Annotated in this window: 57 protein-coding genes and 1 tRNA gene; 38 read left to right on the forward strand and 20 right to left on the reverse strand. The window is 61.0% G+C overall.

What is annotated here, in order from left to right; translation table 11 throughout:
- Positions 1-293: 293 nt before the first annotated feature.
- From ACDP63_RS04335 to ACDP63_RS04380, 10 genes are all read right to left on the reverse strand, one after another.
- On the reverse strand, positions 294-2,060 hold the full coding sequence (locus tag ACDP63_RS04335) for a recombinase family protein (RefSeq protein ID WP_409927798.1): 1,767 nt from the start codon (positions 2,058-2,060) through the stop codon (positions 294-296).
- A 45-nt stretch (positions 2,061-2,105) separates the two neighbouring features.
- Positions 2,106-2,306 (reverse strand): type II toxin-antitoxin system prevent-host-death family antitoxin, encoded by a 201-nt coding sequence (locus tag ACDP63_RS04340; RefSeq protein WP_409927799.1) that lies wholly within the window; start codon positions 2,304-2,306, stop codon positions 2,106-2,108.
- Positions 2,307-2,395: 89 nt separating this feature from the next.
- Positions 2,396-2,611, reverse strand: coding sequence for a hypothetical protein (locus ACDP63_RS04345; RefSeq protein ID WP_409927800.1), 216 nt, complete (start codon positions 2,609-2,611; stop codon positions 2,396-2,398).
- A gap of 83 nt (positions 2,612-2,694) precedes the next feature.
- Positions 2,695-3,972, reverse strand: coding sequence for a DUF6035 family protein (locus ACDP63_RS04350; protein ID WP_409927801.1), 1,278 nt, complete (start codon positions 3,970-3,972; stop codon positions 2,695-2,697).
- Between the two features lie 145 nt (positions 3,973-4,117).
- Complete coding sequence (locus ACDP63_RS04355) at positions 4,118-5,491, reverse strand: hypothetical protein (RefSeq protein WP_409927802.1); 1,374 nt, start codon at positions 5,489-5,491, stop codon at positions 4,118-4,120.
- A 111-nt stretch (positions 5,492-5,602) separates the two neighbouring features.
- Entirely contained in the window at positions 5,603-6,496 is an 894-nt protein-coding gene (locus tag ACDP63_RS04360; RefSeq protein ID WP_409927803.1) for a 3'-5' exonuclease, read from the reverse strand.
- Positions 6,496-8,514, reverse strand: a complete 2,019-nt coding sequence (locus ACDP63_RS04365; protein WP_409927804.1) for an ATP-binding protein — start codon at positions 8,512-8,514, stop codon at positions 6,496-6,498. Before ACDP63_RS04365 ends, ACDP63_RS04360 begins: the two co-directional genes overlap by 1 nt.
- Positions 8,511-9,839, reverse strand: a complete 1,329-nt coding sequence (locus tag ACDP63_RS04370; RefSeq protein WP_409927805.1) for an SIR2 family protein — start codon at positions 9,837-9,839, stop codon at positions 8,511-8,513. The genes ACDP63_RS04365 and ACDP63_RS04370 overlap by 4 nt, the downstream gene beginning before the upstream one ends.
- Positions 9,840-9,849: 10 nt before the next feature.
- Entirely contained in the window at positions 9,850-10,359 is a 510-nt protein-coding gene (locus ACDP63_RS04375) for a GNAT family N-acetyltransferase (protein ID WP_409927806.1), read from the reverse strand.
- 3 nt (positions 10,360-10,362) lie between these two features.
- Positions 10,363-10,665, reverse strand: coding sequence for a DUF1778 domain-containing protein (locus ACDP63_RS04380; RefSeq protein WP_183315348.1), 303 nt, complete (start codon positions 10,663-10,665; stop codon positions 10,363-10,365).
- A gap of 308 nt (positions 10,666-10,973) precedes the next feature.
- Between ACDP63_RS04380 and ACDP63_RS04385 the strand changes: the two genes are divergently transcribed.
- The 3 genes from ACDP63_RS04385 to ACDP63_RS04395 all read left to right on the forward strand — a co-directional run bounded on the left by ACDP63_RS04385 (position 10,974) and on the right by ACDP63_RS04395 (position 14,585).
- Entirely contained in the window at positions 10,974-11,936 is a 963-nt protein-coding gene (locus tag ACDP63_RS04385; RefSeq protein ID WP_409927807.1) for an ArdC family protein, read from the forward strand.
- Positions 11,933-12,328 carry a DUF2958 domain-containing protein gene (locus ACDP63_RS04390; protein WP_409927808.1) on the forward strand — a complete coding sequence of 132 codons (396 nt, stop codon included), beginning with the start codon at positions 11,933-11,935 and terminating at the stop codon, positions 12,326-12,328. The genes ACDP63_RS04385 and ACDP63_RS04390 overlap by 4 nt, the downstream gene beginning before the upstream one ends.
- Before the next feature lie 124 nt (positions 12,329-12,452).
- Positions 12,453-14,585 (forward strand): ParB/RepB/Spo0J family partition protein, encoded by a 2,133-nt coding sequence (locus ACDP63_RS04395; protein ID WP_409927809.1) that lies wholly within the window; start codon positions 12,453-12,455, stop codon positions 14,583-14,585.
- A gap of 113 nt (positions 14,586-14,698) precedes the next feature.
- Here the strand turns inward: ACDP63_RS04395 and ACDP63_RS04400 are convergent, their stop codons facing one another.
- On the reverse strand, positions 14,699-15,670 hold the full coding sequence (locus ACDP63_RS04400) for an arsenic resistance protein (protein ID WP_409927810.1): 972 nt from the start codon (positions 15,668-15,670) through the stop codon (positions 14,699-14,701).
- A gap of 467 nt (positions 15,671-16,137) precedes the next feature.
- On the opposite strand from ACDP63_RS04400, the gene ACDP63_RS04405 reads away from it, so the two are divergent.
- The 11 genes from ACDP63_RS04405 (at position 16,138) to ACDP63_RS04455 (ending at position 27,697) form a co-directional block, all read left to right on the forward strand.
- Positions 16,138-16,302 carry a hypothetical protein gene (locus tag ACDP63_RS04405; RefSeq protein ID WP_010335706.1) on the forward strand — a complete coding sequence of 55 codons (165 nt, stop codon included), beginning with the start codon at positions 16,138-16,140 and terminating at the stop codon, positions 16,300-16,302.
- A gap of 200 nt (positions 16,303-16,502) precedes the next feature.
- Positions 16,503-17,051, forward strand: a complete 549-nt coding sequence (locus ACDP63_RS04410; protein WP_409927811.1) for a hypothetical protein — start codon at positions 16,503-16,505, stop codon at positions 17,049-17,051.
- A gap of 65 nt (positions 17,052-17,116) precedes the next feature.
- Complete coding sequence (locus ACDP63_RS04415) at positions 17,117-17,533, forward strand: hypothetical protein (protein WP_409927840.1); 417 nt, start codon at positions 17,117-17,119, stop codon at positions 17,531-17,533.
- Positions 17,526-18,170, forward strand: a complete 645-nt coding sequence (locus ACDP63_RS04420) for an antitoxin of toxin-antitoxin stability system (RefSeq protein WP_409927812.1) — start codon at positions 17,526-17,528, stop codon at positions 18,168-18,170. The genes ACDP63_RS04415 and ACDP63_RS04420 overlap by 8 nt, the downstream gene beginning before the upstream one ends.
- Positions 18,171-18,330: 160 nt before the next feature.
- Positions 18,331-22,653 (forward strand): strawberry notch-like NTP hydrolase domain-containing protein, encoded by a 4,323-nt coding sequence (locus ACDP63_RS04425; protein WP_409927813.1) that lies wholly within the window; start codon positions 18,331-18,333, stop codon positions 22,651-22,653.
- Entirely contained in the window at positions 22,653-23,699 is a 1,047-nt protein-coding gene (locus ACDP63_RS04430; RefSeq protein ID WP_183315362.1) for a toprim domain-containing protein, read from the forward strand. Before ACDP63_RS04425 ends, ACDP63_RS04430 begins: the two co-directional genes overlap by 1 nt.
- Positions 23,700-24,006: 307 nt before the next feature.
- Positions 24,007-24,933: a DUF2493 domain-containing protein gene (locus tag ACDP63_RS04435; protein ID WP_183315363.1), complete on the forward strand. Its 927-nt coding sequence runs from the start codon at positions 24,007-24,009 to the stop codon at positions 24,931-24,933.
- Between the two features lie 151 nt (positions 24,934-25,084).
- Entirely contained in the window at positions 25,085-25,525 is a 441-nt protein-coding gene (locus ACDP63_RS04440; RefSeq protein ID WP_409927814.1) for a hypothetical protein, read from the forward strand.
- Between the two features lie 566 nt (positions 25,526-26,091).
- Entirely contained in the window at positions 26,092-26,418 is a 327-nt protein-coding gene (locus tag ACDP63_RS04445) for a DUF736 domain-containing protein (protein WP_183315365.1), read from the forward strand.
- Positions 26,419-26,901: 483 nt separating this feature from the next.
- Positions 26,902-27,117 carry a transcriptional regulator domain-containing protein gene (locus ACDP63_RS04450; protein WP_246372743.1) on the forward strand — a complete coding sequence of 72 codons (216 nt, stop codon included), beginning with the start codon at positions 26,902-26,904 and terminating at the stop codon, positions 27,115-27,117.
- On the forward strand, positions 27,065-27,697 hold the full coding sequence (locus tag ACDP63_RS04455; RefSeq protein ID WP_409927815.1) for a DUF2285 domain-containing protein: 633 nt from the start codon (positions 27,065-27,067) through the stop codon (positions 27,695-27,697). The genes ACDP63_RS04450 and ACDP63_RS04455 overlap by 53 nt, the downstream gene beginning before the upstream one ends.
- Positions 27,698-27,704: 7 nt before the next feature.
- Here ACDP63_RS04455 and ACDP63_RS04460 read toward each other — a convergent pair whose 3' ends face one another.
- The gene (locus ACDP63_RS04460; protein ID WP_210289395.1) at positions 27,705-28,001 is read right to left on the reverse strand and encodes a DNA -binding domain-containing protein; all 297 of its coding nucleotides are present in this window, start codon (positions 27,999-28,001) and stop codon (positions 27,705-27,707) included.
- Positions 28,002-28,465: 464 nt separating this feature from the next.
- On the opposite strand from ACDP63_RS04460, the gene ACDP63_RS04465 reads away from it, so the two are divergent.
- The 16 genes from ACDP63_RS04465 (at position 28,466) to ACDP63_RS04540 (ending at position 39,523) form a co-directional block, all read left to right on the forward strand.
- Positions 28,466-28,738, forward strand: a complete 273-nt coding sequence (locus ACDP63_RS04465) for a helix-turn-helix transcriptional regulator (RefSeq protein ID WP_183315366.1) — start codon at positions 28,466-28,468, stop codon at positions 28,736-28,738.
- Entirely contained in the window at positions 28,739-29,830 is a 1,092-nt protein-coding gene (locus tag ACDP63_RS04470; RefSeq protein WP_183315367.1) for a replication initiator protein A, read from the forward strand.
- A complete protein-coding gene (gene parA, locus ACDP63_RS04475; RefSeq protein WP_183315368.1) occupies positions 29,827-30,480 on the forward strand; it encodes a ParA family partition ATPase in 654 nt (217 codons plus the stop codon). Before ACDP63_RS04470 ends, parA begins: the two co-directional genes overlap by 4 nt.
- On the forward strand, positions 30,477-30,731 hold the full coding sequence (locus tag ACDP63_RS04480) for a hypothetical protein (protein ID WP_409927816.1): 255 nt from the start codon (positions 30,477-30,479) through the stop codon (positions 30,729-30,731). Before parA ends, ACDP63_RS04480 begins: the two co-directional genes overlap by 4 nt.
- Positions 30,728-31,246 (forward strand): DUF2840 domain-containing protein, encoded by a 519-nt coding sequence (locus ACDP63_RS04485; protein WP_183315370.1) that lies wholly within the window; start codon positions 30,728-30,730, stop codon positions 31,244-31,246. The genes ACDP63_RS04480 and ACDP63_RS04485 overlap by 4 nt, the downstream gene beginning before the upstream one ends.
- Entirely contained in the window at positions 31,243-31,788 is a 546-nt protein-coding gene (locus tag ACDP63_RS04490) for a S26 family signal peptidase (RefSeq protein ID WP_183315371.1), read from the forward strand. The genes ACDP63_RS04485 and ACDP63_RS04490 overlap by 4 nt, the downstream gene beginning before the upstream one ends.
- 35 nt (positions 31,789-31,823) lie before the next feature.
- Positions 31,824-32,159 carry a DUF736 domain-containing protein gene (locus tag ACDP63_RS04495; protein WP_038146343.1) on the forward strand — a complete coding sequence of 112 codons (336 nt, stop codon included), beginning with the start codon at positions 31,824-31,826 and terminating at the stop codon, positions 32,157-32,159.
- Between the two features lie 4 nt (positions 32,160-32,163).
- On the forward strand, positions 32,164-32,874 hold the full coding sequence (locus ACDP63_RS04500) for a lytic transglycosylase domain-containing protein (RefSeq protein ID WP_409927817.1): 711 nt from the start codon (positions 32,164-32,166) through the stop codon (positions 32,872-32,874).
- 1,255 nt (positions 32,875-34,129) lie between these two features.
- The gene (locus ACDP63_RS04505) at positions 34,130-35,251 is read left to right on the forward strand and encodes a DUF3363 domain-containing protein (protein WP_409927841.1); all 1,122 of its coding nucleotides are present in this window, start codon (positions 34,130-34,132) and stop codon (positions 35,249-35,251) included.
- Between the two features lie 157 nt (positions 35,252-35,408).
- Positions 35,409-36,071 (forward strand): GNAT family N-acetyltransferase, encoded by a 663-nt coding sequence (locus ACDP63_RS04510; protein ID WP_409927818.1) that lies wholly within the window; start codon positions 35,409-35,411, stop codon positions 36,069-36,071.
- Between the two features lie 56 nt (positions 36,072-36,127).
- Complete coding sequence (locus ACDP63_RS04515; RefSeq protein WP_409927819.1) at positions 36,128-36,982, forward strand: DMT family transporter; 855 nt, start codon at positions 36,128-36,130, stop codon at positions 36,980-36,982.
- 12 nt (positions 36,983-36,994) lie between these two features.
- Positions 36,995-37,837 (forward strand): oxaloacetate decarboxylase, encoded by an 843-nt coding sequence (locus tag ACDP63_RS04520; RefSeq protein WP_409927820.1) that lies wholly within the window; start codon positions 36,995-36,997, stop codon positions 37,835-37,837.
- Positions 37,838-37,861: 24 nt separating this feature from the next.
- A complete protein-coding gene (locus tag ACDP63_RS04525) occupies positions 37,862-38,335 on the forward strand; it encodes an N-acetyltransferase family protein (RefSeq protein WP_409927821.1) in 474 nt (157 codons plus the stop codon).
- A gap of 9 nt (positions 38,336-38,344) precedes the next feature.
- Positions 38,345-38,611, forward strand: a complete 267-nt coding sequence (locus ACDP63_RS04530; protein ID WP_409927822.1) for a DUF1272 domain-containing protein — start codon at positions 38,345-38,347, stop codon at positions 38,609-38,611.
- Positions 38,612-38,624: 13 nt separating this feature from the next.
- Entirely contained in the window at positions 38,625-39,071 is a 447-nt protein-coding gene (locus ACDP63_RS04535) for an N-acetyltransferase family protein (RefSeq protein ID WP_409927823.1), read from the forward strand.
- 14 nt (positions 39,072-39,085) lie between these two features.
- The gene (locus tag ACDP63_RS04540) at positions 39,086-39,523 is read left to right on the forward strand and encodes a carboxymuconolactone decarboxylase family protein (protein ID WP_409927824.1); all 438 of its coding nucleotides are present in this window, start codon (positions 39,086-39,088) and stop codon (positions 39,521-39,523) included.
- 12 nt (positions 39,524-39,535) lie between these two features.
- Here the strand turns inward: ACDP63_RS04540 and ACDP63_RS04545 are convergent, their stop codons facing one another.
- Positions 39,536-40,492: a LysR substrate-binding domain-containing protein gene (locus ACDP63_RS04545; protein ID WP_409927825.1), complete on the reverse strand. Its 957-nt coding sequence runs from the start codon at positions 40,490-40,492 to the stop codon at positions 39,536-39,538.
- A 73-nt stretch (positions 40,493-40,565) separates the two neighbouring features.
- Between ACDP63_RS04545 and ACDP63_RS04550 the strand changes: the two genes are divergently transcribed.
- Positions 40,566-40,748, forward strand: a complete 183-nt coding sequence (locus tag ACDP63_RS04550) for a hypothetical protein (protein WP_409927826.1) — start codon at positions 40,566-40,568, stop codon at positions 40,746-40,748.
- Here ACDP63_RS04550 and ACDP63_RS04555 read toward each other — a convergent pair.
- From ACDP63_RS04555 to ACDP63_RS04585, 7 genes are all read right to left on the reverse strand, one after another.
- A complete protein-coding gene (locus ACDP63_RS04555) occupies positions 40,718-41,923 on the reverse strand; it encodes an MFS transporter (RefSeq protein WP_409927827.1) in 1,206 nt (401 codons plus the stop codon). The two genes, ACDP63_RS04550 and ACDP63_RS04555, sit on opposite strands and share 31 nt — an antisense overlap.
- Complete coding sequence (locus tag ACDP63_RS04560) at positions 41,920-42,714, reverse strand: YggS family pyridoxal phosphate-dependent enzyme (RefSeq protein ID WP_409927828.1); 795 nt, start codon at positions 42,712-42,714, stop codon at positions 41,920-41,922. The genes ACDP63_RS04555 and ACDP63_RS04560 overlap by 4 nt, the downstream gene beginning before the upstream one ends.
- Before the next feature lie 10 nt (positions 42,715-42,724).
- The gene (locus ACDP63_RS04565) at positions 42,725-44,029 is read right to left on the reverse strand and encodes a serine hydroxymethyltransferase (RefSeq protein ID WP_409927829.1); all 1,305 of its coding nucleotides are present in this window, start codon (positions 44,027-44,029) and stop codon (positions 42,725-42,727) included.
- A 240-nt stretch (positions 44,030-44,269) separates the two neighbouring features.
- Positions 44,270-45,331, reverse strand: coding sequence for a histidinol-phosphate transaminase (hisC, locus tag ACDP63_RS04570; protein WP_409927830.1), 1,062 nt, complete (start codon positions 45,329-45,331; stop codon positions 44,270-44,272).
- Between the two features lie 103 nt (positions 45,332-45,434).
- Positions 45,435-46,145, reverse strand: a complete 711-nt coding sequence (locus ACDP63_RS04575; protein ID WP_113667581.1) for a glutamine amidotransferase — start codon at positions 46,143-46,145, stop codon at positions 45,435-45,437.
- A 109-nt stretch (positions 46,146-46,254) separates the two neighbouring features.
- Complete coding sequence (locus ACDP63_RS04580) at positions 46,255-47,718, reverse strand: PLP-dependent aminotransferase family protein (protein ID WP_409927831.1); 1,464 nt, start codon at positions 47,716-47,718, stop codon at positions 46,255-46,257.
- A 290-nt stretch (positions 47,719-48,008) separates the two neighbouring features.
- The gene (locus tag ACDP63_RS04585) at positions 48,009-48,611 is read right to left on the reverse strand and encodes a GNAT family N-acetyltransferase (protein ID WP_113667579.1); all 603 of its coding nucleotides are present in this window, start codon (positions 48,609-48,611) and stop codon (positions 48,009-48,011) included.
- 341 nt (positions 48,612-48,952) lie between these two features.
- Between ACDP63_RS04585 and ACDP63_RS04590 the strand changes: the two genes are divergently transcribed.
- The 7 genes from ACDP63_RS04590 to trpA all read left to right on the forward strand — a co-directional run.
- The gene (locus ACDP63_RS04590) at positions 48,953-50,176 is read left to right on the forward strand and encodes a benzoate/H(+) symporter BenE family transporter (RefSeq protein WP_409927832.1); all 1,224 of its coding nucleotides are present in this window, start codon (positions 48,953-48,955) and stop codon (positions 50,174-50,176) included.
- Between the two features lie 13 nt (positions 50,177-50,189).
- A complete protein-coding gene (gene pdxY, locus ACDP63_RS04595; protein WP_409927833.1) occupies positions 50,190-51,038 on the forward strand; it encodes a pyridoxal kinase in 849 nt (282 codons plus the stop codon).
- Positions 51,035-52,300, forward strand: coding sequence for a 5-aminolevulinate synthase (hemA, locus tag ACDP63_RS04600; RefSeq protein ID WP_409927834.1), 1,266 nt, complete (start codon positions 51,035-51,037; stop codon positions 52,298-52,300). Before pdxY ends, hemA begins: the two co-directional genes overlap by 4 nt.
- Positions 52,297-53,481: an aspartate aminotransferase family protein gene (locus ACDP63_RS04605; RefSeq protein WP_409927835.1), complete on the forward strand. Its 1,185-nt coding sequence runs from the start codon at positions 52,297-52,299 to the stop codon at positions 53,479-53,481. The genes hemA and ACDP63_RS04605 overlap by 4 nt, the downstream gene beginning before the upstream one ends.
- Before the next feature lie 12 nt (positions 53,482-53,493).
- Positions 53,494-53,569 (forward strand) — tRNA-Cys (locus ACDP63_RS04610).
- 16 nt (positions 53,570-53,585) lie between these two features.
- Positions 53,586-54,827: a tryptophan synthase subunit beta gene (gene trpB / locus ACDP63_RS04615; RefSeq protein ID WP_409927836.1), complete on the forward strand. Its 1,242-nt coding sequence runs from the start codon at positions 53,586-53,588 to the stop codon at positions 54,825-54,827.
- Positions 54,824-55,447: tryptophan synthase subunit alpha (trpA, locus tag ACDP63_RS04620; RefSeq protein ID WP_409927837.1), on the forward strand; the 624-nt coding region annotated here is incomplete at its 3' end. The genes trpB and trpA, both read left to right, overlap by 4 nt.

Below are 55,447 nucleotides of genomic sequence, written 5' to 3' on the forward strand. Positions count from 1 at the left end.
ACAGGTCAGCTTCGCCCCGGACAGCGGAGCGTCACATCGTTGTGAACGGCTTGGCATAGCCTTTACGCTTTTTTGCGGTTCGCAACAGCATTCGATGAGAATCACGCTATCGCGGCCAGAAGACGACCCGCTGACCGAGTCTTGTGACCGATCGCTTCGCCTTTGGGTTCAGGACGGCACTGCAGACCATCAGTATAACGGCCCGAAGATGTAGGACATGGACAATGTGAGTTACAGAAAGGAAACTCTTTGTTATCATACCGCTGCGGTGGATGATGGGGATGTGGCCGATACTACGCTGCGCTACGAAGCAGTCCGCTGGACATTGCCAAAGCCGACCGCTCAAGGAGGGCACGATATGCCGAGAGGAGCCGCAACTTGAGATGGTTGCACGCCCCCGCAACCACTGATAACGACAAACCCGTAGCATCCGCTGCGGGTTTTGTTGTTTTGGCAGTGTTTCCAATGGCTTGCTGCTCTGTCCAGTTGAGAATCGTGCCAAGTTCGCCGTGCAGTGTCGCGTAAATCTCGCCGCGTTCAGGCCCCGGCGTGAGCAAAATCTTCTCGATCAGGCCACGCAATGTCTCCGCCGCTTCCTGTCGCTCTTCCTTGCGGTTGAGCGCTTCGGTCAGGGCAGAAACCTTCTTTGCATAGATCGCGGAGGCGCTCGGCAGAATGTCCGGTGTGTCCTCTGGCGCATCGGCCAGCAGGGTGTTCAGTTCGGTCTTGCGCGCCTCCAGCGTGTCCATCTCGGCCTTCATGCTCTCATGGAACATGCCAGCCTTGATCGCCTCGATGATGCCGCGGATCTGCTTCTCGATCTTTACCAGTTCCGCTTTCCAGGCATCGCCGCTGGAGCGGCGTTCCCGGTTCAGCCGATTAGTTTCCTCGGCATAGGCGCGCATCGCCTCCTCGACGATCTCAGGCGCCATCATGCGGTCCTTGAGGCCGGAGAGCACGCGGGCTTCCAGGTCCTCACGCGGGATCGTGCGGCTGTTTGAACAGGCACCCTTGCTGATGTGGTTCGAGCAGGCAAACCGATCAGCGCCGCGAAGCGAGTAGGGGCCTCCGCAGCAGCCACAGAATACCAGGCCGGACAGAAGGGACTTCGGCCGACGGGTGCCGTTCAGGCGGTTCTTTTTGTGGTGCTTGCGCACGGCTTCGGTGACGTTGGCATACTTCTCGGCGATCTTGCCCTGCCGGACACGAACGGACTGCCATAGTTCGTCATCGACAATACGCAGCTCCGGCACATCCTTGATGATCCATTCCGATTCCGGGTTCAGGCGTGAGACGCGCTTTCCGGTCGATGGATCTTTGATGTAACGAAGCCGGTTCCAGATCAGACGACCGATATAAAGTTCATTATTCACCAGCCCCGTGCCGCGCTTCACATGGCCCCGGATGGTAGTGTCGCTCCAGAGCTTGCCTGCCGGACCGGGGACACCTTCCTCGTTCAGGGTACGAGCAATCGTGCGCGGCCCGATCCCCGATGCGAACTCCCGGAATATTCGGCGCACAACATTTGCCTCGGCTTCGTTGATCTCCCGGTTCCCGCGAATCGGATCGCCGCGCGCGTCGAGCTGCTTGACGACATTGTAGCCAAAGCAGAGGCCGCCGCCTGACTTGCCGTCCTCGACGCGGCCACGGATGCCGCGATGCGTCTTTGCCGCGAGGTCTTTGAGGAACAACGCGTTCATTGTGCCCTTGAGGCCGACATGCAACTCACTGATCTCGCCCTCCGACAGCGTGACAATCGGAACGCCTGCGAATTTGAGGTGCTTGTAGAATGTGGCGACGTCAGCCTGGTCGCGACTGATGCGATCCAGTGCCTCAGCCAGCACGATGTCGAACTGTCCGGCCTGCGCATCCTGAAGGAGTGCCTGAATGCCGGGGCGCAGGATCATGCTCGCTCCTGAGATGCCAGCATCCTTGTAGGTTCCGACGATCTTCCACTTCTCGCGTTTCGCCTGTTCGCGGCAGATGCGCAACTGATCCTCGATCGACGCCTCGCGCTGATTGTCAGAAGAATATCGGGCATAGAGCGCAACGCGGGTCATATCGGCAGTCCTTTCAAGCTCCGTGTCAGGGGAGGGGGAAGGGTCTTAATCGCGTTCAGGTTCGGAGATGGCTCTTATGGCCTTGCCCATGCGCTGCGCTGCTGACAGCAACTCGTCATATTGGGCTGCCGACATCAGCACAAACTCGCGCCGGCCATGTCGCGTGATCTCTACCGGCTCACGGTGAGACTCGTTCAGATACTGTCCGAACTTGCGCTGGAATTCGAGGGAGGTTGTGGTTGGCATCGCAGACTCCGGGAGAATAGGTCTGCTGATATAATACGTGTTATACGTATAATAGCAAGGGAATTTGCAAGTCAGCTACGCAGGTGGCGTTAAGCTTTACGCTCGGCTGCCAGCTTGCGTTCAAATTGCTCGCGGGCGATCTGGCGACCAATCAGGCGAGCCAGCGACATCAAGGCAGCATCATTGCGCGCAGGATCGTGCCGGTCCGTTTCCGGTCCGGTCGAGGGTGTAACCTCGATATTGATCCTGTTCCGCTTGACCGCCATCGTCTCCAAAATCCCATGCTCGGAAAGGGGCTGGGGCATTGGAACCGCGGAATGACCTTCCACGGAAGGTCTTGAGCAGCCGTGTGCGGTGAATAGGATGCCGTGGCGTAGAAAACGGAGGGTCAGCTTGAGGGTGATTTCTTTTGCCTCGAAGCGAATGCTTCTGGAAAGAGTGCCAGAGCAATACGCCCCGTCAAGCTTTCTGGGTCGTCCTGCTTCTCGTTGAGTGCAACCTCCAGTTTTCTCTGGACGCTTTTTGTTTCCAGAATTTCTTTCCTCTCCGCAAGCTCGGAAAATCGACGGACGAGGCGAGCAAATCGATGCCGCCGCTCTACGTTGAGAAATGTGTTTAATACCTCCACGAGATTCTTCTGACGAGACCCTACCGGGTGGCCATCAAGCAGGGAGAGTAAGCAATTGATCAAGGAGTCGATATCGGCTTCCTCGAGTGTGCGGTCGTCAACATCGATGAGAGAAAGTTTGTCAGCCAGTTCAGCAAGAAGTGTCCCTCGTTCGGGCCTCGGAGTACCATGCTCACCAGTTGCCGCACGCCAACGAGCTAGGAAATCCTCGTGCCAATGAGGTTTCGGTGCTACGGCAAAAGCACGGCCGCTCGAAAGCCAATTCAGTTCATGAAGACCGACGAGCTTGGATTGCCACAAATTTTCCCGGACCCAGAAAGCACGAAGAATGACCTCGTTTCGTTGCCGTGAGAGCTGAACGGTCTGGTTATCCATCGAGAACAGGTTCTTATTGTGCGAATAGAAAATATCCTCAAATGAACTTAGAAGTCGTCCATTCGCCGCCGGCGGCTCAAAATTCCACGTCAGCCATAGGAGTCGATACGCCTCGCTGTCATAGAAATCTTCGCGCTGGATGATGATCGGTATCTGGGTTGTCGCGAGCTGAACTTCGACGACAACCGGCACTCCATCGTAGACTGCGCGCACATCCGGACGCCGACGGCCCCCTTCGGTGATGAGATATTCATCGATGACTACGCTTTCCGGCTTAGTCCGGCGATCCGCAGTGAGGAGTTCACCGACGATGTTCTTGATCTTCGCATGCAGCGGACTCTCTTGAGCGCCATCAAATTGCCGCCCGCTGACTGCGTCCACGCCGGATGGCATGCCGGTCCACCATGAGCAGTCTTCAGGAGCGCCCGGATGATGCTTCCAGTAAGGCTGTCCGGTTCGACCTTCACGTGGAGCATAGACCGCGTGCCCGCATAAGCCGCAAACGTAGCGCGGCCGACGATCTAGTCGGGCTCTGGTCGCAAGCCGCCTGACAACCTGATATTCGTCCTTGGACATACCCATCAACGCATCGCTTGAAATCGTAAGCATCGTCTCAAGGTCGATAGCTCTTTTGAGCGTTCTCTTAAATTGCTTCCCTGCCATCCCGACAAACCATCCCCATCGACCGTATTCTAACTATTCCTTCCTGGTGCAAGCTGACGAAGCCCCGAAACCTATCCTTGATTGCTTGTCGCTGCGCCTGAGCAAATCTGTGCCCGATCGGCTTTACGCAGTAAAAGGCGGTCGCTTATAGACCGGGCGGCCGCGACGGGGACGTCCCGTAAACCGTCGGACGGCTATCAACGATATCCTTATCGGCTCCAACCATCGTTGGCCGAATCCACATTAACCTGCTTTCTGCCAACGCCTTCCCAAACCGTTGATTTCGCCAGTGTCCCCGGCGCCAGTGACCAACGACCGTCCCGCCGAGCGTTGTTCGCTTTTCAAACGACGTTCGATAGCCGCAGAAATTGATCCAGCGACAGCCGTCCTGGTGTGCTCGCGCTTCTGCCATTTTTCGAGCTTTGCCTTTGGCCCGCCTCACCTTTTCATGGATCCGCGGGTCGCTTAGTCGTTTTTCCTGGTCGCGTTCGGGATAATTCAAATAGCAGACGAGGTTGAACACTAGCCGCGTGACCTGCTCCAGAACCGTCGGGTCGGAAATCACGTTGCGAAGATCATCAGGATGCCCGTGGTCTTCGCGAAAGGTATCCATTGGGATCCCCGATCGGCGACCGCGTTCTATGCCATCTGCAACCGTATTGCGGTGCGAGACGAAATCGTAGTGCGCACGGAGTGTTGGCTGCTCCAAAAGATCGGTCAATGATAGCGACACCGGAGCATGATCACGTCGACGGAACGTAAAATCCACTGTGAACATCAGGTATGAGCGCCACTCGCCCGAACCGCGGATATCCACCTTTGCTGCGATTTCATCCATCACCGCATCGGGATCTAACAGGTATCGGTCATAAAGCTGTTGGGCAGCCGTGTTATCGGCCAATAGCTTCGCAATGTAACTGTCAAAGCTTGTAAAACTTCCGGAGTTGCCTTTGCGTAGGCTCTCCAGAGCGCCTGGGATTCGTTCGAGATCCGACCATTGCTTTCTCTGTTCAGCGATCAGTTCGTTCGGAGGACGGGGCCTCAGCCGGAGAGAGTCAACCAGGCACATTTCAGCCGTGACGTAGAACCCATCGACCACCCAATCGCGATTGTAGTCAGGCAGAAAATGTCCCGGCGCAAGAGCGACATAGAACGTGTCGTAAGGCATCCGAAGGTTTTGGACGGGCAACTCATTCACGTCCGTATCGGCCAGCATTGCCAACAAGTCGGGCGCAAACTCGAATATTTGTTGACCATCGTGGCGCCAGTTTCTGAGCACAGAGCGCCAATTATCCTCACGCAGGATAACCTCCCAGGCGGTTCTTTCCGGCACGCCTTGAGGGAAATCGGCGAGGAAGGCGTCTTCGTGAGGCGCCACCACCTGTCGGTAATAGTTTTCTCGCTCGGCGTCGGTACCGTCCGGCCTATTGCTATTGACTGCCCAGTAAGCATCGAACCGAGGCTGTAAACCGCGCAATTCGGTTTCATGACGCCAAGCGTGCAACTGAGAAAGCCTCACGGCTGGATTCGTCAAAAGTGCCCCCCCCAAATAGATTTAGTTCACTGCCGGCTCGCGCTCGTACTCAACAACAAATGCTCATCTTGATCGTAAATCAAGGCGATGCATCGCCTAAACTCTGCTAGAAAAACGATCGTATGCAGTAACACGAACAGTTCTTATATCTGCTTCGTATCGATATATTTCACGTAGAAGGTAGGATATTTCTGCATCCTTTTCGGCGTCAGCAACGTCGAAATACCAAGACCGGGGCTTGCCATTTCCCTCGCCGTTCCAACGATACCCCCGCGCCTTCAGGAGATCTTTGAATTCGAATGGCGAGTTTTCGGCCCATATCCGCCATGTTGGCAAACGCGCACAATCCAGAAGCCTGACAAGGGCCGGAACGTGCGTCCTCGGCAGTTCTCGCGCGAGGATTTCAATGGCGGCCAGGCAGTCATTCGCAGCGCGATGCCGATCGTAAAAGAAACCTAGGGCCATCGCGAGGTAGGAGAGCTTGGTGCCTTCGAACCCCTCAGCCGCCCAGTCGATCTCCGACATGGAACAGGCCCATGGTTTGGTTGAAAACACCGGACTGAAGCATTCAAGAAAACGCCGATCAAACGCGGCATTATGAGCAATCACCACAGCAGCCGGAGCAGCAAAAGCTGCAACCTCTTCCGGATCAATCGACTTGCCGGCCACCATGGCATCAGAAATACCGGTTAACGTCGTGATTTCCGGCGAAATCGGCTTCGTCGGCTCACGGAGACGGTCAAAGGGCTCTTGGACCTCCACGATCATCCCGTCCAGCGCATACCTAAAAGGCACCATCGCCAGTTCGATAATCTCGTCCAGATCGGGATCCAGGCCTGTTGTCTCGACGTCGACCATCAAGCCCAGGCGTGTTTCCGCAGCGTCGTATCCTTCCACCGGCCCTCGCGGTCGAAGGCGCCGCAGTACCCGATAGTCTGAACTGACCTCCAGCGCCGCTGCCAGCTCTTCCAGATTTGGGGCATCGATCATCAGTCGAATTCGCCCCCTGGATCGACATTCCGGGCAGGAGGCATCGAGATTCGGATCTGAGCCGCACGCCCCTCTTCGTGGAACCAGAGTTCCCCAATCCTCGCGTCATCGCTTTTCGGAAGCGGTTTTGCCTCCCGCACCTTGAAGGTGGTCGGGAGGTTCACCGATGTTCCGAAAACGAGCGCGTGCTGCTTCGGCAATGACGGCAAACGCTTCAGGACCGCATCGGAAATGAATGGCGTCATTTGCCGGATCTGCGAAAGGTCATCCGGGTTCTGTATGCGATGGATAACGAAATTTGAGCACTGCGATAGCACGGTTTTGGAAAGTTCGCTGGGTCTCTGCGAGGCGACCAGCAGGAAAAGTCCATATTTTCGTCCCTCCTTGGCGATACGCTCGTAGATTTTGCTGGCGTCAATCGCAAATTTTGAGGGAGTCTCAGAGATGTAGCGATGAGCCTCCTCAAGCAAGAGGTGAACGGGAAAGCGGTTCCTTGGCTCGGCTTGCCGAAGCAGACGGAATGTCATGCGCGCAAGGACCGACGAGACCAGTTCGACCACCTCGTCTTCGACGGAGTTCATATCCACGATGATGATCTGATGGCATTTTTTCCAATGCCCGCCATCGTTTGACAGCCCAAGTAGCTGTTCGAGGAAAGCCTCCATAGTCGGGGCCGCTTCGCCCGGCTTGATGTCATAACGCATGAACGCGTATTCGGGCCTATCGCGAAGTGACTTGAACCGGGTAAACATCTGCGAGCAGTAATCACGGATTTGCCTATTGCCGTGCGCCTCTTCATAGAGAATGGCAAAATCCAGACATTCCTCAAGATCATCGAACGTGAACGGCGTCCGTTTGTAGGACGGCAGATCAACATCCTCCCGAAGTTTTTTGCGAACCTCATCTAGAAATGGAGCTAGGTTCCCATCTCTGAAATTTCCGTACTGGTAATTTGCCCCGTATTTCTTGAGAAGATTTGTGTTCAGGTCTTTCGTTGGATACTTCTGGAACAACGATACGACACGTTGAAACTTTGCGACGGGAGAGTCCCCATCGGCACCCCTAAAGCATTCAATGACACAGGTGGCGATAAAGTGTTCCTTGATTTCCAAGGCTTTCGGAGTGTTTTCACGAAACAGCCCTGTCAGTCCCAAAGCTGTACGAAGAACCGGAATTTGCGTTCGCTCGCTGGCTTGCAGAAGCAACTCCCATTCCGATTGTTCCAAAAACCAGTGCGGGAGGCGGAATTTTCCGTCGGCTGCGGTCCCATCCAGCACAACATGGGCGACGCCAATGCCGTTCTCTTTGGCGAGCGGCATCAACGCATTGGCGTATTCTCCGTTTACATCGAATACTAGGAACGTGGCCCCTCGGGCGTGGAACTCGTCCGCCTTGTCGAATAATGACTGGAGCACCGATGCTACGGTGCAGGACTTGCCGCTCCCGGTGTTCCCGAGCACAGCAGTATGGCCGCCGAAAAAGTCGTCGATCCGGACTTTGACGTCGTAGCCCTCGAACACCACAGAGCGGCCGATCGACAGAGCGCGAAAGCGCGTCGCATCCTCAGGCACCGGCGCGGCACCGTTGAGACCCGGAGCGGGTTCGCTCGGCTTGTCGGTCTCGAAAACGCGATCAAGCTCCGCATCGAGAGCATAGAGAGCATCTGCGTAGAGCGACGGAAAGACGGAGACGCCGAAGCGGAATTTTGCGCCGCGGTCTTGCGGAAGCATCCCGACCGGCACGACGTCGAGATATTTCGCGGACGCCGCCTTGTCCAACTCCCCCTCGTCTCGCCCGGCGCTGGCGATGTCCCGCTCTCGCAGGCCGACGACCTCGACCACGACGTATTCCGTCTGAACCGGAACCATCAGGAAAGAGCCGAGACGGGCAACGTAGTGAACATCGTCGAACCCGACGATAGTGAAATTGTCAGTGCCGGCGTGCATCTCGACGACGAAGCGGTCGGCCGCGACGGAGACCACCTTGCCGATGGCGCGTTTGCGGTCGTCGCGACTCATTCGCTGTCTCCATCGGTGGACGAAGCCTCAGCCTTCTTCGGGGACATCGCCTCCAGCACTTTCCGGATTGCATCATCGATGCGCTCGCTCGGCCGCTGGGGCATGAACTCTTCGATGATCGTATCGAAATAATGCGCCTTGCGGTCGGCTTCCGGGCCGCTGCCACCGATGATCCAGATGCGGGGATCGTTCAGGGCGCGGAGCTTGGCCACCTCTCCCTCAAGCGTCGGATCGACGAAGATTACCAAGCGGAACGTCGGTATGGTGAGCGCCTGGTAGATGATATTGTTAATGTGCTCGTCACCGAAGGCATATCCCATGGTGAAGAGAACGCTTTGCTCCCTCACGATCCGCGACTGGAACTCGCGGAACAGGTCGGCATAGGGCGATCCGAGGCTGGAGTTTTGCTTCGCGGGGGTGGGATAGATCATCACCTTTCCCGGTTCCTGCCCTTTCGAGACAGCGGTTTCGCGGATCGGAAACAGGCCATGATCGTCTTCGGTCCAGCTAATCGACCCATGGATTTTGCAGAGATAGACGAAGCCATCCACGGCCGACCATTTCCTGTTGGTCAGATCGAGCTGCTCGGCAAGCGCGTAACGGAAGGTCGCCGGATTGAAGCGGCGCTCGACCACGCCGGAGAAACCGTTGGCGTAAGGCAAGCCGAGCCGGTCCATCGCCGTCTCGTTGAAAAGGTCATAGTTGGTGGTGAAAATCCACGGACGCGGCAGCGAGCGGTCACGCAGGACCAGCTTTCTGTAGAATGTTTCGTAGAGTGCCCCGACGGTGCTGTCGCCATTGGCGAACGCTCCGTTCGTGCATTTGTCCCAGAGGAAGACCTGCACCTTCTGGATGATCGAATTGACGACCTTCAGGTTTTCCTTTGCCTTGGGAAGTTTGCTTCGTGAGAGCGTGAACCGCAGGCTGAACAGCAGTTCCATCAACCGTTCAAGGTTGCGGGCATATTCCTTGTCGCCAATATCGATCCCGAACTCATCGATGAGAACCTTCCGCTCGGCGGCGGTCGGGAACCCTGCCTCGTCGGCGGTCCGCGCCTTCGTGAATTCCTTGGCGAGCGGCGCCATGGTCGGGATGCCAACCTCCTGCCATTCCTCGTCTCCGAAAATGTCAGTTCCCTTGGCGTAGTATGACGAGCATCCTGCGCCGAGCAGGAACGCGACATTCTTTGCACTCAGCGATTCCGACAGCGCTTTTCTGACGACATCGGCGCCGGCCGGCCATTCAAGCTCGCCAGCATCAGCCTCGACGCCCCGCAGAAAATTAAATTTCAGTTTTTCAGGTTCTTCTCCATCGGAATCCGCCACGAACACCCCCTCATTTGAACAATGCTTCAATATCCGCCATAGGCCGGAACAACTTCATCGGCTGTTCTGGAAACGGCAAAAAACTCTCGCGCTCATAGAAGCGCTTTGCGCCTTCGTCCTTGGCGTCCACGATCACCGCAAAGGATGCGATCTCGCTGCGCACGGCCCGATAGAGCGCGTCCGCGAGAAGAAACCGGCCGTATCCTCTTCCCTGATAGCGCTGATCGACCGCGAGGCGACCCAGCAAGGTCGCCGGGATTAAAGGATACCGCGGCAGTTTGCGGACGACGGTCCCCGGCAGTTCCGGAAGCCGCACCGCTGTCGATGAAAGCGTGTAATATCCGGCAAGGCTTCCGTCCTTCAGCACGAGGACAAATGGTGCCGCCATCTTCTTTCTGGCGTCCTGCCCGGCCTGCGTCTGGAAATATCGGTCGAGCGGCGCTACGCCGCTTTCGAATCCCGATCGGTCATGTTGCGGGCCGAGAATCTCGACCCGCAGAATGTCGTCTGCTCCTCCCACTCGTCAGACGCCTGTTCTCTCGCGATAACGGCGAACGGTGTCTTGCAGTCGTTCGTTGACCGGCTGTGGTTCGACCAGAGCCTGGACGAACGCCTGGCCGTCCCGTACCGAAAGCTCCAGATTCTGATGTTCCTCGATGGCGCGCCGCGCCGCATCTTGCACGCTTGTCAAAACAAAATCCGTCACCGTCCGTCCTTGTAGCGCAGCGGCATGTTCGATCAGACGTTTCTGGTCAGCGGTCACACGCGTCTCAAGACGTTCCCCACGGACGCGTCCAGATATGGACCTTTTTGCTGTCTTGGCCATTTTTCATCTCCAACTTTGGAGGGAATGTACGGCCATTGGCCGGAAAAATCAAGATTCACAGACAAGCTGCGTGAGCCATGATTGGAATAGCCAGGACGCTCAAAATCAGCAGTGTCATGAACTTGGGCGGCTTTGCTGATACTCGGCGGGGGAAAGCCTTCCCCCTGGCCGGCACTGGCGTTGCCGACGCACCCCCATCAGCGGGGAGACCCCGCAACGCCCCTTAGAGTGAGAGTGTGGACGGGTTTTCCGTGACGGGTTGAGGGCTGGAAGAGAGGCTTCTGGCGCCCGTCGCGGAGATCATCCCGATGGCCAGACACGATCGCAGCCCCGCTGATGGTGGCGCGCGCAGCAACCTTTACGACGACATCACCAACAAGATCATCGCCGAGCTGGAGCAAGGCCGGCTCCCCTGGGTCCAGCCCTGGGGCGCGTCGCCCGATACAGCCCCGCTGGGCCTGCCGAGAAATGCCTCAACCGGCCGGTCTTATTCCGGTATCAATATTCTCATCCTCTGGGGCGCTGTCATCCAGCACGGATTCCCAGGTCAGGCGTGGCTGACGTTCCGCCAGGCGCTTTCTCTTGGCGGTAATGTCAGGAAGGGCGAGCGTGGTACGACTGTCGTTTATGCCGACCGTTTCACCCCCGAGGACGAAAAGCGCCGTGCCCGCGAGACGGGTGAGGATGCACATACCATTCCGTTCCTGAAGCGGTTCACCGTCTTCAACGCCGCGCAATGCGATGGCCTGCCCGATGACATCACGGCAGTCGCGCCGCCACCGCCGCCCGGCCTGATCGAACCTCGGGTCGAGGCGCTGATCCGGGCCACCGGCATCGACTTCCGTATCGGTGGCAATCGCGCCTTCTATATGCCGTCCCTCGACTATGTGCAGGTGCCGCCTCCGCAAGCCTATTTCGAGCCGATCAACTGGCACCGGACGGCCCTCCACGAGCTGGGGCACGCCAGCGGCCATCAAAGCCGTCTCAACCGCGATCTGACCGGCTCGTTCGGCTCGAAGAAATACGCCTTCGAAGAGATGATTGCCGAGCAGACTGCGGCTTTCAACTGCGCCGCGCTCGGGATCGTGCCGACCGTGCGCCATGCCGACTATATTGGGTCGTGGTTGGAGGTCATGCGGGAGGATTCCCGCGCCATTGTCCGCGCAGCCTCGCAGGCCAGCAAGGCGGCGGACTGGCTGCTGTCGCATCTGCCTGCTGAGGACACCGTGGAGCCGGATGCCAGCGTAACCGACCGGAGGGCTGCGGCATGATCCTCCTGACCGGCACACAGCGCGACCGTCTGCTGGCGAATGGTCGCCAGCGCGATCAGGATCACATCCCGGTCGTGAAGTTCTTCAACCCCCTCGGTGAAGGCGTCTGGCTTGCCACCGAACTGGATGACGATGGCGACATCATGTTCGGTCTGGCCGATCTCGGCTATCCCGAACTGGGGTCGTGGAGCCTTGGCGAGATGCAGTCAGTCCGGCTGCCCTTCGGCATGGGCATCGAGCGCGATATATTGTTCACCGGGGATTTCCCGATCTCGGTCTGGGCCGAGGCCGCCCGTGAGACCGGCAGCATTCGCACCGCCGAGCGCTTGCTCTACCGCGTCGGCGCTGGCTTTTCCCGTACATCCGCCGATACAGAAAACCGGAGTGCCTGATTTCAGGGTTTCAGGTTCTGCGGCTGGCGTCGCTCTCTTCAGAGGAAGAGGGCGGCGCTTCGCTTCGTGACGGGCTGATAGCCGGAGAGAGAGGCTCACCGGCGTCCGTCATGGAGTAACTGACATGGCCACTGCCGTTCAGAAGATCACCCTGTCGTCCTCGCGCGACATTCCCTTCAACAAGCTGGTGCTCAGCCAGTCCAATGTCCGGCGCGTCAAGGCCGGGATCTCGGTCGAGGAGCTGGCCGAGTCCATCGCCCGTCGCGGCCTGATCCAGTCCCTGCATGTCCGCCCGGTCGTGGATGCCGAGGGTAAGGAAACCGGCATGTTCGAGGTTCCCGCCGGCGGTCGCCGCTTCCGCGCGCTGGAACTGCTGGTCAAGCAGAAGCGCCTCGCCAAGGTCGCGCCGGTTCCGTGCGTGGTGTCGGAAGCCAGTGCCGATGTGCTGATTGACGAGGTTTCGCTCGCCGAGAATATCGAGCGCGCGCCCCTGCATCCGCTCGATCAGTTCCGCGCCTTCCAGGCCATGCGGGAAAAGGGCATGAGCGAGGAAGCCATTGCCGCCGCCTTCTTCGTGGATGCCAAGGTGGTGAAGCAGCGCTTGCGTCTTGTTTCCGTCTCACCGGCATTGCTCGACCTCTATGCCGAGGACGGCATGACGCTGGAACAGCTCATGGCCTTCAGCGTCAGTTCTGACCATGCCCGTCAGGAGCAGGTCTGGGAGGCAATCAAGGATGGCTGGCAGAAGGAACCGTACCACATCCGCCGCCTGCTGACCGAAACCACAGTCCGAGCCTCCGACAAGCGAGCGGTGTTTGTCGGCATCGCAGCCTATGAAGAGGCTGGTGGCTACGTGCTGCGCGATCTCTTTCAGCAGGACGATGGCGGCTGGCTGCAAGATCCCGTGTTGCTCGACCGGCTGGTGGGCGAAAAGCTGAAGGCCGAGGCCGAAGCCATCGCCGCCGAGGGCTGGAAATGGGTCGAGGTCGCCATCACCTTTCCCTATGGTCACGACAATGGCCTTCGCCAGCTTGTCGGCACCACGGTCGATCTGAGCGAAGAGGAACGCGCTACCCGCGAGGCATTGCGCGATGAATATGACCGGCTTGAAGCCGAATATGGTGAGGCTGACGAACTGCCGGACGAGATCGATGCTCGCTTGGGCGAGATCGAACAGGCGCTGGAAGCGTTCGAGCGCCGCCCGATGACCTTCGAGCCGGACCAGATCGGCATGGCCGGTGTCTTCATCAGCATCGATGCCGATGGCGCATTGCTGATCGAACGCGGCTATGTTCGCGCCGAGGATGAAACGCCTGCGAAACCGGAGGCGGAGATCGTTGACCCGGAAACCGGCGAGGTGATTCAACGGGCAGAACCGGAGGACGGCCGCATGCGTGCTGTCATTACGCTGGGCGGCCAGGCAGTCGAAACCGAGGAGGAAGACGAGGCCGACACTATCAAGCCGCTGCCCGATCGCCTGGTCAGCGAACTGACCGCGCATCGCACGCTGGCGCTGCGGGATGCGGTGGCCGTGAACCCGCATGTCGCCATGACGGCGCTGCTGCACAGGCTGGTAATGGATTGCTTCATGCCGCATTCCAGTCGCGGATGCCTGGAAGCACAGGTCCGGGAGGTTCATCTGCCCGCACAGGCCGAGGATCTGCGCGATAGCGCGTCGGCCAAGGCCATCGCTGACCGCCACCAACGCTGGGGCGATCATGTCCCGGCAGACGATGCCGCTCTCTGGGATTGGCTGACCGATCTGGACGATGGTTCGCGCATGGATCTGCTCGCCCATTGCGTCAGCTACGGTATCAATGCGCTCTATGAGAAACCGAACCCTTACAGCGGCACGGGCGTCAGCCAGCACGGGCTGGACATCCGCCTGTCGCAGGCTGACCGGCTGGCCCGTTCGATCGGCCTCGACATGGTGGCTGTGGGCTGGCGGCCGACGGTTGGCAACTATCTCGGCCGCGTGACCAAGCCGCGTATCCTTGAGGCTGTGCGCGAAGGGGCCGGAGACCAGGCTGCCGATCTGATCGGGCACTTGAAGAAGGGTGATATGGCCAAGGAGGCCGAACGCCTACTGGCCGATTCCGGTTGGCTGCCTGAGCCGCTGCGCATGGTGGATGACGGGATCGAAGTTGATCCGGCCCCGGCCACCGAAGCCGACGATCTGCCTGATTTCCTCTCCGGCGATGATGAGGACGATCCGACGGAGGATGAAGAAGAACAGCATATGGTCGCTGCTGAATAGCACGCATGCGGGGCGGCTTCGGTCGTCCCGTTCCAACCGCTCCGTTTCTGCAACCCGCCCGGTCCTCGTGATCGGGCTTTTTCTTTAGAAACTGGGCCGGATAATCCCGCGGTTCAGGCCGACGGAGCCTGATCCTCGTGCGCCCTTCCGAAACGCGGAAAGACGCGAATGTAGATCAATTCGGCGATTAGTTCCACCAAGGTCTGCGTCACGATCACAGCCGGAAGCACGGGTATCGCACCCGGAACAGCAAGGGCTAGCGGCAGCACAACGAGGGAATTTCGGGTTGCAGACGAGAAGGACACGGCCCGCCCCGCAGCAGGTTTCAGACCGAAGGCCCGAGCGATGCCCCAGCCGCAGAACGGGGCGGTGACGGCAAAAGCGATGTAGATCGGCAGGGCGGATAGCGCATGGCGGCTGGCGGCCCCCAGAACGGGAACAGTGGCAGCTACAACGAGGAAAAGGACCAGGGCCGTTGCAGGGACCGGAAGAAACCCCAAAACGTCACTGACACGCTGCCCTGTCGTATGCCGCGCAGCCCAGAGCTGGACAGCGCCAGCGCAAATCAGTGGCACGGCGATCAACCAGACAAACGCATGCAGAAACGGGCCAATATGCACGAGGTTGGCGGCTTCTTCGCCAATGAACAGGCCAAGGTAAATCGGCAGCAGCGCCATCTGCACCAGCAGCAAGATCGGCGTCGATGACAGCAGCAGCCTCGCATCAGCCCGCCCCAGATGGGCAAAGGTGATCACGTAGTCGATGCAGGGCGTCAGCAGCACCATAAGGATGCCAAGACGCAGCAGAGCGTCGTCTATGGCAAATTGCGATAGCAGGAAGGCAAGGATCGGAACGGCGATGAAGTTACTGACCAGAAGGGCACCCAGAAAGCGCGTTTCGCGGAATCCTCGGCCAATCTCCGGCAACGGCACCTGGAGGAAGGTGACAAATAACATGAAGGCCAGTGCGGAATTAATCCCGCCTTCCAATTCGCCAGTGCCTGACAGGGCAAATCCCAGGATCGCGGCAAGAGCGACAGTCGCGAAGTAGATCCACACCTGTTGCCGCTCCAGAATGTCACGCATGTTGATCCCTATTTGCAAACACACATCTTGGCATATGCCTATACCATTCATGCGGTAGCTGCGAGCGACCGGTCTGGGCTCCTTTTCGGCGATCCACTGATACAACTCCAGCTTCACCATAAACCCGGTCATCCTGCACATGGGCAAGCGAGAGCCATCTCTGGCATGAACGGAACACGATCCTGATGCCAGCATGGTGGCAAGGCTGGCGCGACAGAGCATCTGCGACGGGTATCCGGCATCCAGTCAGATGCGAAAAACCACCCCCGCTTCCATTCGCAAACCTTGGTCCGATCCGTCTCTTTGACATTCAACCCCGAAGGGGTCGGCTTGACGCTTCGCGTGCCGCCCTCGGGGATTCGGAAAAAGTCCGAACGCCCTCGGGTGATTGCAGATCCGGTCAGACACTTCGGGCGCCTGTCGCGCGGGGGATGGTCCCCCGCCTCCAAAGACAGGAGCCGGAACCCATGTCCTATGCAGATGCCACCGCCTTCGCCGCCAGCCTCGCCACCACGTTGATGGTTTCGATCGTTGTGTTCCAGGCCGGAGACGGCACCCACGCCGCTTGCCCCGCCGCCGAGTTCGACGGCGACGACGACATGGTGAAGCTGGAGCTGGACCCGTGGGAGTAAGGCGCGAAAGCGCCTCATCCCCGACGGCCCGAGCGCGGCAGCCCGCGCTTCGGGCCTTCAGTGCCTCACGATGATCCTACATCGTCGGCAGCGGAACCGGGAACAAGCCCGGTCAGAGAGGAAGAGTGTGGGCCGTTCGGCCGTGACGGGTTGAGGGCTGGAGAGAGAGGCTCACCAGCGCCCGTCATGGAGTAATACCGATGACCTTTCCCCGTTCCGAAACCTTCCGTTCCATCGGTCAGATTCTGGCTGCCGATGTTCTGCCCGTGCTTTATCGGTCGCAAAAGCTGCCGCTGCGCATCTCGTGCCTTGGTGTGGCCAGCTATGACGCCAATGACGCGGCGAACAGCTTTGACCGCGTGATCCCGCTTGGGGAATGCCCGTCCCCGGAAGAGGCCATACAGGCCGCGGCCTTGCGCGTGGCGCGCGGTGATATTTGCACGGGGCCGGACAGCTTCCCGTATTTCCAGCCGCGCATCATGCTCATTCAGGACCACGATCAGCGCCTGGTCCTCGCCGGCGAAATCCGCGCCGACATTATCCTCTGGGAACAGCCCGTCGCATCCGATGCCGAAGCACGCAGGATCGTGACCGAGGCCAGCCGCCTGCGCGGTATGGCATTCCGAGCCTTGGACGCCGGTAATGCGAGACGGCTGCGTTACCGCGCTGCTGCGCTGGAAGCCCGGTTGGTCGATCCCTTCTGGCGCGAAACCTCGGCCGATCTGCTCCGGTTGCCGCAGGCCGCATGAGCTTCATCATTTTTTACCCATTCGGCCCGGTCGTGCATCGGGCCATGTCTTCTCAGGAGACCATCATGGCCGACTATTTCACGCACTTTTCTTGCCTGCTTGACGTGGGCACCCCCGAAAACGCTGCCCGCGCACTCGATCTCTACAACGCACTGGCGGATGACACTGCCGCCGAAGATCCGCCATCGGACGGCTTCGTGCTCTCCATCCAGCCAGAACATGGTGGCACTCAGCTCTGGATGCGTGATGACGTCACCGGCGATCCCGAGCATGTCATCCAGTTCGTCAAACGCTGCGCCACCGAGTTCGGTCTGACGGGTCTATGGGGCCTTCAATATGCAAACAGTTGTTCCAGGCCGAGAATCGATGGCTTCGGCGGTGGTGCGCATGTCCTCGATCTTGCCACCGGCGAAACGGTGGACTGGATTTACACCGATGGTTGGCTTTCCTCGGTGCTCGAAGGGAGAGATCCCTATGCCTGAGATCATCGAAACCACCGTCTATCGCTTGGGCGAATTGTCCGATGCGGCGAGGGAGAAGGCCCGCGCCTGGTATCGTGAGGGCGGCTTCGACTATGACTGGTACGATGCAGTCTATGAGGATTTCCAGCACATCGCCGAAATCCTCGGGCTGAACCTCAAGACCCGCACCGTCCGATTGATGGGCGGCAGCACCAGACAGGAACCCTGCATCTGGTTCCGAGGCTTCTGCTCGCAGGGCGACGGTGCGTGCTTCGAGACCTTCTATTCCTACCGGAAGCATGCGCCGCGCCTGATCCGGGAATACGCCCCGCAGGACACCGAACTGCATCGCATCGCCGATGCCCTGCAGACGGTCCAGCGGCGCAATTTCTACCAGCTTCGCGCCGAAGCCACCCATCGCGGCCATTATTACCACGAATACTGCATGTCGATCTCGGCCGAGCGCGACAGCCCGACCGGGCAGGACATGACCGCCGATACCGAGGAGACGATCGTCGAGGCGCTGCGCGATCTGGCCCGCTGGCTCTACCGCCAGCTTGAGCGCGAATATGATTATCTGTCCTCGGACGGAGTGGTCGATGAAACCATCGCTGCCAATGAATACACCTTTACCGAAGCCGGTCGCCGCTTCGGATGATCCCGGGAAGACACTGCCAAGCGCCCCGCCGTCCGGTCGGGGCGCTTTTTTTATGCTGCGCTTTGAGAGTGAGAGGTGGGCCGGAAGTGGTCAGGTCAGGGCGGTCGAGAGAGAGAGCGCCGTCCGGGCTTGTCCTTCCCACTCTCCTGAGGTTCCCGACATGAACATGGTTTTCCCCGTGGCCGATCCGGTCACGCCGCTGGCGGCTGCGCCAGCGATCCTGGCTGCGGCCAATCATCTGCTCCCCCATCTCGAACGCGGTCAGCGCGTCGATGCCGTGACATTGCGCGGTGCGATGGAAACGGCTTTCGGCGCGTCGGACGCTACCGGCGCCTGGGACTGGAAGCTCGCCTATGAGGCCGGTGAGGTCGCTACCGTCCTTTTCTTACGCAAATACGGAAAGGCGCTTTTCCGTAAAGCCGCGTCTCCGGCTGCACGGATTTCCGTGTTGGCAAAGATCGCGGCGCTGTTGCCCACGCAGACCCGGCGTTCCGAGGAAAGCCAGAGCTTCCAGCAGTTTTCGACGCCGATCCCGCTCGGCCTTGCCGCTCTGACGGCTGCCGCCATCACGCCTGATGATAGGGTGATGGAGCCCTCGGCTGGCACCGGCCTGATGGCGATCCTGGCACAGACTGCCGGCGGTTCGCTGATCCTCAATGAACTCGCCGAGATCCGCGCCGATCTTCTCTCGTCCCTCTTTCCGGCCTGTCCCGTCACCCGATGCGACGCCGCCCAGATCGACGATCATCTGGCACCGGAGGCCGTGCCGTCGGTGGTGCTGATGAACCCGCCATTCTCGGTCATGGCCAATGTCGAGGGACGGATGGCGGATGCTGCGCTTCGCCATGTCGCCTCGGCGCTGGCCCGTCTTGCTCCGGGCGGTCGGCTGGTGACGATCACCGGCGCTGGCTTTGGCCCCGAAGCTCCGGCATGGCGGGACGCGTTCATCCGCTTGCAGGCCCGTGGTCGCGTGGTGTTCAGCGCCGCCGTCGATGGCGCGGTCTATGCAAAGCACGGCACCACGATCGACACGCGGCTGACCGTGATCGACAAATTGCCCGCCGAATATCCGGCGAGTTTTCCGACCTCACCGGGAATCGCCCCCGATGTAGCCACGCTGATCGGATGGATCGAGGCGCTGGTCCCGCAGCGCCTGCCGGTATCACTACCGAAGATCGTCTTTCCCGCTTCGACCGCCGCGCCGAAAACCGTGCGGGGCTATCTGGCCCGCGCGACTGCTGCTCGGCCTGTCGCTGCTCCCGCCAAAGATCCCGAGGGCGTCGAACTCGCCTATGAGACCGTGGACTGGACGCCACCCGAAGGCGCTCGCCTGTCCGACGCGATCTATGAGGAATATGCGCTGCAATCGCTGCGCATTGCTGGCGCGCAGCCGCATCCGACCAGGCTGGTGCAATCCGCCGCCATGGCCTCGGTCGCACCGCCGAAGCCCTCCTACCGGCCCATGCTGCCCGCTGACATCTGCGCGCGTCTGTCGAACGCCCAGCTTGAAACGGTGATCTATGCCGGTGAAGCCCATGCCGATCATCTCGCCGGCGCATGGACCGTGGACGAGCATTTCGACAATGTGAGCGCTGCGCCCGAGGATGCTGCGGGATCAATCCGCTTTCGCCGGGGCTTCATGCTCGGTGATGGAACCGGCGCTGGCAAGGGACGCCAGTCCGCCGCCATCATTCTCGACAACTGGCTGCGCGGTCGGCGCAAGGCGATCTGGATCTCCAAATCCGATAAGCTGATCGAGGACGCGCAGCGCGACTGGTCGGCGCTCGGCATGGAACGGCTGCTTGTCACGCCTCTGTCACGCTTCCCGCAAGGCAAGCCAATCACGTTGTCCGAAGGCATCCTTTTTACCACCTATGCCACGCTACGCTCCGACGACCGGGGCGAGAAGGTTTCGCGCGTCAAGCAGATCGTCGAATGGTTGGGGTCCGATTTCGATGGAGCCATCATATTCGACGAGAGCCATTCCATGCAGAATGCCGGTGGCGGAAAAGGAGAACGCGGTGATGTCGCCGCCTCGCAGCAAGGACGTGCGGGCCTGCGGCTTCAGCACGCGCTGCCCGACGCCCGCGTGGTTTATGTCTCGGCGACCGGCGCCACCACAGTTCACAATCTCGCCTATGCGCAGCGCCTTGGCCTCTGGGGCGGTGAGGATTTTCCGTTCCAGACCCGCGCCGAGTTCGTTGAGGCGATCGAAGCCGGTGGCGTTGCGGCCATGGAAGTGCTGGCCCGCGATCTGCGATCCCTCGGCCTCTATACCGCCCGCTCGCTCTCCTATGATGGCGTTGAATATGAACTGATCGAGCATCAGCTCACGGATGAACAGCGCTGCATCTATGATGCCTACGCCGGGGCTTTCGCCGTCATTCACAACAATCTGGACGCGGCAATGGAAGCCGCCAACATCACCGGCAGCGAGGGAACGCTGAACCGGCAGGCCAAATCCGCCGCGCGCTCGGCCTTCGAGAGCACCAAACAGCGCTTCTTCGGCCATCTGCTGACTTCCATGAAAACCCCGACCCTGATCCGGTCCATCGAGGCCGATCTGGAAGCGGGCCATGCCGCCGTCATCCAGATCGTCTCCACCGGCGAAGCCCTGATGGAACGGCGGCTTTCCGAGATCCCGACCGAGGAATGGAACGATATTTCCGTCGATGTCACCCCGAGGGAATATGTTGGCTCGTATTTGCAGCATTCCTTCCCGGTACAGCTCTATGAGCCGTTTACCGATGGCGAGGGGAAACTCTCGTCACGCCCCGTCTTCCGCGATGGTCAGCCGGTCGAAAGCCGCGAAGCCGTAGCGCGGCGCGACGAGATGCTGGAGCAGCTGGGTTCGCTTCCCCCCGTGCCGGGGGCGCTCGATCAGATCGTCCAGCGCTTCGGCACGGATATGGTGGCGGAGGTCACGGGCCGCTCGCGCCGGATCGTGCGCAAGGGCGACGGGGCATCGGCGCGTTTGGCCGTCGAGAACCGTGCACCTTCTGCCAATCTTGCCGAGACCTCGGCCTTCATGGATGACCAGAAGCGCATCCTCGTGTTCTCGGATGCCGGTGGCACGGGGCGCAGCTATCACGCCGAACTCTCGGCGAAAAACCAGCGGCTGCGCGTGCATTACCTCCTGGAGCCGGGCTGGAAGGCAGATGCCGCCATTCAGGGGCTGGGCCGCACCAACCGCACCAATCAGGCTCAGCCGCCGCTGTTCAGACCCATCGCCACGGACGTCAAGGCCGAGAAGCGCTTTCTCTCTACCATCGCCCGCCGCCTCGACACGCTGGGCGCGATCACCCGCGGCCAGCGCCAGACCGGCGGTCAGGGGCTGTTCCGGCCCGAGGACAATCTGGAATCCGCCTATGCCCGCGATGCGTTGCGCCAGCTCTATCTGCTGATTGTGCGCGGTAAGGTCGAGGGATGCTCGCTGGAACGGTTTGAATCCGCCACCGGCCTGAAGCTGATGGACAGCAATGGTGTGAAGGACGAACTACCGCCGATCACCACCTTCCTCAATCGCCTGCTGGCGCTGACCATCGAATTGCAGTGCATCCTGTTCTCGGCCTTCGAACAGCTCCTGCAGGCGCGGATCGACGGGGCGATTGCATCCGGCACCTATGACATGGGACTGGAAACGCTGAAGGCGGAAAGCTTCATCGTCACCGACCGGCAGGTGATCCACACCCATCCGGGCACCGGCGCGGAAACGCGGCTCCTGACGCTCACCGAGCGCAAGCGCAATCAGCCGGTCACGCTCGATGCAGCCCTGGCGGAACTGGATGATCCCCGCGCAAGATTGCTCATCAACGAGCGATCCGGTCGCGCCGCCGTGCAGATCCCCACCACCAGCGTCATGCTGGATGATGGCGAGATCGAGCGCCGCGTGCGGTTGATCCGGCCGATGGAAGCGGTGAGCATCCCCATGCGGACAATGGATGAGACCCATTGGGGCGAGGCGGACCAGGCTTCCTTCGCCACGGCCTGGAACGCGGAACTGGCAGAGGTGCCGGAGTTCACCGACAGCATCCTGCATATGGTGACTGGGCTTCTGCTGCCGATCTGGAAGCGCCTGCCGCAGGACTCCTCCCGGGTCTATCGGCTCCAGACCGACGAGGGCGAACGCATCATCGGTCGCCGGGTCTCGCCGGCATGGGCTACCAATGCTTCGACCAGTGGCGTCAACAGCAGCCTGACGCCGGATGCCGCTTATGCCGCGTTGATCGAAGGCCGCACGATCCTCGATCTCACCGAGGGGCTGCAACTGCGACGCGTCCGGGTCATGGGCGCCAACCGGATCGAGCTCACCGGCTTCACCGATACCATGCGCGATCGGCTGCGAACCTATGGTCTCTTCAGCGAGATCATCTCCTGGAAGCTACGATTCTTCGTGCCGGTGGGCGCATTGGGGCCGGAGATCATCGGCAAACTGCTCGACCGCTTCCCCGTCGAGCGCATCTCCGAGCGGGTGGCTGCGTGATGGCGCGTCTCAACGCTTCCGAACTGGCGCAGCGTCTCGGTCGCCAGGCCGAGGCGGTGTGCCGCCACTATCTCTCGAATGGGCGCAAACAGGGCAATTACTGGCAGGTTGGGGATGTACGGAACACTCCCGGCCGTTCAATGTTCGTCCGTCTGACCGGGCCAGAGGCTGGTAAAGGTGCGGCTGGAAAATGGACCGATGCCCAGAGCGGCGAGCATGGCGATCTGCTCGACGTTATCGGCGAAACCCTTGGCCTCACCGACTTCGCCGGCATTGCCCAAGAAGCCCGCCGCTTTCTCAGCCTGCCGCATCCCGAACCGGAGCCAAAGTCCCACCGATCCCGAACACCGCAAGCACCACCCGGATCGTCCGAGGCGGCCCGACGGCTCTGGCGCATGACGCAGCCGCTCACCGGCAGTCTCGCAGAGACGTACTTACGGCAACGCGGCATTACGGATTTACGCGGAACCGCAGATCTGCGTTTTCACCCGACCTGCTATTGGCGCCCCGAGGGCGATGGTCCCACCGAAACCTGGCCCGCCATGATCGCCGCCGTCACCGACCTCGACGGCAAGATCACCGGCGCGCATCGCACCTGGCTCATGCGTGACGGCTCCGGGAAAGCGCCGGTCGATCCGCCGAGGAAGGCAATGGGCGACCTGCTCGGACATGCAGTGCGTTTCGGTTGCGTGAGGGACGTCATGGCGGCGGGGGAAGGTATAGAAACCATCCTGTCGCTGCGTCAGGCTCTGCCCACCATGCCGATGGTCTCCGCACTCTCGGCCGGGCATCTCGCCGCCATCCAGCTCTCCCCGCATCTGCGCAGGCTCTATATCGTCCGCGACAACGATCCGGCAGGCGACGCCGCACGGGACAGTCTGGTGGACCGGGCCATCGAGGCCGGGATCGAGGCCATCACGCTTTCGCCCATGCTGGGAGATTTCAACGACGATCTCGTCAGCTTCGGCCTTGAGGCGCTTCGGGCGCAGATCCGGGTGCAGATTGCCCCTGAGGACGTCAGCCGTTTCATGTCGTGCGCGCCATAGCCAGAGAGGGCCTTGATCGGGGATAACCGATCCCGCCATGGGCAAGGGGTTGGGGCACCTCGGCAAGGGGACCGCGCCTTGGCCTTCTTGAGAGGGCGAGCGGCCCACAAACGCTCCGGCCCGGCAATGGCGGCGCCCGACTGATTTCCGTCGGCGGGCAAGCCCGCCTTTACAGCGCGAAGCAAATCAGCCGGGCTTTGCCATCAAGACCCTCGCAAAGGGCTCGGGCTGCCAGGTCGGAGCGCCCGTGGGCTTGTCGTCGCCATGAAGGCCGCGACGGTCGCGGTCCAGCCGAAGGACACATCCCATGTATGCCCATGACGAATTCGAACCCGATCACAGCACGTCTCCCACCGGCCATGTCATCGAAGAGCTCGAACTCTATGGCTACCGTCCCGCCGAGGGCGAGGCCGACCCCCGGATCACGCCCGAGGACAACGCCATCCAGGGCGCGGTTGCCGACATCTTCGATGCCCTGATCTCCACCATGGCCGACACCAGCCTCGATTTCGACCTAGACGAGATCATGTGGTCCACCGTCAACACCTTCCACCGCGCCGTCGAGCGGATCGAACGCAAACTCGACGATAACGAGCAGGCTCAGAAGCGCCTTCAGCGCGAACAGGACGGAAGCGAGGTGAAATCCGTCCAGTTGGAGACCCTGATCGGCATCGGACAAAACCTGATCGAGCGCCGCGACAGCATGGAGACCTTCCGCGACACCGCCGCCGACCTCTTCCTGCGCACCACCGGCACGCCTTGGTCGCCGCGCTCCGGCTCACGGGTCAACCACCGCCAGATGACCTCGGCCATGATCGACAGCCGTGACTTCATCGCCGCAAAACGCCGGGCCGACAACGAGGTGCTCTTGCCCGCCGGGCCGAAGATTGCCTTCTCGGGCGGGGAGACGACCGATCACCGGCTGATCTGGGACAGGCTCGATCAGGTCCATGCCAAGCACCCCGATATGGTGCTCCTGCATGGCGGATCGCCGAAAGGTGCCGAACGTATCGCCGCCACCTGGGCCGACAATCGCAAGGTGCCGCAGGTCGCCTTCAAGCCAGACTGGGTGAAACATGCCAAGGCCGCGCCCTTCAAGCGCAATGACCGGATGCTCGACACGATGCCGATCGGGGTCATCATCTTCCCCGGCACAGGCATTCAGGACAACCTGGCCGACAAGGCCCGCAAGCTGGGCATCCCGGTCTATCGCTTCGGGACCGGCAGCGCGTGAGCGCTGCCTTCCCATCTCATCATGAGCATGACGACACCGCCCGCCGATCATTACATGTCGCACAGACAGGCTTATTCGTGCTATATGTCGCGGTGCGCCATGGTGGTGGTGGAAGGCGCAACCGTCCAACCTTTTGCACGGAGACACCACCATGATCGTTCTTGGAATCCTCGTTTCCATCGCAGCCATCGGCACCATGTGCTGGTTGCTGTTCAATCTCGCCGTATTCGCCCTGCCGTTCTTCATCGGCCTGAACGCAGGCACATGGGCCTATGGCACAGGGGCTGGCTGGCCCGGCGGCATCGTTGTTGCTCTTCTAGCCGCCGGTCTGACACTCGCTATTGGTCAGGGCCTGCTCATGCTGGTCCGCCCGATCTGGGCGCGTCTGCTGATCGCTCTGGCCTTCGTCGTTCCGGCAGGGATGTCCGGGTTCTATGCCACGCTCGGTATCGTCAAACACATGATGCCGTCCGAGACATGGCAGCTCATCTTCTCGGTGATCGGGGCGGTGGCGGTGGGCGTGACGGCGTTCCTGCGCGTTGCAGGCATGGCGGCAACCGACCAGGCGAACGACGGCTTTGCACGCACCTGAACCACAATGATCCGTCGATGGCGACCAGAAGCGGATGCGGATTATCTTCCATCTTCGTCAGGAAAATGGTGGCAGACAGCGACCAGGCATCGGATCAACTTGAGGCACAGACGCGGTCCATAGGAGCGCAGAACGGTCAGCGCCAGCGTTGTGGACTGACCAGAACTCGGTTGGGGGCAATGCCGGTAGAACAGGCCCGAAAGAGAGATGCGTATGGCCTGGGACGCAGGGCGACAGGCAAGGCCGGTGTTACCCGTCTGGTCATCATGATAGGCCTCAAGATTGCCACGTCTCCGTTCAGCCCCCGTGTCTCGACCGCTCCAAACGGCCTCTTCAATGGCCTGATCTGGCCGAAGAACAGCGCGATGCGCTTCGACCGCTTTAGCGCAACAGCGTCGTCACAACTTTCTTCCCCTGACGGCAAAGCCGCCATTCCGCGCGGAACAAGAAAGTTCCTCCTGTGCTGTCCAGCCCCAAGGGGGGTGCGCCAGCGTTCGTCTCCGGCCGGTCGATCGCCATCGAGGCCGCAATGGTGCGGGCTCGGAAACGGAAAACGGAGACTTAAAATGGCAACCATCGGCACCTTCAAGAAGACCGGCTCGAACGAATTCACCGGCGACATCGTCACCCTCAGCGTCCAGGCCAAGGGTGTGCGCATCATCCCCGACCTGCGCACCAACGGCGAGAACGCCCCCAGCCACCGGGTCCTGGTCGGTCGCGCCGAGATCGGCGCCGCCTGGTCCAAGCGCTCCAACGAGGGCCGCGACTATCTGGGCCTCAAGCTGGACGATCCGAGCTTCAACGCCCCAATCTACGCCAACCTCTTCGATGACGAAGAAGGTGAAACCTTCTCCCTCATCTGGTCCCGCCCCAACGGTCGCCGCGGCGACTGAGGCGCGGCACAAAGGCTCCGACCGCAAGGTCGGGGCCTTTCTCATGCCCACGAGAAAATCGTCACGCCCACTGCAACCGCTACACCCGGTTCTCGACCCGCACGCCAGGCATGTGAACAAACTCCTTCATATTGTTTGTTACCAAGATTGACCCTTCGCTGCGGGCGTGTGTGCCGATCTGTATGTCGTGTGGTCTGCAAAGTGTGCCTGCACGCTCCAACTCGGCGGGGACACGCCCATAATAGATGGCCGCCTCGTCGATGATCGGCAGAACGCCCACTCGGCTTCGAATACTGAGACGGGAATGCCGTCAGGGCATCTCCCGTATAATGCCCAACAGTGCTAGTGAGAGATTGTCGAATGAATTTATCGGGTTAAGAGATACACTTATCTCGTTAGACTCGCTACTGCAAAACCATTCGATACCGCAGCCTTTTCAGGCCGGACGTGGCCTTGTGCCGTCCGGCTTTGGGAGGACGCGCCATGCAGAGCATAAATTGGCGTACTCCGTCGGCATATAGACACGTCAAAGACCTTCCTGCCGCCGGTTTCGCCTGGGAATATCTTCGTCGTAACGAAGACTATCGCAAAGATGTCGAGCGCTTCAATCGGACGGGAGCGTTTACGGCAGAAGAGTTGGATACCTTTGCCAGCCGATGGGGGTTGCGATTTCGCACACGACCCCGACGCGCAGCCTGACGGCGCACCGCCTTTCTGGTCGCCGCATTTCAATCCGCGGGCCATTATTCTGTCACCTGCCGAGCAGAGTGATACCGGTAGCGGGCGGCTGTTCGCTCTCGCTCATCTCGATGGCCTGATCCTGCGCCGCGCGCCGGATGGCTGGCACGCAATCTGGCATATCGGTGGGATGGAGCATCAATTCTGGTTGCAACAGGGCGCGATCGATGCGGCAGCTTTCTATGCTGCAATCCTGCCCATGGACGAGTTCTTGGAATTACGCGCCCATGCGGCCCGCCGTCTCTGGCGGTGCCTGACAGGCCGCTCTCCGGGGTCGGAAATTCGCACCATGCCAGCACAACTTCGGCAATGGCACCTTCTGTCGCTGCGGGCGCTGGACGCACGGCTGCATGGCGAAAGCTATCGCGCCGTTGCCGAAGTCCTGCTCGGTTTCCGTGGCAACAAGGAAGATTTCGAGACTGATCCGCGCAAGAACAAGGCACGTCGTCTTGTTGCCCACGGCATCAGGATGATGCGCGGGGGCTATCGGCTGCTTTTGCATTATCCGGTCAAGCCGATTCCACGATCAAAAGGCGACTGAGGCGATCTCACCGATTCCTGTTTGCCGCAGCCTGTTCCAGTATTTGCCTGTAACCTTCCCGCGACAGCCATTGGGCGCGTTCCAAATGGCTCTGCCAGCATCGCCGGGTGCGCATCTCATCTGATGCCGGATCGCGGTGCAGAACTATTCGCGCCACTTCCTTCCAGTCGGCTTCCTCGGACTTGGCGTCCAGAATACGCAGATAGGTCACAAAGTGCTGCTCGTCATAGGCGGTGATAACATGGCCGGACGGGGCCAGATCATCCACATCGGGGTCAAGTTCGACGGGTGCTTTCACGGTCATTCCCCTTCTTTCAGAAGAGTTTCTGCGGTTCGCCCCCGCAATAAAACTCTCTGACTCCTGGTGATCGGGGAGTTAGTAACCGTGACTAGACGGCCCCATGGCCTTTAGCTGGAAAGCCTGTTGCATACGCCACAGGCTCCCCGACCATAGGGTCAAGGAGTATGGTGCCGTCACGGCCGACACCAACCGCTAGTCAGGGGTTACTACGCCCCCGGAGCAGTGCGTCTGCTCCATCTGTATTCATAGCCGAACTGCGCGCGGATGTCTTGAGCGAATCCGCATCGGCCTCCCTGAGTTGCTGAAATTTCACGTCTTTTCGCGCTGGCATAGCCCCTTTCGGGGGTGCCGTCTGCGCATAGACGCAAATGCGGCACGCTACACGCCGCCGATCACTTCCCATGGTTCGCCATAGCGCGCCGCCGTCTCCGGCAGCCGCATCAACCTGACGAACCGGAGGTGATCTCATGACCGAGCGCCGCAACACGGAAATACCACCGCGCATGCTGCGCACTCAGGAAGCTGCGCGTTTCCTTGGCATATCTCTTCGCACACTGGAAAAGCACCGGACCTACGGGACCGGCCCGACCTATCGCAAAATCGGTGGCCGGGTTCTCTACACGGTCGAGGATCTTCAGGCCTGGGCCGACATCGGCGCACGCAAATCCACCAGTGACAAGGACGCCGGCACGGTCTTTCCGGCGCGCCCCCTGACGCCTGAAGAGCGGAGCAAGCTCTGAATGCGGCGCGTTGATCACCCTGACGCCCTGCGGCGAGAAGGCGGCAGCGAGCGCAACCACCTCGATCCCTTCGTGGTCGCAACCGGCGATGCCAGTCCACGCGATCAGCGCGATCTAATGGAACGGCCTTTCTTCTCGCTGGCGAAGACACCGCGCACGAAGCCCATCCTCTACAAGACCGCCGATGTCGAGGTGCAGGTGTTCGGGATGCCCGAACATGGAATGGCGACGATCTGGGATGCCGATGTGTTGATCTGGGCCGCGAGCCAGATCGTCGCCGCCGAAAACAACGGCATCAAGACATCCCGATTCTTCCGCTTCACGCCCTATCACCTGCTGCGCGCCATCGGGCGCGACACCGGCAACCGGCAATATCTGCTGCTGAAGGCAGCGCTTGCCAGGCTGCAATCCACTGTCGTCGCCACAACGATCCGTAACGGCAAGCATTGGCGCCGCCGCCAGTTCTCCTGGATCAACGAATGGGAAGAGATGACCACGCGCGACGGTCGCGTCGAAGGCATGGAGTTTGTCCTGCCTGAGTGGTTCTACAACAGCGTCCTTGACCGTTCTCTGGTCCTGACCATCGACCCGGATTATTTCCGTCTGACAGGCGGTATCGAGCGCTGGCTCTACCGTGTCGCCCGCAAACATGCCGGACATCAGCCGCATGGCTGGCTGTTCGAGGTTGCCCACCTCCACCAGAAATCCGGCAGTATGGCCCGGCGATCGGACTTTGCGCTGGACCTGCGCCGAATTGCGGCCCGCCAGCCGCTGCCCGGCTACCAGCTCAAGATCCTGCGCGAAAATCGCCGCGAACTGCTGCGAATCCGCCCTGAAAATCCATCCACAGTGCCTGTGGATAACATTGTGCATGCCGTCGGTACATCAGGCGCAAAGGGTATCGGTACATCAGGCGCAGCACTATCGGCACATCAGGCGCACGAACCCCAGTTAAGCCTATGGAACGAAAAGGAGAATCCGACTTCTAACTTAGAATCTAACATAGAATCTAACTTTTCTTCTTTGACGCGCGCGCATGAAAGACACGGTGCCAGTGCCACTTCCCGCCGACCTGGGCGGGGTACGCCATGATCGTCGCGCTCCTCAATCAGAAGGGCGGCGTTGGCAAGACCACGCTGGCGCTGCATCTTGCCGGAGCCTGGGCTGCGCAAGGCAAGCGGGTCATCCTGATCGATGCCGATCCGCAAGGCTCCGCACTTGATTGGTCGCAGCGGCGCGGCCATGAAGGGCTGCCGAGGCTGTTCAGCGTCATCGGCCTTGCCCGTGATACCCTGCACAGGGAAACGCCGGAGCTGGCGCGTGACGTCGATCATGTCGTCATTGATGGTCCGCCCCGTGTCGCTGGGCTGATGCGCTCTGCGCTGCTTGCAGCCGATTTGGTGCTGATCCCGGTGCAGCCATCCCCCTTTGACGGCTGGGCCTCGGCCGAGATGCTCGCCCTTCTGAACGAAGCACGCATCTATCGCCCTGAGCTGTCCGCCCGTTTTCTGCTGAACCGATGCGCTGCGCGCACCGTCATCGCCCGCGAAACGGCCAAGACACTGGCTGACCATGATCCACCCCTGCTGGGTACAACGGTCGGCCAGCGTGTCGCCTTCGCCGACGCCGCACAGACCGGACGGCTGGTCTCCGAGACCGATGGCGGCGAACGGGCCGCACAGGAGGTCACAGCGCTGGTGGCCGAGATCGATGGCTTCGGTATCGGGAGGATCGTGCCATGACACGTCCGCCCGTCAAATCCGGCTTTGCATCGCGTCCGGGCAATCCCGATACCTGGGTCAGAGCCGCCGATGCGCCGACAACCGGCAAGACGGCGACGGAGGCGTTCACCGCCCGTCTGACCATCGACATCACGCCCGAACTGCGCGGGCGCATCAAGGTTGCCGCTTTCCGGCGCGGCGTCACCGTCGCCGTGATGCTGCGCGAGCTGCTGGTCCGCGAGTTTCCACCCGCCGAAGGAGATCAGCCATGACCGGCAAAACCGCGCGTGCAGCGCATGAACATCTGTGGCCGACCGGGCCAGCTGCGTTCACCACATTGGTCGAACTGACCTTCCAGAAGAAGAAGGTCGAGCGCTGGATACGCTTCGGCCGCAAGAGCTTTGAGCAGATCATCGACCGCCGCCGCAGTCTGATCGGTTTTGCGCCCGAAAGCATCTTCGCCTTCGTCCGCTGGGCCTCCAACGATTACGGCACCATCGTCTCGCGGCTCGACATCCTGCGCGCTACCGGGCGTGGCGAACCGTACCAGACCGTGCCTTTCGTTCGTCCTGGCGGTGAGATCCTGCTGCGTATCGACGGCTGGCCAAAGGTCCAGCGGGTGCTGGCCCTGATCGATGCCGTGGACGCGCTTGGCGTCGATCCGGCGGATGTTGCGCCGGATCATTGGCGACACGTTCACAACCGTTTGAGCGCCGGTCAGGAACCCAATCCCTACACCCCGGAGCGCCATGCCGCGTGGGTCAGCCGCCGGAGGATCGCACCATGAGCCGCCGTCATATCCTTGCCGTGTCGATGCTGGCTGTCGGCACACTTGTCGCCACGGCTGTTGCCGATCTGCCAACCCGGCTGATCTGGAATGCAACCGCCAGCGCGCCCATCGGCTTCTACACAGTTGCTCCCGCCGATGCGCTCGAAGTTCCCGAACTGGTCGCCATCATGCCGTCCGAACCGCTGGAGCGATTCATGGTTGAGCGTGGCTATATCGAACGCGGCGTACCGCTGCTGAAGCGCGTCCTCGGCCTGCCAGGACAGCGCGTCTGCCGCAACGGTGCGACCATTACCGTCGATCATGTCGAAATGGGGGACGCGCTGGAGCGCGACCGCATGGGCCGCGATCTGCCGGTCTGGCAGGGCTGCCGCATCATCGGCGACGGTGAACTCTTCCTCATGAATTGGGACATCCGGGACAGCCTCGACGGCCGTTACTTTGGACCTGTTCCAGCCAGTTCCGTCATCGGCCGGGCGCTTCCGCTGTGGACCGATGGGGAAGGCGATGGCCGCTACGAATGGCGGGCGGCCACGCATTGAACCCACGCCAAACCCACCAACACAGGAGACATACCATGCCACAGATCGGTCAATTTGCGCGTGACGCATCCGGCTTCGCCGGTCAGCTCGTCACGCTCACCATGAAGCGCGATCTCGTCATCGTGCCCGCTGAACATTCCGATGCGGAGAATGCGCCGGACTATCGCGTCCATTACATTGAACATGACGGGCCGGAAGTCGGTGCTGCATGGAAACGCACCGGCGAAAAGGCTGGCGAATATCTCTCAGTGTTGCTCGACGATCCCGCCTTGCCGCAGCCGATCCGCGCCAACCTGTTCCGCGACGATGATACAGGCTCGTCATGGTCGCTGCACTGGAGCCGCCCGCGGCCCCGCGAAGATCGGGACTGAGATCATGCGATCCCGCGCCCTTCTTCTCTTCACGGCCGTTCTGTCGGCTGGCAGTGGATTGACGCCAGCGATTGCGCAGGTCACGCCGCAACCCGCGCCTGCTACCGCGCATCCCCATGCTGCTTTCATTGCAGAGGCCTCACAGCGTTTTGGCATTCCAGAGCACTGGATTCGGGCCGTGCTGCGTTTGGAGAGCGCGGGTGATGTGCGCGCCATCTCGTCGGCGGGTGCAATGGGACTGATGCAGGTCATGCCCGATACCTGGGCGGGCCTGCGCAGCCGCCATGGCCTCGGGCGCGATCCTTACGATCCGCGCGACAACATCCTCGCAGGTACAGCGTATCTGCGCGAGATGTGGGATCGCTATGGCAATGTCGCGGCCATGCTTGCCGCCTACAATGCCGGTCCCGGCCGCTATGACGAGCATCTGGCGACAGGTCGCACTTTGCCCGCAGAAACACGCGCCTATGTCGCCACGCTCGCACCTGTTCTCGGGCATGCGGCTGCGCCTGATGTGCCGACGATTGTACCGCCGCCACCGCCGGATTGGCGCGAAGCTCCGCTCTTCGTTGCGCAATCCAGCGGCAATTCGGCGGCGGCCAATCAGCCGTCGGGCGACGTCCGCGCAACCGTTCCTCTGCGCGATTCCGTCGATCAGGAGCCGCAGGACGGCGGCATATTCGTGGCCCGTGCGAGCAATGGAGATGCGCCATGAGCATTGCGTCTCCACGCGCTTTTGGTCCGCTTCCGGTGTGCAGTCAGGCAAGGGGTCGCCTGGCTGCATTCCCGGCAGGAAGGGCAAAAAGGGCAGGGAAGGCGGAGGGCAAGATAAAGGAAACCGGCACTACGCTGGCCGGATTTCTGAAATTTTTGTTGTCTGCACACTGGTTAGGGGAGCCGCGACCGGCACCCTGTTTTTGGACGGCACGAGCCGCGATTTCGCGCAAAGCCTTGGCTTTGCTGGGTTTCGACCGGCACCATGGCCGCCGAACGCCCGATTTCCCCCGATTTTGGCCGGAGGCGCGTCCATGAGCGCCGACGACGAGAACCGCTTCCGGCCGAAGCCCGGCCGCATCCGCGCCGATGCCCCCAAGCTCGGCAAGGCGAAGAGCTTTCTGACGCAGGCGAAGAAGCTCGCGCGCCAGCACAGCAAGAGCCCGTCGCGGTCATCCGCATCATCCTCGCCACGCTCCAGATCGTCAGCCGCCACCAAGGGCGGCAAGGCATCGCGGGCGAGCAGCGGGCCGGGCCTGAAGCGTGGACGCGGCGCGTCCTTCGTCCGCTCGCGCACCTTGTCGGGTGGATGGAAGCACAGCACGCCGGGAGTGCGCCGTGTCGTCGTGAAAACCCGCTACGTCCAGCAGGCAGGAAAGAACGGCAAGGCGGCGGCCCATCTGCGCTATATCCAGCGCGACGGAACCTCGCGCGATGGCGAGCGCGGCCAGCTCTATTCCGCCAACGAGGACCGCGCCGATGGCGACGCCTTCCTCGATCGCGGCAAGGACGATCGCCATCAGTTCCGGTTCATCGTCTCGCCGGAAGACGGCGCGGACCTGACCGACCTGACAGCACACACCCGCGACCTCATGCGCCATATCGAAATCGACCTCGGCACCAACCTCGATTGGGTCGCCGTCAATCACTACAATACCGGCCACCCCCATGTTCATGTCATCGTCCGAGGCAAGGACGACCTGGGCGAAAATCTTGTCATCAACGGCGACTATCTCGCCAATGGGATTCGCGAGCGGGCCAGCGAGTTGACCACGCTGGAGCTTGGCCCCGTCACCGAGATCGAGCAGACCCGCAAGCTGTCCGCCGAGGTGGATCAGGACCGCTTCACTCGCATCGACAGGGCGATGACCGAGGAAGCCGACGAACGCTTCATCGACCTGCGCCATGAACCCGACGATCCGCGTCGCCAGTTCGACCGGACGCTGCGCTTGCGCCGTCTGGGCAAGCTGGAGCAGATGGGCCTCGCCACGGAACACGCGCCTGGCGTCTGGGAATTGAGCGAGGGGATGGAGCCGACCTTGCGCGAGCTGGGCGAGCACGGCGACATCATTCGCAATATGCACAAGGCTCTGAAGGCCGATGGGCTGGAGCGCGATCCGATGACCTTCCAGCTCCATGATGCCGCGCCCGAGACGCCCATCGTCGGCCGCGTCGTGGACAAGTATCTCACCGACGAGATGGGCGAGAACCTGACCCTTGTGGTGGATGGGATCGACGGCCGGACGCATCATGTTCCGGGCATCGGCCCGGCCCGCGTCGAGGACGCCCGCATCGGCAGCATCATCGAGATCGGCCCCGCCGACACGGCGCAACGTCCGTCCGACCGCGCCATTGCCGCCGTCGCCGAGGATGGCATCTACCGGCCGAGCCGCCATCTGGAGCAAGCGAAGTTCGAGGGCCGTGTTCCGGGCGGCGATTATGAAGGCTTCGTCGATTCTCATGTCCGGCGACTGGAGGCGCTTCGCCGCGCTGGAATCGTCGAGCGGATCGACGCCGACCAATGGCGCATCCCTGAGGATTTCGAGAGCCGCGCCGCCGCCTACGATGCGGGCCGGAACCGGCAGGCCAGCATCCGTGTCATCTCGACCTTCAATCTGGAAAACCAGATCGGGGCCGATGGTGCGACCTGGCTCGATCGGCGGCTGGTGACGCCTGACGCATCGGATCTCGCTCCGGCCGGGTTCGGCCAGCAGGTGCGCGACGCCATGGACCAGCGCCGCGAGCATCATATCGAACATGGTGACGCGACCCGAGCGCGGGACGGCCGCATCTTCTACCGGCGCAGCCTTCTCGCCACGCTGCGCGAGCGCGAAGTCGCCCGCGTCGGCGCGGAGATGGCCGAAAGCAAGGCGCTGCCATTTCGGGCGGCGGCGGATGGCGAGAAGATCAGCGGCAAGTTCACCGGCACCGTCCAACTATCCAGCGGCAAGTTCGCGGTGGTCGAACAGAGCCACGAGTTTACCCTTGTCCCATGGCGCCCGGTGATCGACCGCCAGCTCGGCCGCGAGGTCGCGGGTATCGTGCAGGGCGGATCGGTTTCGTGGCAGCTTGGCAAACAACGGGGGCTATCGCTGTAACGGTCCGGCCAACCAATTGTCGATCTACAGCGAGGCATGGCCAATTGGTCTGGTTACAATCTACAAAGTGGCCGGATCAATCCGGCCATAATTATGCGATAATAGGGGTTCCTGCTCAAAGACGGAAAAACTCCGTCAGATTCTGGATGGTGTTTTCGTGGAACTTAGCAATTGGACGGGTGCTCCAAAACCGGAGCGGAAAATACTGGAGGGGGCCTACACACGGCTGGAGCCGCTCAGCGTGGATCTACACGCGCAGTCTTTGTTCGAGGCTGCATCTGCCTCGGGCGCTGAAGATCGGTTCAGATATCTTTTTGACAAAGCTCCAACCGACTTCAGTGAACTTCAGTCCTGGGCCGAGAAAGCGGAGGCCAGCACAGACCCTCTGTTCTTTGCGGTCATCGACAAAGCGACCGGCAGGGCCGAAGGCCGTCAGGCTTTGATGCGCGTGGATACCGTCCACGGGGTGATCGAGATCGGCAACATCATGTGGGGACCGGCGATCACACGGACGCGCGTCGCTACGGAAGCGCTGTTTCTGTTCGCGGACTATGCCTTTGGTCTGGGATACCGTCGCTTCGAATGGAAGTGCGACAACGCCAATCTTCCTTCCAAACGCGCAGCCGAGCGCTTTGGCTTCAGCTTCGAGGGTATTTTCCGGCAGCATATGGTCGTCAAGGGCCTGAACCGCGACACCGCCTGGTTCTCGATCATTGATAGCGATTGGCCGCGCCTGCGCGCCGGTTACAAGCGCTGGTTGAAGGCCGACAACTTCGACAGTTCAGGACGGCAACTGAGTAAGCTGGCGTTCGATCAGTGAGCGTTACCAGTGCGGCCTATGGGCAAACCTCGGAGCCATTCGCGGCCAGAGCAGCTTTGCTTCTGGTCGCGTTCCTCTGGGGCGTAAACTACATCGCGACCAACTTTGGTCTACGCGCTTTCTCGCCTTGGACGTTCCGCGCTCTGTCCTTCGTAGCCGGCGCAGGGCTGCTGGCCATTCTTGCGCCGATAATTGGCGCGAGCTTGCGCGTGCGCAAGATCAGCGATCGTGTGCATCTCATCGTATCCGGGCTGTTTGCCTGTGGTGGCTTTGGTGCTCTCTCGGCCATAGCCATCCTTTACACCTCGACCGGGCGTGCTGCCATATGTGCCTACACCATGCCGATATGGGTGGCGCTCGCCGCCCGTGTGTTCCTCAAGGAGACTCTGACGACCGCACGCATGATCTCCCTGGCGCTTTGTGCGGCCGGGTTGCTCGTGCTGCTTTGGCCATTGATCCAGGCCGGTGTTTCGCTCGGCGCGCTCGCCGCAATCGGATCGGCAATCTGTTGGGCAATCGGCATTGTCTATCTGAAGTGGGCGCGCGTTCCCGCACACCCGCTTGCGGTCGCGATCTATCAGCTTCTCGCTGGCGCTCTGGTTTCCATCATCGGGATGATGTTCACCGGCCTTGGTGTTGATGGCCCTGTCGGTGTGCTGCCCTGGTTCGGGCTGCTCTATGGAGTCGTGGCCGGAACCGCTGTCGCCTATCCACTCTGGTTCAAGGTGCTCGACCGCCTCCCGGCCGGCACCGCAGGTCTTGGAACGCTTCTCGTTCCGGTTTTCGGCGTAATCGCTTCGTCAATCGTTCTCGGTGAGCGTCCAACGCCGGCCGACCTCATCGGCTTTGCCCTGATCCTGATCGCCGCCGTGATCGCCTTGCGAGCACCCGCCCAACCCATACAGACATAAGGAGGAAATACCGTGTCGGACCAGCAACAGAAATACGAGCGCTTCAAAGCCTTGCATGAACGCGAAGAGGCCTTTGTCATTCCGAACCCCTGGGACGCTGGCTCGACACGGCTCCTGACCAGCCTCGGCTTCGAAGCGCTGGCCACCACGAGCGCGGGATATGCCTTCTCCAAGGGGCGGCGCGACTCGCTGACCGGCCTCGGTCGGGATGAGATACTGGCGAACGCCGCCGAAATCGTCGGCGCCACCCATCTGCCGGTCTCTGCCGATCTGGGAGACGGGTTCGGTGCAGACCCCGACATCTGCGCCGAAACCATTCGCATGGCGTCCTCGGCCGGACTGGTCGGCGGCTCGATCGAGGATGCGACCGGCAATTCCGATCAGCCGATCTATGAGTTCGCCCATGCTGTCGATCGTGTTCGGGCAGCCGCCGAGGCCGCGCACAGTCTGCCCTTCGTGCTGACGGCAAGAGCCGAAAACCACCTTTATGGCCGCGACAGCCTGGACGACACGATCCGGCGGCTACAGGCGTTTTCCGAGGCCGGCGCGGACGTGCTCTACGCGCCGGGTCTGCCGGACATCGACGCGATCAGGACCGTTTGCCGCGCGATCGACAAGCCGGTGAATGTGGTTATGGGTCTCAAGGGTCCGGTCTATTCCGTGGCCGAGCTTCAGGATGCAGGTGTTCGCCGCATAAGCGTGGGTGGCTCGATGGCGCGCGCGGCCTTCGGCGGCCTGATGCGGGCTGCCGAAGAGGTGCGGAAGTCCGGCACCTTCACCTACGCGGCCGATGCCCTTCCCGGTACGGTCATTTCCAAATTCATGTCTGACGATGCAACGACCGACCGTCAGTGACACCGAGGCGAAGGACATAAAGCCATGACGACCACGGTTGCGCCGGCGACGACAGATATTACGGTTCGGCGGGCATCGTCCGAAGATGAGGCGGCCTGGCGGCCGCTCTATCGCGGATATGCGACGTTCTACAAACGCGACATCACCGACACCATTCTGGATCAGACCTGGGCATGGTTGCATAATCCGGCGCATCCGTTGGAAGGGCTGGTCGCTGTCGTGCCTGACGGCAAACTTGTCGGCCTCGCGCATTACCGGCCACAGCCTAAACCGTTGCAGGGCAACGACGCAGGGTTTCTGGACGATCTGTTTGTTGACCCCGAGTGGCGCGGCCGCGGTGTTGGACGCCAGCTCATCGAGCATCTGGCTACGATCGCCCGCGAGCGCGGCTGGCCATCGATCCGCTGGATCACAGCGACCGACAACGCAACGGCACGTCGGCTTTATGATGACGTCGCCGAAGCGACCCATTGGGTCACATATGAACTGAAGCCGTGAGGAGGCACTATGCTTGAACTGCGCCCGAACTGCGAATGCTGCGACCGCGACCTGCCGCCGGAGAGCGCAGATGCCCGCATCTGCACATTTGAATGCACCTACTGCGCGACCTGCGCCGAGTCGTTTCCCGGTGGAAATTGCCTCAACTGCGGCGGCAATCTCGTTGCGCGGCCAATCCGGCCATCGGAATTGCTCGTGAAGCATCCGGCGTCGACTAATCGTGTCCTCAACGCGAAATGCCGCGAGGAAATTGGCAGCGCAGCACAGCTGCAATAAGGGGGTTTGCTTAGTGGGCGCGACGATCACCATCCGAGAAACGCTGGCAATCGACGAAGCCGAATGGCGTAGGCTCTGGGACGCTTATAACGCCTTTTACGAAACAAGCGTCGCTCCGGAGATTACTTCCCGCACTTGGCAACGCATGCTCGATCCCGCTTCCACGCTCCTTGGCCGCATCGCACTGGTTGACGGCACCGCCGCAGGGTTCAGCCTCAGCGTTCTCCATCACGGAACATGGGTGGCAGGCCCTGTTTGCTACCTCGAAGATCTGTTCGTCGACCCTGACTGCCGAGGCCGCGGCATCGGCAGGAAGTTAATGCAGGATCTGGTCGATCGCGGCCGAGCGCTGGGCTGGTCAACCCTCTATTGGCATACGCGGGAGAACAACCCCGCCCGCCGCCTTTATGACGAGTTCGTCAAGGCTGACGATTTCGTTCGCTACAGGATGCAACTCTAACTAAGGATGCCAATTTGAAACAACGACTGAATGTATCCCAAGTCACTCCTGACCTTTATGCGGCCGTGCTCGCGCTCGACACGAAGGTCAAACAATCCGGCATCGATCTCGACCTGCTCCACCTCATCAAGCTGAGGGCATCGCAGATCAATGGATGCGCCTATTGCGTCGATATGCACGTCAAGGAATCGCTGGCCGATGGGATGCCGGCCCAAAAACTGCACCTCGTTTCCGTCTGGCGGGAATCTCCGCTGTTTGATGATCGCGAGCGCGCCGTGCTGGAATGGACCGAGAGCCTGACGCTGATCGCGCAGACCGGCGCACCAGACAGCGCCTATGAGACCGTGCGGGCCCACTTCAGTGAAGAGCAGATCGCACAGCTCATCGTCGCGATAGGCACCATCAATATCTGGAACCGGATCGCTGTCAGCTCGCGGCTCGTTCACCGCTGAGACGAAAGCGCCTCACCGCGCGCCGGGCCTGACGGTATCTTCCGGTTCGACGGTCGAGCTTCCGAAGCTGGCCAGCATCCATTGACGGAACCGGGTAATCCTCAAGGCGCGGCGTTGCGATGGCCGATAGACAAGCCAATAAGCTTCGCCCTGGTGGGAGACGCCGGTAAACGGCGCGACAAGCAGGCTATCCTCAAGTTCCCCTCGCCATAGGGCGGGCGTGAGCATCGCCAGGCCTTGACCGGCGAGCGCCGCCAGCCCTTCCGTGGCCTGGCTGTCGACCATAACGCCTTTTTGGGTCAGGCGCCTTTCAGCGGCAATCCCATTGTCGCTGAGCCAGGCCGCCCACCAATGGTCCTGCGGATTGATCCACCGCATCGCGAGGGCGGCCGATGCGGGCAGCGGAAGCTCCATTCCATCGACAAGGCCCGGCGCGCACATCGGCGTGAAATCGAGATCGAAGAGGCGATCCTTCGCTAGACCGGGCCAGTCGCCGCTTCCCCATCGAATGGCCACATCGACGTCTTCCGATGCGAAATCGACATATCGGTTGCTGACATCGAGGCGGATATCCACTTCAGGGTTATCCGCTTGAAAGCTTCCGATATGCCGGGCGAGCGATCGTTCGGTGAATGTGCTGCTGGCCGAGATCCGCAATATCGTCTCTTCGCCGCGCAGTTCGTCGAAGGCGGCGTCGATCTGGTCGAACGCCTCGCTGAGCTGGCCGGCGGCGCGCGCGGCGGCGTCGGTCATGTCCGCGCGCCGGCCACGCCGTTGAAACAGGGGCACGCCCAGGCGTTCTTCCAGCACCTTGATCTGGTAGCTCACGGCCGCTTGGGTCATGCCAAGTTCGTTCGCCGCCGCGGTGAAAGTGCCGCATCGGGCAATGGCTTCGAAGACTCGAACAGCCGGGAGAGGAGGAGAACGCCGCATGCCTCTTGATAAACCCTGTTTATCAGCAACGTCCATAGTTCGATTGGAACAGGGAGCCGCAACATCATAGCGTCCCCATCACCAGAACACGACAAATGACAGGTGATCCATGGACGACATGCTGACCAAAGAATGGGCCGACAACCATCATGTGATGACTGACGGCATCGATAGGGGCTTGCGGCGATTGCTTAACCTTGTGCGACGCTCGGCCAGAAAACTGGCTGGCATGAAGGGGAATGACCAGTCTGCGGATCGCCATCAGGCGTTGGGGTCGGACCGCTTCGCCTGAGCGCGTTCCTGCGCCAGCACGATCAACGTCGTCAGCACCATGAACCCGACCGATGCCCACAGCACCGACGCCGGCTCTCCCTGATCGAGAAGAAATCCGAACAGGATCGGTCCGATCACGCCGCCAATGTTGAAGCCGGTCGAGACGATGCCGAAGAATTTGCCTTCCTGGCCCGGAGGCGCGGCGGCGCGCACCAGCATGTCGCGGGACGGCGCGACCAGCCCGGTCAGGAAGCCCGCGGCTCCCATGGCCGCAACAAGCAGCGACCCCGGCATCGGCAGGAGGATGATCGCCACCACCAGCAGAGCCGCAAGACCGAAGGCCCCGGCTGCGATCAGGCCGTGACGCCGGGTGCGGTCCGCGAGGACGCCGCCCGCAAGAACACCGAACGCGCTGGCGAAGAGAAATACGGCCAGCGCGAGATTGGCGACCGCGAGCGATACGCCGAAGCCCTGGACCAGCGCCGAGACCGAGAATTTCTCAATCGCACCGGTGCTCAGAGCGAGCAGCACGAAGAACAGGGTGAGGACGGCGATCTTCGCCCATAGGCTTGAGAAGGTGCGTGTCGAAGCCGCAGCTGCGTCCGAACGGGCAGGATTGGGATCATTGGCGCCCTCCCGCGCGAAGCTGTTGGCCGTGACAGCCAGAACGAGGAAACCGAGGCCGCCGCTTGCGGCAAAGGCCCAGCGCGGATCGAACGTGGCCGCGAGCCAGACGAGCAAGAGCGGGGCCAGCGCGCCGCCAAGGAAGCCCGCGAAGGTGTGGATGGAAAAGGCTCGGCCCATGCGATCGGGCGCGATACCCCGCGACAACAGCGCATAGTCGCTCGGATGATAAACGCCATTGGCAAGCCCTGCGAAAGCCATGGCGGCGACCAGCATGATGAAACCTGGACTGATCGCGACCGCCGCTAAGCTCGCGCTGCCCAGCGCAAGCCCGGCGAGCAGGACCGGCCCCGCGCCGAAGCGATCGACGGCATATCCAAGCGGCGTCTGCACGAGTGCGGTGACGATGTTGAACACGGCGATCGCAATGCCGAGATCGACGAAGCTCACGCCCATCGACGCCGGCAGCAAGGGCAGCAGCGCCGGCAGCGTCATGATATGAAAATGGCTGACGAAATGCGCGGCCGAGATCCGCGCGAGCAACCCGTTGGAGGGCGACGGCGCGATCACGAGCGCGGCGTGTTCGCAGGATCGGTCAGAAGACCGGGCCAATATTGTGCGTCCCCGCCGGGACGAGGCCCAAAGATTGCCTGCCCGACGCGGACCACATCGGCGCCTTCCTCGATCGCCGCTTCATAGTCCCCCGACATGCCCATCGACAGCCGGGTGACGCCAGGGTGGACGCGCGCCGCGCGATCGCGCAGATCGCGCAGCAGCCGGAAGCAGGCTCGAACCCGTGCGTCATCGGCGCTGAAGATTGCGAGGGTCATCAGGCCCTGCGGCTTCAGGCGAGGATAATCGCCAAGCCGCTCGACGAACGGGATCAGCTCATCGGGCTGAAGACCATATTTGCTATCCTCGCCCGACGTGTTGACCTGGACAAAGACGTCGAGATCGCGGCCGAGCGCATCGAGCCTGCGGTTCAACTCTGCCGCAAGCCGGTGGCTGTCGAGGGCGTGGAACTCTGAAGCGAAGCGGACCAGATATTTGACCTTGTTGGTCTGGAGGTGGCCGATGATGCTCCAGCGGATCGCTAGGTCGCTCAGGATTTCCTGCTTGACCTGCGCCTCCTGGATCTTGTTCTCGCCAAAATCGCGAATACCGGCTCCATGCGCGAGCCGAAGAACATGCGCCGGCACGGTCTTGGTGACGGGGAGCAGGCGCACGCTCCCCGCACTGCGACCCGCGCGACGCATGGCATCCTCGATCCGCGCCTTCACCGCCGCCAAATTGGCGGCGAAAGACGCGGCGGGATCACTGCCGAACCGAGCGATATCGTCCGGAGAAAGATCGGGCGGCACGGGGCTTTCCTCAATAAGGCAGCGGAAAACGTGCGACCAGCGCACGCACCTGGCCGTTGATCTCCGCGCGGGCGGCATCCAGCCTGTCCTCGCGAACCGCACGCAGTGTATCGAGCAGCATACCGCCGATCTGGCGATATTCGTCAGCGCCGAACCCGCGCGAGGTTCCCGCCGCGCTGCCGACACGAATGCCCGACGTCACCATCGGCTTTTCCGGGTCATTGGGGATGGCGTTCTTGTTGAGCGTGATGCCGACCGATTCCAGCGCCTTTTCGGCAACATTGCCGGTGACACCGAGTGGCCGAAGATCGACCACCGCAAGGTGACAGTCGGTGCCGCCCGACGTGATGGCCAGTCCGCCATCGGTGAGCGTCTGCGCGAGCACGCGGCAGTTCTCGACCACGGCATTCGCATAGGCCTTGAAAGACGGTTGGAGCGCCTCGCCAAACGCCACCGCCTTGGCGGCGATGATGTGCATCAGCGGACCGCCCTGGAGGCCGGGGAAGGTCGCGGAATTGATCTTTTTCGCGATATCAGCGTCGTTGGTGAGCACGAACCCGCCGCGCGGCCCACGTAATGTCTTGTGCGTCGTCGATGTCACAACATCGGCAAAGGGAATGGGCGACGGGAAGGCGCCGCCGGCGACCAGCCCTGCGAAATGCGCCATGTCGACCATAAGGATCGCGCCCACTTCATCCGCAATCGCGCGGAAGCGAGCGAAATCGAAGGTGCGCGGATAGGCGGAGCCGCCGGCGATGATGAGCCGGGGGCGATGCTCGCGGGCGAGCCGGGCGACGTCATCCATGTCGATGCGATGGGTTGCAGGATCGACGCCGTAGCTGACCGCATTGAACCAGCGGCCCGACATATTGACCGTCGCCCCGTGGGTCAGGTGCCCGCCGGCCTTAAGGTCGAGACCGAGGATCGTGTCCCCTGGCGCGAGCAGTGCGAGATAGACCGACTGATTGGCCTGGCTCCCCGAATGGGGCTGGACGTTGGCATAGTTGCTGCCGAAGAGCTGCTTGACCCGTTCGATCGCGAGATCCTCGACGACATCGACGTGCGCGCAGCCGCCATAATAGCGGCGGTGTGGATAGCCTTCGGCATATTTGTTGGTGAGCACCGAGCCTTGCGCCTGAAGGACCGCGGGGCTGACGAAATTCTCCGATGCGATCAGCTCGATCGAATGGCATTGCCGGTCGCGTTCGAGCGCAATGGCGTCCTCGACCACCTTGTCGACGCTCGCAAGATCGGCCGCGCTGATGCCGCCGCGATCGGCCGACTGTGAAGGGGGTCGCAGTGTCGATGTTTCCATCGTGAATCTCCTGGAACAAGTGTTACGGCTGCGCGGACTCAGTGTGGTCCGCTATTGCGGGCACCCCTAGCATGATAGTGGTCCGTTGCGCCCAGCCACTTATCGCTCACTTTGCAGACCATTTAGGGCCACAGCTGTCGTGAGCTTTGGAAACCTGCATCAAGGATGAAGTAAAACAATTCGATCTTCCTCGAACTCCTCTTTCTCGGTGTCATTCGCAAAGTCAGCACAGGAAGTTGGTCAAGGTAGGATGATCGATCTAAGCGCTTCAAGAAGGCGCGCGTTTTGGTCTTCGCTGCCAATCGTAATACGCAGAAAATCTTCCGTGCGCGGACTTGAGAAATGCCGGACCAAGATGTCTCGGGACTTAAGTTGTCGCAAAAGATTCAATCCATCGTGTCCGGGATGACGTGTAAACACGAAATTCGTGGATGACGGTAATACATCAAATTCCAGCGATCGCAGTTCACGCGTAACAGTCAGGCGGCTCGCGATGATCCGTCCCACACATTCACGAAAATATGCCTCGTCTTCCAGTGCGGCAATTGCGCCAACTTGGGCGAGTCTATCCAGGGGGTAAGAGTTGACGCTGTCCTTAACGCGCTCAAGAGCCTCTATAAGCCCCGGCGCACCAATCGCATATCCGATACGGAGGCCAGCGAGGCCTCTCGACTTCGACATTGTGCGAACAACGAGAAGGTTAGGAAAATCAGCGATAAGAGGCACAGCCGTCTCACCGCCAAAATCAACGTAGGCTTCATCGATGAGCACAGGAATGCCTGCCTGGCTTTGAAGCAACCGCCGGATGTCCGAAAGTGGCACCGAAATCCCGGTGGGCGCATTCGGATTTGCGAAAGCAATAGCACCAGCGGGTCCGAGAAAGTCGTCAACGCTCAAGACAAATCTGTCGCTCAGAGGCACTAGCTCATAAGTGATATCGAACAGACGACAATAAGTTCTATAAAAACTGTAAGTTATATCCGGTATGAATAACGGCAGACTTTGCCTGAGTAGTGCTGCGAAGGCGAATGCAAGGATCTCGTCAGATCCATTGCCTACAAAAATATGACGAGGACTTACGTGATGATATCTTGCCAAAGCTTCTCTTAGGTGAAGTGATTGGGGATCCGGATAGAGACGCAGATCGTCGGTCGCTGCCTCCCTGATAGCAGCTAGTGCCAGAGGTGACGGGCCAAATGGAAGTTCGTTGGTATTGAGCTTTACCACGCCACTCTGTGCGGGCTGCTCGCCCGGCGAGTAGGGCGTTAATCCCCGAAGCAGTGGACTCCAAAAACGCTGCACTTATGATCTACTCCTCATCGGCGTCATCGTCGAGAACGGCGACACACCGACTGCATATGTGAAAGGGTCACAATCGCTCTGCCTGATGCTGCTGTTCTCGTTGTCACGATAGACCGATCAGCCATTCGCGGAACATCTGTTCACAAGCTACGCGGGCAGCGGACGCCATGCCTCGTGCCTCTTCCCGCAAGTCGCGCGGATCGATGCCAGAGACCGCCAACTCAGCCGCATGACCGGTCAACCACCTCTCAATCCCACAAGCCGCATCGACTTCCGCATGGAATTGCACGGCGAGGATGTTTGATCCGATCGCAAAGGCCTGCGTCCGGCACAGTTCGGTCATCGCCAAGTTGTCACCGCTGGAAGGTGTTTGGAAGGCGTCCCCATGCCAATGCAGCACGGGAACGCCCTCCAGATGACGAAGCGGCCCAACCCGCCCGGCATCAGTCAGAGACAGCAGACCAAAACCGATCTCCTTGTGCCCCATGGGTGTAACCAACGCCCCGAGGGCTGCTGCAATCAACTGCGCACCAAGGCAAATCCCCAGCGTCGGACGGTTGGCCGACAAGCGAATCTCAAGCAGACGCCGTTCGTCGGCGAGATAAGGGTAGAGATCGTCTTCATAGACCCCAACCGGCCCACCCAGCACGACAAGAAGATCGGGCGCAATCGGATCAATGGTGCCGAACGGTTCCCCGTCCAGGTCGTGATATGTAACGGCGTAGCCCGCAGCTTCCAGCACGGGGCCAAGCAAGCCGAGATCCTCAAACAGCACATGCCGAAGCACCGCAGCTGTTTTGCGCCTGTCTGTCATTGTTAATGCCTGCTTTCCTTCGAGCAACCGTGGGCGCTAAATAGGTTTGGTCGAAAACGGCATTAGCAGCTTTATGGACTGCATGACCCCGCCATTTTCTTCTCAATATTCAGACCACTTTCCCCGATTGCTTCCTCAGCGACTTGAACGCCGCAGCCAGTTTCAAGATTGCGACCTCAAGCTCAGCCGGCGTGTAGGCTGCAAAGCCCATCAAGAAACCGGGCTTTGCCTGCTCCGTCGCATGCAATGCCGATAGACCCATCAGATCGATACCGGCACGGCGCGCAGCGTGAATCGCATCGCGCTCCTCGATATCGCACGTTAGCACGCACGGCATCTGAAGCCCGCCAATCGGCACTCTCGGCTCGACGAAATCCGACAAGTGGGTCCGCACCAATTTCACGAGGACTTCCAGACGTTCCGCATAGAGGCCACGCATCGTGCGGACGTAGGCACCGAAATGGCCATTCTCCATGAACCGCGCGAGCGTGAGTTGACTGATCGTGGCGGTATGTCCGTCGAGCAGGGTTCGCGCGACGGTCATTGGCTTCACCAGCGCGGGCGGCAACACGACATAGCCAATCCGCAAGCCCGGAAAGAGGGACTTGGTAAAGGTGCCGACATAGATCGTCCGGTCATTGGGATCGAGGCCTTGGACGCAGGCCGTCGGTTTGCCTGCATAGTGGAACTCGCTGTCGTAATCGTCCTCGATGATCCAACTTTGACGGCTTGCGGCCCATTCGATCAGTGCGAGCCGGCGATCGAGCGCAAGCGTCGCGCCGGTCGGGAACTGGTGAGACGGCGTGAGGAAGATCGCGCGCGCCTGCTGCGGATCGGCCATCACCTGGTCGACAAGAATGCCCTGTGCGTCGAGGCGGACGGGCACGCAGTTCAAACCCGCGGCATCGAACGCCTTGCGCGCGCCATGGTAGGCGGGGTCCTCGATAAAGATGCGGTCGTCGGGATCGAGCAGCATGTTGGCGCAAAGCGTCATCGCTTGCTGCGAGCTTGTCAGCACCAGCACGCGATCAGCGGTTGCACGGGCGCCGCGTTCGAGATTGACGTAATCTGCTATCGCTCGCCGCAGTGGCTCGACGCCCTGCGGATCACCCTGAAGCAGGCTCTCGGTTCCGGTCTCGCGTAAAACCTGACGTTCAAGGCGCTCCCAAAGGCGCAGCGGAAAGGTCCGGGTTTCGGGGACACCGTGTGTGAAGGGCCGCAGACCAAGTGAGCCTCTGACCCCGCCGCTCTCGAACATGGCAGCGCCGCGCTTGCTGAGGTTTGGTCCTTGATCTCGCAGCAACGCCTCACGAGCTGAGCGCCGCTGGGGCGAGACAAACTCGGGCATTTCGGCCACAAAACTCCCGCTGCCAACACGCCGTTCGATAAACCCCTCAGCATGAAGCCGCGCATAGGCCGACTCGATCGTGTCACGCGAAACCCCGAATGACTTGGAAAGCGCTCGTGAAGCCGGGAGCGGCTTACCTGGCCCAAGCGCGCCGTCGACGATCAGTTGCCTGATGGCTCGCTGGATGCGGGTGTGCAGCGGCATGGCGGCATGTGCCGGATGCACCAGCCACGCCTTTACCGACTCTAGTTGCGAGTGTTTGAACAAATGGCCTGACCTCTTGTTTTATAAGCGAGTAGTAATTCAGGCCATTTATAGCTTATCTGTCAATGGCTATTCGCGAACTGGTAGTAAGTCTCAGATGCAGATCGCGCTCCAACAGATCAGTTTCGCCTTAGCTTCCGCCGCAATCTTCGGATCGCCGCATCTTCTTTGCTCCGACATGAACAACGCGGTCACGGAGCGCATCGGAGGACCTTCCCTCGTGCTGCACTCCCTGGTGCGGCGGACGCGGATCAGCGCTTCATTCTTTCCTCAAGCATGTGCTTCACGCCTGCCCATTCATCATCGATGATGCTGAAACGCACCGAGTTACGCCTGCGGCCATCAGGCATGATGCGCTCGTAGCGGATGATGCCCTCTTGTTTCGCGCCAATGCGTAGGATCGCCGTCCGCGATTTCTCGTTCAGTTCATCGGTAGTGAACTGAACGCGCACGAAGCGCATCGCCTCGAAGGCATGGGTTAACAGTAGATATTTGGCCTCAGTGTTTGCCCCGGTGCGCTGACGCGAGGCGCTGAGCCAGGTGCTGCCGATTTCCAGCTTGCGATTACGGCCGTCGATCTTCCAGAAGCGGGTGCTACCGATTGGCTCACCACTCACCTTGTCCAAAATCACGAACGGCATCACCGTGCCTGCGCTTTTCCCCGCCATCGCTGTCGCTACATAGGCATCCGCCGTTTCCGGCCCCGGCACCACTGTCAGCCTGGATTCCCACAAACGGCCATCTTCCGCCGCACGCAGCAACACCGGCGCGTCATCGGCATCCATGGGGCGCAGATGAACATGTGCGCCCACCAGTTCAGGCTGCTCAGATAGCGCGTTAAGCTCGGCCTCCATCAAATCACGACATCCTTACTGGTTCGGTCAGAAGCCCCCCGTCGGGCGCCTTCTTCGTGTCTGTTGCGCGCACTTCCGTTCAACCGCTGCCATCTCAAAGATTCGCGTCGGAGAAACACCGCTTCAGCTTATCGTAAAAACGGTCGTATGCACCCCGCCAATTCATCTTACCTCCACAGACCAATGGTGTGCGCTGGCATTTCACCCGCGTTCTGTCGGACGAATCTTGAATGGTCTGGCTTACGTTTCTCAAATGGATGGAACATTCCGACCATTGAGATGCTAGGGGACTGTTCGAATATCTCGACCCGTCGAGTCCAAACAGGAGAAAGTCCACTGTCATGTCATCCGGTTCCGCATCGTCGCCCCTGAGTCTCAAAGATCTTGTCCACCCTGTCGTCGCAGGCCTGATTTCAGTTATCGTCAACTATGGCGGAACCTTCATTCTGGTGTTCCAGGCGGCGAAGGTCGCCGGGCTGAGCCCGGAACTCACGGCGTCCTGGGTGTGGTCGATCTCGATCGGCGTCGGCGTTACGGGGCTGTTGCTCAGCTGGCGCTACCGCGAGCCGATCATCACCGCATGGTCCACGCCGGCAGCGGCTTTTCTCGTAACCGCGCTTGCGACGACATCCTACGCCGAAGCAGTCGGCGCCTATATCATCTCTGCTGTCGCCTTTGTCCTGCTTGGGCTCTCGGGCTGGTTCGACCGGGTGATCCGCATGATCCCGCCCGGCATCGCATCTGGACTGCTCGCTGGCATCCTGCTCCAGTTCGGTATCGGCGCGTTTGGCGGCGCATCGATCGATCCCGTGCTCGTTGGCGGCCTGGTGCTGGCTTATGTGCTGCTCAAACGCTTCTCGGCGCGCTATGCTGTGGTCGGCATTCTCGTTCTCGGCCTCATCTTCCTGCTTGTGCAGAACCGTGTTGACCTGTCCGGCCTTGAGCTGAAGTTTGCGGCACCTGTCTTCACCATGCCGGCCTTCTCGCTGAACGCCCTGCTGAGTGTCGCCTTGCCACTTTTCCTCATCACGCTGACCGGCCAATATATGCCGGGCATGCTGGTGCTGCGGAACGATGGCTTCAAGACCAGCGCCAATCCGATCGTCACAGTGACAGGGCTGGGTTCGCTCATCATGGCCCCGTTCGGCTCGCACGCCTTCAACGTCGCGGCCATCACCGCCGCGATCGTCACGGGACGCGAAGCGCATGAAGACCCCTCCAAACGCTGGATCGGCGGCATCGCGGCGGGCGTTTTCTATATCCTGATCGGCGTGTTCGGCGTCACCCTTGCCGCCGTGTTCATGGCCTTTCCGGCGACCTTCATCACCACGCTGGCCGGCCTCGCTCTGCTCGGCACCATCGGGGGAAGTCTCGCGGGCGCCATGGCCGATCCCAAGACCCGCGAAGCCTCGCTCATCACCTTCCTCGCCTCGGCCGCCAATATCAGCATGCTGGGCGTGGGCGGCGCCTTTTGGGGGCTTGTCATCGGTCTCATCGCCTATCTCGCGCTCAATGGCCGCCTGCCTCCCCGGGAGCCGAAGACCGAGACCATCCCCGCGAAATGACGGAACCGTTCTCATGATGAAAACATCGATCATCTCGATCCAGAGCCAGATCGTGCACGGCCATGCCGGCAACAGCGCTGCCGTGCTGCCCATGCAGGCGCAGGGTCTCAACGTCGCGGCCGTGCCGACCACGCTCCTGTCGAACAATCCGCTGTTCGAGACCATGCGGGGCCGCGTCCTCGAATCCGAACTCGTTGGCGACCTGCTGCGCGGGGTCGAGGAACGTGGCCTCGTCGAAACAAGCCGCTATGTCGTGTCGGGCTATCTTGGCTCTCGCGCCAATGGCGAGGTGATTACCGCATTCGTGAAGCGCGCCCGCAAGATCAATCCGGGCCTCGCCTTCATCTGCGATCCGGTCATGGGAGATTTCAATCTCGGCGTTTTTGTCGCGGACCAGGTTATCGAATGCCTGATCGATACACTGGTCCCGATCGCTGATTTCCTCACCCCAAACCATTTCGAGGTGGGGCTGATTACGGACAGCAAGCCCGTTACCTTCGACGATCTCAAGGTCGAAGTCGGCAAGATCCGGGCGCACCGTGGGGCCGGCGTCGTCGTCACCGGCTGCGTCTTCCCCGATACGCCCGAAGGCTCGCTCGAAAATGTCGTCTTCGACGGCGACACCGTAACGAGGCTGGTCTCTCCGCGCCTCCCCATCGTCCCGGTGGGAACGGGTGATCTCTATACCGGATTGCTGACTGCCCGGCTGACCCATGGCCGCAACCTTGTCGACGCAGCCAGCGAAGCCGCTGCGATCGTTCTCACGGTTCTCGAACGCACGATCGCGGCAGGCGAACATGAAATGCAGCTTGGCAGCACGATTGACGCGCTGCTGCCTGCCACAACGGAGCAAAAACCATGACCGGCTTCGATTACCGGCAATTCTTTACAGACGATCTCGCCCAGCTTCGCGAGGAGGGTCGCTACCGCGTCTTCGCTGATCTTGAACGCGAGATGATGAGCGGGATTTACGCTTACGACCACCGGATCAACAAGCGGATCACTATCTGGTGCTCGAACGACTATCTCTCGATGGGCGTTCATCCCGACGTGATCGACGCCGCCCGCAACGCGCTGGAACAATATGGTGCGGGTGCTGGTGGAACGCGCAACATCTCCGGGACAAGCCACGAGCATGTCATGCTGGAACGCGAGCTTGCCGAACTGCACGGCAAGGAAGCCGCGCTGCTGTTCACGTCCGGCTATGTGGCCAATGACGCCGCGCTTTCCTCGCTGGGCCGGCATATGCCCTGCTGCGTGATCTTTTCCGACGCGCTCAACCACGCATCGATGATCGAAGGCATCCGGCATTCCGGCGCCGACAAGGTGATTTTCGCGCACAATGACTGGCGTGACCTGGAACGCAAGATCGCCTCCGTCTGCAAATACCGGCCCAAGCTGATCTGTTTTGAAAGCTGCTATTCGATGGATGGCGATTTCGCGCCCATCGAGGCAATCTGCGACATAGCGGATCGCTACAACGCCTTCACATACGTCGACGAAGTCCATGCCGTCGGCCTCTACGGTCCGCATGGCGCCGGCGTTACAGAGCGCGACGGCCTGCAGGGCCGCATCGATATGATCCAGGGAACGCTGAGCAAGGGCTTTGGCGCGATCGGCGGCTACATCGCTGGCACCCATGAGGCGGTCGATTTCATTCGCAGCCATGCGTCAGGATTCATCTTCAGCACCGCGCTTCCACCATCGGTCGTGGCTGGTATCCGGGCCGCGCTGCGCCATCTGAGAGAAGATGGCGCGCAGCGCCAGGCGCTTGCTCGCCGCGCCGCTTCCCTCAAGACACGGATGATCGAGAACGGCATTCCGGTAATGCCAAGCCCCAGCCATATCCTGCCGGTGATGATCGGGGACGCCGCACTCGCCAAGGCCATCACCGATCACCTCATGGTTGAAAGCGGGATTTACATTCAGCCGATCAACTATCCGACCGTGCCACGCGGCACCGAGCGGCTACGGATCACACCCACGCCGCTGCACACCGATGAGGATGAGGCTGCGCTTATCGCGGCGCTCATCTCAGCCCGCGATGCCTTTCCTGGCTGGTTGCCACTGGCCGCAAGCGCCAACGGCAATACCCAGCATGATGTCCTGGAACTTCAGTCATGACGAACCCGCTCCTTCCCGTTTTTCAGCCCGCCCCCATGGTATTCGACAAGGGCGAAGGCGCGTGGCTCACCACGGCCGAGGGCGAACGCTATCTCGACTTCGGCGCCGGCATCGCCGTCAATTCGCTTGGTTATTCCCATCCGCATCTGGTGGCCGCTCTCGAAACCCAGGCGCGCAAGTTCTGGCACCTCTCGAACGTCTATCGCATTCCCGATGGAGAACGTCTGGCCGAGCGATTGACGGCAGCCTGTTTTGCGGACGTCGCCTTCTTCGCCAATTCCGGCGCTGAAGCCAACGAATGCGCGATCAAGATCGCGCGGCGTTATCAGAACGCCAGCGGTCGACCGGAACGGTGGCGGATCATCACCTTCAACGGCGCCTTTCACGGTCGAACGCTGGCGACGATGGCAGCGGGCGGTAATCCCAAATATCTCGACGGGTTCGGTCCCGCTGTCGGCGGCTTCGATGCTTGTCCTCTGGAAGACATAAATGCGGTGCGCGCCCGCATCACCCTCCAGACGGCGGCGATCATGATCGAGCCTATCCAGGGCGAAAGCGGCGTGCGTCCGGTCAGCCACGATTTCCTACGCCAACTCCGGGCGCTGTGCGATGAGTTCGGGCTGCTGCTCATCTATGATGAGATCCAGTGCGGCGTAGGTCGAACCGGCTATCTTTTCGCGCATCAAGAGGCTGGCGTAGCGCCAGATATCATGAGCCTCGCCAAGGGACTTGGCGGCGGCTTTCCCGTCGGCGCCTGCCTTGCGACGCGCGCGGCCGCCTTTGGCATGGTCGCAGGCTCGCACGGCTCGACCTTCGGCGGCAACCCGCTCGCGATGGCGGTTGGCAACGCGGTTCTCGATATCGTCGACGACGAGGCATTCCTTACCGAAGTGCGCCGTAAGGGCGAGCGGCTACGCGCCGCGCTCGAACAGATCGCGAGCTTCTTGCCTGATTTGATCCTTGAAGTGCGCGGCCGTGGTCTCATGCTCGGCATTCGCACGGCGCGTGAACCACGCGAGATCGTCGAGGCGTTGCGCGCCCACGCGCAGGTGCTGACCATCGCTGCGGGCGACAATGTCGTGCGGATCGTGCCACCGCTTACCGTGAGCGATGAGGAAATCGATCTTTTCGCGGACCGTGTGCGGCACGCTCTGGAGCAAATATCTAAGCGCGCGGCCTGAGGACGCCTGTGCGGCCCCGTGGCGGAGTGGTTACGCAAAGGACTGCAAATCCTTGCAGCGCTGGTTCGAATCCAGCGCGGGGCCTCCAATCAGATGGGAAGATTATGACCGGCAATAGCGGCGGCATACCGCAACTCCATCGCAACAGTCTCCGGCACGGGCCAGATGAGCGAGGCTGTTTCGGGATATTCGGAGGCCGCTTCGTCTCCGAAACCCTCATGCCAAATATACTGGAACTGGACACAGCCTATGCCAGTGCTCAGGCCGATCCTCTCTTCACAGCCCAGCTCGATGGCTTGCGCGTTCATTATGCGGGACGTCCGAGTCCACTCTACTACGCCGAACGCCTGACCGAGCGTCTCGGCGGTGCGCGCATTTATCTCAAGCGCGAAGACCTCAATCACACCGGCTCGCACAAGATCAACAATGTGCTCGGCCAGATCCTGCTCGCGCGGCGAATGGGAAAAACCCGGATCATTGCCGAAACCGGAGCCGGCCAGCATGGCGTCGCCACCGCGACAGCCTGCGCGCGCTTTGGCCTCGACTGCGTCATTTATATGGGCGCGATCGATATCGATCGCCAGGCCGCGAACGTGAAGCGGATGCACATGCTGGGTGCGCGCATCGTTCCCGTCACCAACGGCTCGCAAACGCTCAAGGATGCCATGAACGAGGCTCTTCGCGATTGGGTATCGAACGTCACTGACACCTTCTACTGCATCGGGACAGTCGCCGGGCCGCATCCCTATCCAATGATGGTGCGTGATTTCCAATGCGTGATCGGGGAAGAGGTTCGCGCGCAGCTCAATGAACAGGAAGGACGACTTCCAGACCTCCTGGTCGCCTGTATCGGCGGCGGATCAAACGCAATGGGACTATTCCACCCGTTTCTCGACGACGATTCCGTCGCGATGCACGGCGTCGAAGCTGCCGGCGATGGACTTGAAACAGAGCGGCATGCTGCGTCGATCTCGGCGGGACGGCCCGGCGTCCTTCATGGCAACCGCACCTATCTGCTGATGACGGGCGATGGGCAGATCGAGGAAGCGCATTCGATTTCGGCAGGACTCGATTATCCGGGTATCGGTCCGGAACATGCCTGGCTCCATGAGGTCGGCCGCGTGAACTATGTAGCGGCGACGGACCGCGAAGCCATCGCGGCCTTCCGCGCACTTACAAGCCTGGAAGGCATATTGCCGGCGCTCGAATCCGCTCATGCGATCGCGCATGTCATGCGTGTCGCCCCAACGATGTCGGGTGATGCGGTTATCGTCTGCAACCTCTCCGGTCGCGGCGACAAGGACGTCGAACAAATCGAGCCTCTCGAAGAGGAGACAAGTGCGTGAACCGTATTGCGAGCCGTTTTGCCCTTTGCCGAGAGCAGGGGCGCGCTGCGCTGATGACGCACGTTACGGCAGGCGATCCCGACAGCGATACCTCGCTTGCCATTCTCGGCGCGCTTGTGAAGGGAGGCGCCGACTTGATAGAATTGGGCATCCCGTTCAGCGATCCCGCGGCCGACGGGCCAGCCATCCAGCAATCTTCAGTGCGCGCGTTGGCGTCGGGACAGACCGTTGACCGGACGCTCGCACAGGCGAAAATGTTTCGCGCGCAATTCCCGACGATCCCGCTCGTTTTGATGGGCTATTACAACTCGATCTATGACTATGGCGCCGCGGCCTTTATCGAAACTGCCGCGAATGCCGGGGTCGATGGCCTGATCGTAGCCGACCTGCCTTTCGAGATGTCGCATGAACTCGACCATCTTATCGATCGAACAGCAATCAATCTGATCCGGCTCGTCGCGCCCAATACCGAGGACGAGCGGCTCAAAGCGATCGCTGGCGCCGCGCAGGGCTTTATCTACAGGGCACCTCTAAAAATTGCCCTGACCTTGGCGCTGCGATATCGTGACATGGTGAACCGGCATATAGGGGATGCAGCGATGACGCAGATGGGTTTCTTT

Source organism: Paracoccus sp. P2, from assembly GCF_046335115.1.
GTDB lineage: Bacteria > Pseudomonadota > Alphaproteobacteria > Rhodobacterales > Rhodobacteraceae > Paracoccus > Paracoccus pantotrophus.

What these genes read in the sequence shown, in the direction of transcription:
- ACDP63_RS04335 (WP_409927798.1), bottom strand. Translation starts at nt 2,060, where the DNA reads ATGACCCGCGTTGCGCTCTATGCCCGATATTCTTCTGACAATCAGCGC.
- ACDP63_RS04340 (WP_409927799.1), bottom strand. Translation starts at nt 2,306, where the DNA reads ATGCCAACCACAACCTCCCTCGAATTCCAGCGCAAGTTCGGACAGTAT.
- ACDP63_RS04345 (WP_409927800.1), bottom strand. Translation starts at nt 2,611, where the DNA reads ATGCCCCAGCCCCTTTCCGAGCATGGGATTTTGGAGACGATGGCGGTC.
- ACDP63_RS04350 (WP_409927801.1), bottom strand. Translation starts at nt 3,972, where the DNA reads ATGGCAGGGAAGCAATTTAAGAGAACGCTCAAAAGAGCTATCGACCTT.
- ACDP63_RS04360 (WP_409927803.1), bottom strand. Translation starts at nt 6,496, where the DNA reads ATGATCGATGCCCCAAATCTGGAAGAGCTGGCAGCGGCGCTGGAGGTC.
- ACDP63_RS04365 (WP_409927804.1), bottom strand. Translation starts at nt 8,514, where the DNA reads ATGAGTCGCGACGACCGCAAACGCGCCATCGGCAAGGTGGTCTCCGTC.
- ACDP63_RS04380 (WP_183315348.1), bottom strand. Translation starts at nt 10,665, where the DNA reads ATGGCCAAGACAGCAAAAAGGTCCATATCTGGACGCGTCCGTGGGGAA.
- ACDP63_RS04385 (WP_409927807.1), top strand. Translation starts at nt 10,974, where the DNA reads ATGGCCAGACACGATCGCAGCCCCGCTGATGGTGGCGCGCGCAGCAAC.
- ACDP63_RS04390 (WP_409927808.1), top strand. Translation starts at nt 11,933, where the DNA reads ATGATCCTCCTGACCGGCACACAGCGCGACCGTCTGCTGGCGAATGGT.
- ACDP63_RS04395 (WP_409927809.1), top strand. Translation starts at nt 12,453, where the DNA reads ATGGCCACTGCCGTTCAGAAGATCACCCTGTCGTCCTCGCGCGACATT.
- ACDP63_RS04400 (WP_409927810.1), bottom strand. Translation starts at nt 15,670, where the DNA reads ATGCGTGACATTCTGGAGCGGCAACAGGTGTGGATCTACTTCGCGACT.
- ACDP63_RS04405 (WP_010335706.1), top strand. Translation starts at nt 16,138, where the DNA reads ATGTCCTATGCAGATGCCACCGCCTTCGCCGCCAGCCTCGCCACCACG.
- ACDP63_RS04410 (WP_409927811.1), top strand. Translation starts at nt 16,503, where the DNA reads ATGACCTTTCCCCGTTCCGAAACCTTCCGTTCCATCGGTCAGATTCTG.
- ACDP63_RS04415 (WP_409927840.1), top strand. Translation starts at nt 17,117, where the DNA reads ATGGCCGACTATTTCACGCACTTTTCTTGCCTGCTTGACGTGGGCACC.
- ACDP63_RS04420 (WP_409927812.1), top strand. Translation starts at nt 17,526, where the DNA reads ATGCCTGAGATCATCGAAACCACCGTCTATCGCTTGGGCGAATTGTCC.
- ACDP63_RS04425 (WP_409927813.1), top strand. Translation starts at nt 18,331, where the DNA reads ATGAACATGGTTTTCCCCGTGGCCGATCCGGTCACGCCGCTGGCGGCT.
- ACDP63_RS04430 (WP_183315362.1), top strand. Translation starts at nt 22,653, where the DNA reads ATGGCGCGTCTCAACGCTTCCGAACTGGCGCAGCGTCTCGGTCGCCAG.
- ACDP63_RS04435 (WP_183315363.1), top strand. Translation starts at nt 24,007, where the DNA reads ATGTATGCCCATGACGAATTCGAACCCGATCACAGCACGTCTCCCACC.
- ACDP63_RS04440 (WP_409927814.1), top strand. Translation starts at nt 25,085, where the DNA reads ATGATCGTTCTTGGAATCCTCGTTTCCATCGCAGCCATCGGCACCATG.
- ACDP63_RS04445 (WP_183315365.1), top strand. Translation starts at nt 26,092, where the DNA reads ATGGCAACCATCGGCACCTTCAAGAAGACCGGCTCGAACGAATTCACC.
- ACDP63_RS04450 (WP_246372743.1), top strand. Translation starts at nt 26,902, where the DNA reads ATGCAGAGCATAAATTGGCGTACTCCGTCGGCATATAGACACGTCAAA.
- ACDP63_RS04460 (WP_210289395.1), bottom strand. Translation starts at nt 28,001, where the DNA reads ATGACCGTGAAAGCACCCGTCGAACTTGACCCCGATGTGGATGATCTG.
- ACDP63_RS04465 (WP_183315366.1), top strand. Translation starts at nt 28,466, where the DNA reads ATGACCGAGCGCCGCAACACGGAAATACCACCGCGCATGCTGCGCACT.
- ACDP63_RS04470 (WP_183315367.1), top strand. Translation starts at nt 28,739, where the DNA reads ATGCGGCGCGTTGATCACCCTGACGCCCTGCGGCGAGAAGGCGGCAGC.
- parA (WP_183315368.1), top strand. Translation starts at nt 29,827, where the DNA reads ATGATCGTCGCGCTCCTCAATCAGAAGGGCGGCGTTGGCAAGACCACG.
- ACDP63_RS04480 (WP_409927816.1), top strand. Translation starts at nt 30,477, where the DNA reads ATGACACGTCCGCCCGTCAAATCCGGCTTTGCATCGCGTCCGGGCAAT.
- ACDP63_RS04485 (WP_183315370.1), top strand. Translation starts at nt 30,728, where the DNA reads ATGACCGGCAAAACCGCGCGTGCAGCGCATGAACATCTGTGGCCGACC.
- ACDP63_RS04490 (WP_183315371.1), top strand. Translation starts at nt 31,243, where the DNA reads ATGAGCCGCCGTCATATCCTTGCCGTGTCGATGCTGGCTGTCGGCACA.
- ACDP63_RS04495 (WP_038146343.1), top strand. Translation starts at nt 31,824, where the DNA reads ATGCCACAGATCGGTCAATTTGCGCGTGACGCATCCGGCTTCGCCGGT.
- ACDP63_RS04500 (WP_409927817.1), top strand. Translation starts at nt 32,164, where the DNA reads ATGCGATCCCGCGCCCTTCTTCTCTTCACGGCCGTTCTGTCGGCTGGC.
- ACDP63_RS04505 (WP_409927841.1), top strand. Translation starts at nt 34,130, where the DNA reads ATGGGCCTCGCCACGGAACACGCGCCTGGCGTCTGGGAATTGAGCGAG.
- ACDP63_RS04525 (WP_409927821.1), top strand. Translation starts at nt 37,862, where the DNA reads ATGACGACCACGGTTGCGCCGGCGACGACAGATATTACGGTTCGGCGG.
- ACDP63_RS04530 (WP_409927822.1), top strand. Translation starts at nt 38,345, where the DNA reads ATGCTTGAACTGCGCCCGAACTGCGAATGCTGCGACCGCGACCTGCCG.
- ACDP63_RS04545 (WP_409927825.1), bottom strand. Translation starts at nt 40,492, where the DNA reads ATGGACGTTGCTGATAAACAGGGTTTATCAAGAGGCATGCGGCGTTCT.
- ACDP63_RS04550 (WP_409927826.1), top strand. Translation starts at nt 40,566, where the DNA reads ATGGACGACATGCTGACCAAAGAATGGGCCGACAACCATCATGTGATG.
- ACDP63_RS04565 (WP_409927829.1), bottom strand. Translation starts at nt 44,029, where the DNA reads ATGGAAACATCGACACTGCGACCCCCTTCACAGTCGGCCGATCGCGGC.
- ACDP63_RS04575 (WP_113667581.1), bottom strand. Translation starts at nt 46,145, where the DNA reads ATGACAGACAGGCGCAAAACAGCTGCGGTGCTTCGGCATGTGCTGTTT.
- ACDP63_RS04585 (WP_113667579.1), bottom strand. Translation starts at nt 48,611, where the DNA reads ATGGAGGCCGAGCTTAACGCGCTATCTGAGCAGCCTGAACTGGTGGGC.
- ACDP63_RS04590 (WP_409927832.1), top strand. Translation starts at nt 48,953, where the DNA reads ATGTCATCCGGTTCCGCATCGTCGCCCCTGAGTCTCAAAGATCTTGTC.
- pdxY (WP_409927833.1), top strand. Translation starts at nt 50,190, where the DNA reads ATGATGAAAACATCGATCATCTCGATCCAGAGCCAGATCGTGCACGGC.
- hemA (WP_409927834.1), top strand. Translation starts at nt 51,035, where the DNA reads ATGACCGGCTTCGATTACCGGCAATTCTTTACAGACGATCTCGCCCAG.
- ACDP63_RS04605 (WP_409927835.1), top strand. Translation starts at nt 52,297, where the DNA reads ATGACGAACCCGCTCCTTCCCGTTTTTCAGCCCGCCCCCATGGTATTC.
- trpB (WP_409927836.1), top strand. Translation starts at nt 53,586, where the DNA reads ATGACCGGCAATAGCGGCGGCATACCGCAACTCCATCGCAACAGTCTC.